We start from the raw sequence: 57,671 nt of genomic DNA, 5'->3' as shown, positions 1-57,671 counted from the left end.
ACAGGACACAGGTCTGACCTAGTGCCAAGAACATGACGACTGCCCCGTTCAACAGGAGAACGCTCAAGTTTCCTGCAGTTCGAAACTCGGGGGAAAGCAGGCTCATGATAATGGCCACGATGACCACGACACTAAACACGCCGAGCTCCTGAGGAACTGCCCGTTTACGTTTCATTTCGGCTCCTTTGCCCAAATGAGCGCCTGTCGCTCGTTTGAGTTGCTTGAATGCTAGCAGTAGCCTGCCCAACGCTCAAGAGCCTTCTGCGCAGCCATCGACACAGCGCATTCGGGGCAGTATTCCGCCAAATAGCGCCAAAACCGGGCAGCCGAACCCTTCAAATGAGCACGTCTCGCTCATACGATGCAACCAAACCGTTATAGAGAGTCGCTCGAATGTGGCATCGATGGTTCTGAGCACTGCACCAAAGCGCGGTTCTACTTCCGCGGAAAGACGGTCCCCTTAACGGACGGCATCCGCAACAAATGCTCACAGACCTGCGTCGTTGTCACCAACGAGGTTATTAGACCTGAGCTGGCTACCGCGTGGATCGCACCGACTTTTTCCTTACCCCCTGCTAACGCAACAACAGTTCGAACGCCAGCCAGCTCATCAACTGAGATGGAGATTCGGCGATCGTTTATCCGAAGATCCAGATAGCGTCCGCTTGCCGACAGAAACATGCCGGCCATATCAGCGACGGCTCCCGCCTCATCGATCTCCCTGCAGGTCTGCTCGTCGAAGAGATCCGCCAGCTGGGTGACGCGTGGATTCCAGGAGCCAATGGAGAGGATTGCGGCATCCAGTGTTGAGTACGTGGCTAAGACATCGGCCACAGCTGGTTCCTTACGGAACGCTTCAGCCATCTCGGCACTTGCTGCGAACAGCGGCGCAATCAGCGCCATGGCTTTCAAACCGGATGCACGGGGAATTCGAGAGATGATCTCAATCGGTGAGGCAGCCGGATCATTGCCTACGACACCGGCAATCTGGATGAATGTGGTCGATGCCAAATCCCGCAGGTTCTCCCCTACTGGGAGTAATGTGCGCCCCCATGAGACACCAACCTTGTCGTCGGGACGTAACACGCCCGAGAGGAATTGTGCGCCAGCTCGACCAAGATCATTGCGCTCCAGATATATGTCTTTGCTACCTGGTACCAGCACGACATGCTCCAGATGCAGATGGTTCGCAAGAGCCTGAGCCCTCTCCTCAACCAGTCCTGGACTCTCCGCTACCTCGATTTTCACAATACCAAGACTGCGTGCTTCTTCGAGCATCCGAGCAACCTTGAAGCGTGAAACACCCAATGACTCGGCGATAGAGACCTTACTCTCATCACCTAGATAGAATCGCCTTGCTACCTCCGCGATTTGCTTGCTCGCGTCTCTCCTCGGTACTGAAGTAGCCAAAGACACTCCCGTTAACTATTCGCACTTTGCTGAGCAACCCCATTTGTGAGCTATCCTCTCAAATGAGCGTTCGCAGCACCACAATTTGGATATGACACAAATCTAGCGCCAATAGGGAGAAGCAGACATGCAATCGGATGCAATCAAAATCTTTGTCGACTCGGCAGACAGGACGGTTGCCGAACGTTGGCTTGTTGCAGGGGTTGCTACAGGCTTGACAACCAATCCTACGATCCTGCGACGCGCGAACGCACACCTGAGCGATATCCACAAGATCGCCGAGTGGGCCCAAGGTGCGGGAGCTAGGGAAGTATGCTTCCAGACTTGGGGTGGGAGCTCCGAGGAATGGTACGAGAACGCTGAACGCTTACTCGAAGTCGTTCCTTGGGCGACAATAAAGGTCCCTTGCACAGAATCGGGCGCAAGAGTGGCCGCTCGTCTACAGGCCCAAGGCGTCCCAATCCTGCTCACTGCAGGCTATGCCGCCAAGCAGATGCTGGTCGCATCTGCACTCGGGGTCCGGTACTTCGCACCGTACTTCAATCGCATGAACATTCATGGACGCGACGCTTTAGCCGAGTTCGCAACAATGGTCCAGATTGTGCCCCAGACAGGTGATGCGACCCGCGTGATGGCGGCCTCCGTCAAATCTGCGGCCGATGTCCTGCTTCTCGCTAAAGTCGGTGTCCGCACGTTCACTCTTGCGCCCGAAGTCCTGACCGATCTTCTCAGTGATGATCTAACTGATCACGCAGTAGGTGAGTTTGAGTCTGATATGCGAACCGTTCTATAGCAACATACCCGCCAAGCCCTTGTCTTGGACACAGAGAACGAGAGCTTCCACTTCGTGAGCATGAGGTTGACCTGCAGGGTCTTCCGACCCACCGCTTGTGAAACGCGTTCCTTCCGCAGAAACAGGCCTCATTGGGTTGCACGCGGTACTCGTTCATTGACCCCTCCTACGCTGGCGCGACCCTCCGCCCGGGATAAACGCCCATCAAGCCGATCCGCAACGGAAAGGTGCCGCTCCCTGAACGCCGCGACGATCGTAATGCCATTGGAGCTGTCGCCAAGGTTGGGATTCTTCAGTGTTTTGAGTTCGAGGACGAGCCCCCCGTAATACCCAGCCCCGACCTCTGTGTCCCGTGAGCATCGCATTCGGTTTTGATAGTGCAACACGACAAAGAGCTGCTTCATCGCGTCTCCTGGCAAGCAGAACCCCACCAGTCCCGGAGGACGGTGGGGAGTTATGCGAGCTAGCGCCCAGCTATCCTCACATGAAACCCCGCAAGTCTTCCCAGACCCAGATGTTGGTAAGTCCAAACCTTGGGCCTACCACAGCCGAAAACGCAACCAAGGCAAGCGGGTCGGCCAAGCTATTACCGCACTCGCCCACCGTCGGCTCGGCATCCTCTGAGCCTTACTCCGCGATTGAAACAAACTAACCGACCGTAAACATCACTCTTTATTGAACGTAAACGTCGTGTCCCTCGGCCACCTGGGCCCTTGATGCTCCCCACTCGATCAACGACTTCCCCGATAAGGACGAAGGCGCCCGCCTCCTCCCCCACATACAACAGCGCGCTCCGCCTTCTTCACCACGGCAAACACCACCGCCAGCAGAAGCGAAACGACGAGGTCGAAGAGCCAGGCCGGCAGAATCCTCCGCACCCTCTTCGCATAGAAGTCCACGAACAGCACCCCGCCCATAACCCTCAACGGACCCGAGCAAATGGGAGGTAACCCTTGAGTACCTGGCCAAGAAACGAGTCTGTGAAGGAGACTGTCCGCTCGCGATGACATATCAAGTCCTGCACGGACAGACGAATGACCGGTGACCACCCGTGGGTGCGGGTGCCTTCAGGAACCAGTCGGCGGCGGCGTTGCACATGCTGACACACTCTTGTTCGAGGGCTGATGCGCTGCCGTCAAGACACGCTCTTAGAGGGCGACGAGTCGCTCATCTCGAGGGCAGCCTTGCCCGTGGTAACACATGGCCAGGGCAAACTACGATAGCCCACTCGCCACCACCATCTTCGCTAAATGCTCCGGGAAAGACCTTCTCTCAACCGCCTCTACACGTCGCGACCGACCTCCACCGTACCCACATTTGAGGTCCGACTCGTATGCTCAGGTCTCAGGTAGCGATTGTCTGGGGCAGGACAAGCCCCCGCCCCATCTGGTGGTTGGCCCAACCTTGATCAAATGTAAGATTGAGACCCGCTCAACCCGTCCCAGGAGTATCGCACTGGCGCTACACAATTAGGAGTTGAATGTCGAAGCGACGTGTCCGCATCGTCTCTGCCGCGGCCTTCTATGTCTCTCGCAAGGAGAACGCCGAACTTGCCTTCAGCGACAAGGAGTTCTACTGGACTGGAATTAGAGGTAGTGAGCACTATCCCGAGTTCTACTTGCGGGAGCAACGGGTAGCAAGGCGAGAGGGGAAGTTGGAAGTCCGCAGTTGGGGCCACCTGGTTGCGGAGCCCGATAATCCGTACGACTGCTTTGCAGTTGCTGTCCACGTCGACTCCGTGAAAACTGGCAACGTGTCTGCGAGCATCGCCGAGTACCTCCAGTGGTATGTCAATCACTTCGCAGCCCAGAACGTGGAGCTGCGTGTTCCCGTGCGCATCGAAATGGCTAAAACTGGCAAGTACTACTTTGACCCCGAGTTTGAGGAAAATGCCCACCACAGAGACGTCGTGCTCGGTGGATATGTCGCACTTCCAACCTTAAGTGTGCTTGATGCACAGAGCTCTAAGGAAGTGGCCGAGGAACAGCTCATGTGGATATGGAATGTGATGCCTCAGGAGCTGAAGAATACTCTCACCGACACTTTCCTTGCAGAGAATCATGAACTGATGCAATACCTACGCGCAAGGCGTTTCCGGGCCCCACTCGCAGCGATTCCGGATAGTTCTGATCCTGAAGCTCTACCCCCGATGATCCAGGGGTTCTTCCATGACCGGCGACGCGAAGTGAGATCAGAACGTCAACGCGAACGTGTCGCACAAATGCAGGAACAGCTCCGCATCAAGGAAAAGGCCAGAAACGAGAGACAAGCACGCCAGAGCGCAAGGGAGGAAGCAATCGCCCAGATGCTTCAAGGCGGAGCTTCCATTACCGCAACCATGAAGCATCACGGGACCACACGGAGCACAATTGGCAGGATTGCATCGGAGCATGGCATCGACTTGGGTAATACGAGTAGCGGCTTGAATGCCGCAAATCTGGCGGCCAGCCAAGGGCGCGTTGAAAGGTGCATTGCAGCAGCGGAACTCGCAGACTCAGGAGTGAGCCCGATCGAAGTCGCGCGCAGGCTCACTCTTGGCCGAAGCACTGCTCCCGACATGATCTCTGACGGACGCTTTTACCTGGACCCTCATAGAAACACCACACGCCTCGCGCGCGCTATTGATGCAGCTCTCGATCAAGCATCACTTGAGGGACTTTCCAAGAGCGTTGGAAGGCGCGCGATGTCGGATGCAAGAATTCTGAGGAGCATGCACCCAACTCTTCTCCCGGAACAATGAAGACCCCACAAACACAATCAGCCCCGAGGATCTCCGCACCTAGATTGCGACATCAGTACAACCGGGCACTCAGCTAGCACCCCACGATTCCGAGTGTGTCTCCTCGATAGACCCTCAGCCCCGCATCGGTACGTGGTGTTGGAAGCAGTGCACCACCACGCAACTCTGATAGCGGCAATCAAGGTTCTTTTCCTCCATTTAGGATCTACCCCATGGGCGCAGACATCTTCATCTCATACGCATGGACCTCTCCGGAGCACCGAGAGTGGGTCCGGCTACTTGCTTCCAGCATGAAAGTCATCGGCTACGACGTGCTGATCGACGCTGATGTCGACTACGGCGATGACCTCACCGGTTTCATGCAGCGAGTGACGGACAGCCGACACGTGCTCCTTGTGGTTGACGATAACTATGTCGACCGAGCGGACACACAACCAGACTCAGGCGTAGGAATCGAGAGTCGCCACATCTCTGAAGCCTACCCCTCAAAACCTGCGAACTGGCTCTCCGTCCTGTTCAAGGACAATGCCAGCTACCGACTCCCAAAGTGGTTCGGTGAGGCCAATCCCAAGGGACATTCATTCAACGCAGATCCTGAAGCAGGGCGGTTCCCTGGTAGCGAGCAAATCACCGAACTGTGGCGATGGATCGAGGACTTACCCGCTAACCGTGACCATGAAGTGACAGCGGCCTTGCAGCGGGACAGGTGCCGGAGATTGGAGACGATCGACCGCCAGCGCGACCCTGCCTCCTGGTCCAATCCCGCTCTCGAGGGCGAGGTGGATTTCCTGTACGACCGTTCGCCAGCCAAGACATTCACGATGGGTTACGGCCAGTACTCCTTTGCACTGCAGGTATCATCTCGCGACAGGTCCTCCATCTACGTGTACAAGGACCCGATTCACGCGGTTGGCATCAACGTGTCTGGGAGTGTGCTACCGGAAGAGCTTGCCGCTCAGCTCACTCCCGGCAGAGAGGTCACCGCTGAAATGGGCGGCCAAGTGATTCTCCAAAACGAGGTCGGAGCACTCTGTCTAGTCGACCTGATAACTGTGCAATCCGAGACTGTCAACCCGACCTACCGACCAGCATCAGTTCGGTTCCGGTATAGGATTCTAAGCGACACCTGATGAGGTCGCCCTCGGCTGACGTCAAAGCGGAACCAAAACCAGGCCGCTTCAGCTGGCACTGTCGGTTTCTACTCGCACACCGACACTAGCGAGACAGCGTGAGCCGTGATTGCTTCCACCAGACCATCGTGAGCAGAGCAGGGGACCAAGCGCACACCCTTGAGATAGCGCGCGATGATGGCCCGCCCGGTTGTCGAGGTCGCAGTTTCGGCACCCGTTGAGTTGAGTGGCACGATCCAGGCCTGTTTGCCCCATTCCACGCTAGCTACTACGTCTGCGATGCTCCTGAACGGTTAGAAAGGAAGTACCCAGTGAGGCGGTGTTTCCGTTTCACCGTCCAGCCATTGGATCTCTCGTTGCCATCCCAGTTTGTCCCACTCCTCCACGACCGCAGCGCTTATCGGGTCACCAGTCACTTTGGCTGCCGAGATCGACGCGCGACCCGCAGCGCTCCTGTAGCCCCGCGCCCGAAACCTCATTGCGATGTCCTCTAACATCGTTTTGGTGCGCTGTTCCGTTAGGTCACCCAACTCGAAATACGCCACTTCGGTACTGATGAGTTCCGCTGCCAAAGCCAACTGTGGATAGTCTCGTAGTCCCCCTCTTCGGGACACGAGCCGTTGAGCTTCATCAATACACGCGCGGAAGTCGCACCGAGCGCGTAGCAGCGCCAACTCATGGAGTTCAGTTAGAGGAGCCCCGAGCTTATGCGTCCATCCTCCGTCTGCGAGCGACCGTGCGGGATCTAGTGAGCAGTGCGCCCGCTCGAAATCACCGAGCGCCATAAGCGCGTTCAAGCGGACATGAGCAATGGAACCCAGTAACGCCGACCGTATCCGGGAGCTTCCAGACCAGTCCCCTGTCGGCGTTGCCAGTTGCTCCGCGATAGTGAGTTCCGCGAGTGCCCTCTCGACTTCCCCCAGGCATAGCGCCGAGTGAGCGGAGAAGAGGACCGTATACGTCTTCGTGGCAAGTTGCGTGAAAGGCGCATCGGTCATCGCGTACCGGATCTTTTCTTGTGCCTCCCGAAGATAGCCTGCTGCACGCAGGTAGTCCGCGTGAAAGATCATGGCGTTTACTCTCACCTGTGGTGCGAGGTCGTCGTCGATCCCTCCCTCAACTTGCTTCATACGAGACAGTGCCTCGCCTACCTGTCCACGTAGCGAAGATGTCTGCGCGATCCTTTGGGATGCAGCTATGTGAGTCTTCTGCAGCCAGGGACGCCCATCAGATCCGCTAATGGCAGCGAGCACACGGTCAACGCCGACACCTCGCGTCTTTCGCTTGACCACCGCGGCCATCTCATTGGCTAAGTTCGGCATCGAACGGAACTCACGGTGGAGGATCGGCTCCACGAGAAGCACCTGTAGCGCCCCATAATCACGCCCTTGCGAACTGAGGTTGCGTGCCTTCGGCTTTCGCATGAACGCTTGGTTGATTTCCGGATGAACTGCGCGAATCGCATTTAGGTACCGCTCCGCGCTCTCAGCATGAGCCAGGTTGGTCATGATCTGGAAGATTGCAGACACGCGTGCGCTGATGGGCAGCTCAACAGTCTGTACTGAGCCACCCGCCACGTCGGCTCGCGCTGTTTCGTTCAGCAACTGAGTTGCGCACACATCAAGCTTCACTCCCCGGGCGTCCGCCAGCTCGGGATGGTGGAGCCTGTCAGATTGATTGTGTATGCGGTGGTGGGGAGGCATTAGCACGGTACGCCTCCACCAATTCAGCCTCGCATAGCAGGTTCTTCAACCAGCGGTAGTACGGCGCTCTGGAAAACTCCAATACCGCCGGAACACCGCAACAGGAACACCGTCCGCGGCGAGCTCTTTCACAAGCGGGTAGAGCCTCTTCCCGGCAGATTCGCCTGCCTCAAGTACGCCGCCGCGCGGCGTAGAACCTCGTTTTCTTGTTCGAGCAGACGGCTAACATTTACGACGCTCCCGCAGCTCCTTTGGACTCAGCCTTAGTAGTCCCCGGCCTTTCCCCAGATTCGACCCGCTCCTCACGGAGCCACTTATCCAACGTCCCCATATGGACCCCAAAATCCTTCGCGATCATCTTGATCCTCACCCCGCACTCACGGGCAGCCACCACCCCAAGTGGGCGGCCTAGGGATTTCGGATAGTGGGCCCTCTTAGACTGGGGGCCTTACTGAAAGAGAGATCCGTAGGATGACTGCATCACGAAGGCGATTCAGCCAGGAGTTCAAGGACGAGTTGTGTCAGGAGGTGATTGCTACCTCGAGGCCGATTAGGGATGTCGCAGAGGCCTATGGGGTTGGCGCCGAGACTTTACGCAGGTGGCTAATCAAATACCGAGAGGAACACGGCGGTAGCAACGAAGAGCTCACCTTGTCGGAGCGGGCCCGTTTGAAGGAGCTCGAGCGTGAGAATCAGGAGTTGCGGGCTGAGACGGCATTCCTAAAAAAAGCCAGCGCTTACTTCGCCAGGGAGCAACGGTAGTGAGCAAATATGAATACATCGACTCCCAAAGAAATGATGCGTCGAACACGAACCCGGTAGTAAAGATGTGCTTGTGGTTGGAGGTGTCAACGTCGGGGTTTTATAACTGGTTGTCGCGCCCGCAGTCGGCAACCGCAGCCCGCCGAGCGGACCTAGCGGTACGGATCCGTTCTTTCTTCGAGAAGTCGGATGGCACCTATGGGTACCGTCGTATCCATGCCGATCTGGCCTGTGAGGGTATCGAGTGTTCCCCGGAGTTAGTGCGCCAGATCATGCGACAAGAGGCATTGATACCGTGTCAGCCACGCCCATTTCGAATCACCACGCAAGCCGATGAAGACGCTGCAGCCAAGATGCCAGACCTAGTGAAACGGGACTTCACCGCGCAGTGTCCGGGAGTCAAGTTCGTTGGCGACATTACCTACATTCATACCTGGCAAGGCTTCATCTACCTGGCTACCGTGATTGATTGCTATTCCAAGAAAGTCGTGGGCTGGTCCATCGCTGATCACATGCGTACCGAACTAGTTGAAGACGCGTTAAAGAACGCTGCAGCCACCACCTGGATCGAACCAGACGCGATCTTCCACTCTGATAGAGGAAGCGTCTATACCTCCGCTGCTTACCGGACTCTGGTCAACCGCTTAGGGATGCGTTCCTCGATGGGTAGGACCGGGGTGTGCTGGGACAATTCATTGGCGGAATCGTTCTTCTCAGCCCTCAAGAACGAACGTGTCTACCGCACGATCTACGCCACCAAGAAGCAAGCCAGACGCGATATCATCGCCTACATTGAAGGCTTCTACAACAGCCGACGACGCCACTCCGCACTCAATTATCAATACCCCAACGACGTCCACTACAGTTACCAACAGTCAACACTGGCAGCATAAGAAAACCCATCAAACCGCTGTCCGAAATCCACACAGCTGCCCAAAGACATCCTCACGAAACTCTGTTGGATACGCGGTAGGCACAACACGATCCTCCCAAGCCAGCAAAAACTAGCCAAGTCAAACATCACCTAACCATGCAGCAGTCCCGGCTGAGCTCCCGGCTGTGCCTGATTTTCGACTCGACTACGATGGCCCATGGGTCAGCAAGTCGGCTCATCTGTCACCCAGCATCGAAAAGTAGCGTTGGCTAACAGGAGATCGGTCCGCGCGTCCCAACAGCCACTGCCACACGACCGCGCCCAGCACCGTCACTCCAGCCGCGGCGGCTGCATACGCTCTTCCATCAGGTATGACCAATTCGCTGACGACACCCAGGGCTGCAGGCAAGGAGCTGTTCTTGACCAAGTCTCCGAAAGATGCCCGTTTAGCAGTCTCCCGAAGCAACCGAGACTCACGCCGCATTAGTTCTTCAAAGGCCGCAAGTCGATCGTGCTCGGGGACTCGTGATAGTCGTGCCACTTCGAGGTGGTCGAGTCCAATGTGAATGGCCTCCCGAAATGCCTCAAAGGAGTCCTCATTGCGAATAGCTATAGCATCGCGGATAGTGAGCTTAGAGGAATCAAGGTTGGGTACACGTCCGAGGAATAGTGCCGAAAGGTGCCTTCCTGCTCTCAAATCACCCTTAGTGCCCAACGCAACTAGGGCCTGCGCTAGATGCCGTTCAAGGGAGCCTCGGAATGCTAGATCACATGACGCGTCTTGGGCCGCCACGGAGAATTGCCAAGACACTTCTATTACGGCGGCAGCGAGCTCACGCACCAGCGACTCAGCAGACTCAACGCTCGAAGGTGGAGAGATTCTCACACCGAATAGCCGATACAGCTCACGAACTTGTGGAGCGTATTCCTTCTGGAGCAGTCCGGGAATCTCGCGGACTACACTTGCAGCTTCGAGAAAATTCGTGAAGACGCGCATGTCAGCATCTACGCCCAACGCCCTGAGCACCGCGGCACGGTTGGCCTCCTGCAAAGAGGGGCGCAAAGCCGTAAAACGGAGCAGTCCACCTGAGATCAGCGGCTCAATCCTAGATAAGTCATTGACGACGCGATTTAGGATTTGAACGGCTTCGGACTCGGACCGTGTGCGCATCGCCTGCTGAACGGTCTCCAGAGGGTCTGCGATTACCAATCCATCATGCAGAAGTAGTAGGGTGAGCGTGCGAGGAACGATGTCGTGGCCGGTACCACCAAACAAAGAGCGGTTGTCATACGTATGGTGGCTGAGCAAAGGCCATATCTCCGTCGCGGAGGCTTCAAACTTCGGACTGGCCGTGACGGAGCGCCGTGCTCTCATCACCAGAGCCAAGTCGGCCCCGGTCAGAGACCTCCCGCGCGCCACCACCGCCGCTGGCGTCACACCCAGAGCGTCCTGAAATACATCCAAGACAGTAGCGTGGTGACCTTTAGAACTGAACATGGTTCACCTGGATCCCAATTAGGTCGTGTTGATGATTCGCTCGTCGCCTGAGTTTTCCACGAGACCACACTACATAAACCGCAAATATCCTGCACGATTACGAAGGTCGATTTTAGCCGCTCCATAAGCCCTACCTCATCGACCCGTGCTCATCATGTCAGGTGGACCTCACACTCGGCCAGATCACTCCGCTCAACTGTCATAATCTCGATAGCAGCCTACGGCCCTTCGAAGGGGACGATGCCCTCGTCACGATGCCCACGCCTTGTCAAGCTCCATAGTATCTCCACGAAGCGGGCACTCCCACCCGAACTTCGCACAACCGACCGCATTGGCTCTGTGACTGGGATCGGCCACATTTCCGTACAGTAAACTGGCTCTTCGCAAACGGGACTGTAGGTGGTGTTGGGATTGTGGGTGTGAGTGACCCTCTGGCTGGCAGAATGTAGGTGTTCAAAATCTGCATCTGCTGCCCGGAGGGTCTGTGTATCAGTTTAGTGTGCCGCATCTAGAGTCCGCATTCCGTCTTGATAGCAGTCAGGTGGTGATCACTGGTCAAACAACAATTCAGCAAGGAGACCGGCAAGTCCTCATTTTCGAGGTTCGTCTGACACAACCGGATTGGTGGTGCCGCTCTTGTGGGTGCCAGGCCACCTCTCGTGGGAGTCGTTCTCGTCAGTTATTTCATGCCCCGAACGGGTCCCGACCGGTGCGTTTATTGCTACGTTTACGCTGCTTTTCTTGCACTTTGTGTGGGATGTATTGGTCTGAGCAAGTACCAGCGGACCTAGCATCCGCGGGCTCAAAACTCACGCGGGCGGCTATCAACTGGGCTCTGGTATCAGTGGTATTAGACGGGCTCAGTATCAACGCTGTAGCACGGAATCTGGGGACGGCGTGGAACACTGTCAATGACGCCGTGTTAGAAGCGGGCTACACGCATTTGATCAGTGATCCCACCCGTTTTGAGGGGGTCACCACCATCGGGGTGGATGAACACTGCTGGCGGCACGTGGGATGGCGCTCAGACCGGTTCGTAACCGCCATTATCGACTTGACTCCCCGCAGTGATGGCAGACCGGCGCGCCTGTTAGACATGATCCCGGGCCGATCTAAACAAGTGCTTGCCTCCTGGCTGAATGGCCAATCCACTAAGTTTAAGTTGAACGTGAAAACCGTGGCAATGGATGGATTCACTGGCTATAAAAGCGCAGTGCGAGAAGTCCTCAAAACCGCTGCAACAGTAATGGATCCCTTCCACGTGGTACGCCTAGTCGGTGACAAGGTAACCCAGTGCCGCCAAAGACTGCAACAAGAAACCCTGGGACGTAGAGGACGAAAAAATGATCCTCTCTACCAGGCGCGTCGCTTGCTCCTGACCCGTAACAAACTGTTAAGTGAAACGGCTGCACCCAAAGTTGATGCCATCATCCAAAACCCCAGGTACGAGGCCCTGACGCGAATATGGAGTCTCTACCAAGCAGTGATCAACGCCTACGAAAACCCGAAAAGACTGCAAGGACGCGAGAAACTCGCCTGCATCATTGACGCCCTCAACGCCGATACCACGCGGGGAAATCCCGAGCTACGTTCCCTAGCACGAACGCTACACAAGCGCCGCAATGACATCCTGGCCTACTTCACCCACCCCCACTCCTCCAACGGACCAACCGAAGCCATCAACGGGCGCCTCGAACACCTCCGCGGCATAGCCCTAGGATTCCGAAACCTCCAAAACTACATCCACCGCAGCCTCCTCCACACCGGAGGATTCAAACACCACCTACAGTCCCTTTTGTGAAGAGCCATATTGACGCCACCGCATCATGTACGAGGACGATCCCGACGAACCCAAATCAACGACCGCTCAGTTCGGTATCGCCTTCGAGACGCGTGACAGCCCCATAGTTCAGGCACCTACCGACCTACGCGATGAGCTTGAGATCGTGCACCACGTCCGCTCCTCGTTGGACTACGGCGCCTACCAGACGGTCTTCCGCGACAATGGTTCCCCTAGGAGCGGCACTCAGCTCCCCGTAGTAGACGATGAGAAGAGCTTCGAAAAAATCCTCAAGAATTCCATGCCCGGAATCACTCGAAAGCACCGGAGCTGGGTCGAGGGCGTTCAACCGTAGAGCGGTGTTGCCTGGACAGGCCTACTCAAGGACTTGAGTAATCACGACAAACACCAATTTCCGATCGATCTCGTGGATGCTGGAGAGCTGCCGATCGAGGTCAGCCACAGTGACCTTGCGCCCTGAGATAGCTGTGGGTGATTGGGGCCGTCGGTCGTGCAAGCCGGGGTGCCCCAAGGTTGTTTGCCCTAGATGGCAAACAACCTACGCAGATGCGCCCCAAACGGATTGCAGATTAAGGCCCAAGGATCTCAGCTCTCGGAGTGCCCCGCGGCGTCATCGCCACGGGGAATGCGCCCCCAGACTAGCTCTCTCATGAACTCCAGAGACCGTCGGTGATTCTGCACGGCTGCCAGATCCCTCTCAAGTTTGTAGATGTCAGAAAGCAGCTGTTCTTCATCAATCACTCCACCATCTGAGCGGCTCGAACGGCGCACCTCCTGTAGTGCTCTCCGGCCAGCTGCTAAGGACTTGTCGACTGAGCTCTCGAGTTCTCCCTGCCTTTCTAGCTCCATCGTGAGCTGGCGAATGAGTGTTACATCGCTATTGGTGGGTGATCCACTGTCGGTCGATGATTCCCTGATGACTCCGGAATGGGGCCGAAGGCCCAGTGCTCGGCGAGTTGGAAAACTAAGCGTCTCTTGCTGCCCGGCGGAGATCCTCTTTACCTCGTCAATCGAGTCAGAGCTCACCTTACTCTGCGTCTTCTCCTTGGCGTACTCAAGAAAGCGCTGCGGTGAGTAAAAATGAGCACGCTGACCCGTGTGGGTGCGATACTCTGCAATGAGCTCAGGGCGTGCACCTTGCGTCATGCCTGATGTCCTCCACCACCAGTCCTCTTTGGCATCATCCGTAACAAAAATCAGTGGCTTACCTGTTTTCTCCCCCCATTTTAGAATCTCCTTCCAGAGAATCAGATCTCCGAATCGGTTGGAGTTGGACTTGTCATTGTCTTTGTATCCTGGCGGGACATGACGCTTGTAGCGATCTTCACCCTCTCGGTGAATCTCGTCGATGCGTTCATCTGTGAACGGCACCCCCACGCGCCCCTCGTAAAGGTCATGGACAGCACTCAGGGTAGCTTCTGCGGCCCAACCGCTCTTGTTTTCCTTCACATGCTTGCTGCGCTGTGCTGTAATATCTCTACCCAAACCTTCGTAGAAATCCCCGACTTGACCTAGTATCTTCTTGGCGTCCAGAGACGGGTGGAGCCGCTGCTCACCAAACACAGTCTTCAGATCCTTTTCCGCAGCCTCACGAATCGCCTTAATTGCGGCATCGACCTTGTCATAGGCACGCTCAGTGTTCGCAATCACGTCTGGCCGCCTGAGGTGGAACTCTTTCCCGACGTGATGAGGAAGCCACAGCTGATCATTAACCCCGCGCAGCACCGCTAGGAACTCGTCAGTGGTGCCGGGAGCGTAGCGAAAGAGGTTCAAGAGCACGTTCGTGTCAAGGACAATGGTTCCGTTGGCCCAAATCTTGTTCAGCTCGTCCTCTGTGGGCGGAAGATAAGCGTCAAATATGTCCCTCACGTACAGTCCTTACTTCTCGACGGGATCCAAGTCAGACACCAGTTGAACGGCAACCTCAGTGTTGCTGACGACTTCAGCGGGCCATCCAAGAGTCTGACGTCCCGGGATTGGCGCGCGCAATCGCTTGGATTCAACAGCTACTCAGTGTAGCTACGGATGTACTGTCAATTTCCGCGACAACCGCCTCCAGATCGGGCATTGCCGTGCCGCTATGGGTAGAGTTCATATAGATGGGCCAAGGAACAGGGCATGTGACGGAGGCGTAGCGATGAGCTCCAAGGTCTCTGAGGCACGTAACCCCGTCCAGAAGGGAATTCGCAATGATTGAAATCTCAGCCACGCTGCAGTTCGCACGAAGCGATGTTTCTGAGGCCGATTTCGATACGGCCGTCCAAGATCTCAGAGCGACCTTCGATACTGCGCGCCAATTAGTCGAGAACGTTGCCGCTGTGAAGGCCTTTCCCGTTTCAACATCACGAGGACGTTTCGTGAACGTGTACGTGACTGTAAATAGCGACTCCCCGGTTACTGGAGACGAACTCTTTGACGAGCTGATGGTCAAAGCAGGGTTCTCTCCCCTGACCTTGGAAGGTGAACAAACGGAGTCAGATGGTCAGTTCACTTCGCGTGAGCGAGAGATGATGATGGCCTAGTCTCCAAGTTGTGACAGACACTGACACAGTTGATTTCCCAAAGCTCTGGGTCGCCCCCGTGGTGGAACTCTGTCTACTGGCACGTTCGCCGGTGGGGCCCGATACTCCTGCAGACAGCTGGAGTCATCTGGTTTGGGGTTCTCGGGCTTGTCGCCGATAAACCTGGGCATCTTCAGGTTGTCTTCGCAATAGTCGTAACACTGGCGGGAGCAGTCTGGGGGCAGTTCGAAGCCCGGCGAGTGGAGACCGCTTACAACGCCATGGAAGTTGCTGAACTCCGCCGCGACTCACTCTACGGGTCTGTCCAGACTGCAGTTCAGGGCATACTGGACCAGATGGTGACATCCTGCGCAGCTTGCGATGAATCCTGCCGCGTGAGCCTCTACTGTTTCGACACTGAAGCCAACGAGTTTGTGATGCTTGGCCGAAGCTCCAAAGATGCGAAACACCGGGAAATTGGTCGAGGACGGTACCCTGCTGGCATCGGCTACATCGGCTATGCATGGGAAGAAGGTCCCCGAGCGGCATACAGGCGTTGGCCACGAGATCCCGAAGACTGGGTTAGGAAAGCAGCTGGAGAGTCCGACGTGCGCGTCAATGACACAGCCGTCCTTCCCGTGCAGGTAGCGCAACATATCGCCTTCAAAGCCCGATCGGCGGTGTACGAGCGAGTGGATTACAACGGTACGCGCATCGGAATGCTGGTTGTTGAATCGTTAAAGCCCGATGAGGCAACAAATGCCAAAGTTGGCCCCTTGCTCGAAAGTGACTTAGGCAGGGTCTTGGGCCAGATCGTGTTCTTAGCCCAAGATGAATTCGTGTCCGCACACCGTCGCACAGCCAGTGGACTTGAAGCCAGCGACTAATTCCCTCTGACGCTTGCCGTTGGAACCATCCTCCAGCTCCAAACAAGCAAGCGGCGTTCCCCAGATGCGGCACCTTGATCTCTAGGGGCCTCAGTTCAGGGTGAATCGCCTTGAGTTTGGTTTCCAGCCTGCGGCCGAAGAATCTCCCAATCCGCATCACCGCGCAAATAGTCGCGCAGGTGCTCGATCTGCCCTAAGAGCTCATCAAACGCAACAATCGTCACATTCGCCACACCCTGCCTGTAAAGCTCGAACGACCTCTTCATCTCGGCGGTGTCCAGCTGCGTGGTAAGCCCAGCCAGAACGAAGCATCGTGGCGCTGGAGTCTGCAACTGGCTATCCCCGGCTCTCTCCCGGGTGTGCTCCGTATACTCAACCAGGCACCGCGCCTGATCCAGCACCTGTGAGACTGCATCGCTCAGCCCCGCGCTAACCCCGTGAACGCCCTTCCTAAACTGATGCTTTCTGACCAGCTTTGTCGTCGGACGTTTGATCTCCACAATCGCAGCATTGCCCGTTACGGTGTGCCGGTACAGGTAGTCCAGAATCCTCTTACCCCCGGTCCTAGGGGACTCATCACCGACAATTGTCTGCGACCCAACAAACACTGACGGCCCTCCAAAAACCATCTGGAGAGCGAAGGTGTTCTCCTCAAAGAACCCCTGCCACCAGGCCTCGGTATGTCCGACGTCCAGTGCGTTCTTCATCATTCGCACTAGTTCGTCGAGGGCGACCGACTCCACATCTCGCTGCAACCGCACCAGCTGCTTCGGCTCGGATGAAGCTAGTTGTCCCAGATTGCGTGATGTCTCATGGGCCAGTTCGGATACCTCCTCATCCGTCAAAACCTCCTCACCGGCGGCCACCCGCGTCATAAGCTCTGATCCTGGCGCTCGGCCCAGTGCCGGGACCTTGACGCTCAACCCGAGCGAATCCGCGAGGGCATTGTGGGATGTAGCCTCGCGAACACGCTTGATTGCCGCTTGCCCTCGGGAGCCAACCCTGTTCAGCTCCGCCACCAGCTCCCCAAAAGCCTCTAGTCCCATATTTAAGGTCGTATCGCCGACCTGCGCTCCACTGCCATGGGTGAGGATTATGGAAGTGCACGTCGTGTTCTGCTCCACCAAATCCACAAAGCTACCCAATACCCGAGCGAAGCCAAGCCCGTACTCATAGTCCTTCGTGAATCCGAACGGCAGGGACTCAAGTTCATCGATCAATGCCGGGGAATCGTCTCGCTCTAGCGGCACCGTGATCAATCGGATCTGCGTATATTTCGGCCCAAGGTAGCTGTCCCGCCAGTGTCGAGTGTCCAGAGGGTACATAGTCAGCGCCTGTTGGGACGGCTCAGCTCGCAGAATCAGCACGGGATCAACATGACCGCCATTGGAAGAGATCTTGGGGTTGGGGACAAAATATCCTTCAACTGAACCGTCGGGCAGATTCCGCTCTTCAAGTGACCCCCGCTCGCCAGGCTCAAGCCCAAAGCGCGCCATTGCTCCCCCGATCATCGTTGAAACCACCGATTGGATCTAGTCTGCCAGCCGGGTGAGTTGACGTACCCGACGACATGCGCACAGTGTTCCTACGGCGGAACACCACACCCCCGCGAGTACAACGCGACGAGGACGACTGGGGATTCTTCCACCCCGAAGCGGCTACCGATCTCGCAGGGAGGTTTACCTTCTGTGACCCCCAACTGAACCGCCCCGCGTTGGGTTAGGTTCGCAAGGGGCAAAGGTGTATGCCGCCGCTCTGGTCATGCATACTCGGTGGACGCGCGCCTAGTAATATGTGGCTGAAGTGTGGAGCTTGGACTCTCAAACAAACCGTGGAGGTTAGTCCTCCAACGCTCGATCTAGCGGTTCGCTTGAACTCTCCTTGACTACCAGCCGTACCGCACTCGTACCTGGACGTCTTGGCGGAACAGTGGTTGGTGTCTCCGCTGTAGATTGTTGATCCTCTTGATTGCTCACACGCAAACTCCCAGTCCAGACACAGTCGCGACCGACAACACTACGATACTCGCCGCAAGGAAGATAAACCCCAGTTTGATTAGCCATGCCAGCTTTTTCAGTCGACCCTGTTCGTCTTCCTCCGAATCGAGGTTCTGATCGATCAGTACAGTCAAGAGCGCAACGGTACTTAGCTTCATTCCCTCATTTCTCAGTGCACTCACATCAACCTCTGGCCCCGACTTTGGCATCAGAGCCAAAACTCCAAGTATCACGGCTACTACTGTCAGAATCAGCGCGACTATGACAAGAGGCGATAGCGCGATGGTGGACTGAATAGACCCGATCACGGCGGACGATCCGACAAGAACCACCGCACGCGACTGCATAGCTGATCTGCGCTCAGATATCATCGCCCGCTGACGTAAGGTCTCGTCAAGGAGAACGCGCAGCTTCTGCTCATCTTGCTCGGCCACGCTTGTGGAAGTCTCCGCACGGGTGCCCGACGCCTGTCTCCATGAAAAGACCCACGTTGCTCTGAGTGCTGATCGTCTCATAATTTAAACCTCACCTCTGCGGAACCCGACACGGGCAACTCTACTTCGCGATTAGAGACACCTACTCGTGGACCGGATGAGCTTGTTGATGTTCGGCGAAGCTCTCTGGAGCACCACCGCGAACATAGCGGAACCGTGCGGCGGTCCAACGCACCCGACGCATGCCCGCCTTTACACGCCATCGTTGTCCCTCTGGCCGGGCCTTTTTGCTCGTCCTGCAGCATAGCGGCGCCGGTTCTCCCAACTTAGGTCTGAAGATTCGACTGCCTCAACAGGTTTGTCGTACCATTCGTCTTCACACGCAGGAACAAGGCGATCAAACTCATCTTGACCAAACTCGTCGAGGCGGGGATTGTCCGCCCCTGGCGTGCTTAGGTTGCTGTGCCTCACAAACCGAGCTGCAACGTCAGCGATTGTGAATGTTCCCGATTCCAGCCCCATCTTGATTGCTTTCGTACTTGGTTCAGCCAAACCAAAGGTACTCAAGAAGTAAATCAGATAGCCCGGGCTCTCGAGGCCCCCGGGATTGTCACGCTTCTTCAAGTGCTCGATAAGCTCATCCGCGCACTTCTGACTGAGAGACTCTCTGATAAACCCAAGCCATTCGGGGACCGGATCAAGTTTGTGAAGCCTGCGGAACACAACCAGCTGAGTGCGGAGGTCAGGCGCCCGCTCCAGCGTAGCCAACACTTCCCTACCTGTGACAGACACAGAAAGCTCTCCAAACTGCCTTCCGGCCCACGCCACGACCTTATCGCGTGCGGTCTGAAACAAGGAGTAGGTGCCAGCTATCTCATCTAGCCCAGAAAGAACGACCCTGAGTATTTCAAGGCGATTTTCGTCTTCCGCCTGCATTTGGGTGAACAGCTCAGTTGCCAGATCCAGTTTATTAATGACTATCGACACGCGCTCATCGTCTGTACCAGTGAGGAGCTCCATGAGTTTGGTTCTATGACCATCGGACGCAGCGATCAACGCTGCCTCCATTTCTATATCCGAAACATCGTGAGAGGGCACCCCCATGTTAAAGTATCGGTCAAAGTAGCCTTCGTCAGAGATCCTCCGCCTCGTATGATTCCTCCGGGCCAAGACATCTCAGAAGATCTGCCGTCTGTACTCGACACCACCCCCGTAGGAGTCAAGCGCGGCGCAAGCTAAGTCGAGACTTTCGTATCGGTGGCCGCGAATGATCCAAGGGACCTTCCGGAAGCCCTCCGAAAGTTGGAGGAAGTATGGCTTGTCGACCATTCCGAATGACAGCCCATATGCGGATACCTGGTCAATTGAGCTCGGCAGACCCTCAAGGAACTCACTAAGGCGATCAGTTTGATAGGCCTTCTCGAACCCGAGCAAGCGCTCTTCCAATATCCTGTGGGCAGTGGAGCGATAGTAGTCGTAGTTCTCTTCGTCGCTCCACTCGCGTAAATCAGCAACGCCTCCAAGCTCCCCGGGTGCATACCCCATAATCAGCTGGTTAACGCCCACTTCTCCATGAACGTGCAGAATGCGTGACTCTTCAACCCCATAGAGGTACTCAAGCGTGTGCGTGTAATTGAATGTAAGGAAGAAATCCCTCGGCCCGAAGATTTGGTGGAATTTCTCTTGTGGCGCGACTCTCCAAAGGCTTGCGTCCGCATTACGTGCGAACTCTCCAAGAGGAAACCTGAGGAGAAGACTAGCCTCTAAGATTATTCCATCCCTGTCGCTCTCATGATCCGACAATATTTCCGGGGGAAACTGCTCCAAATGCTCAATGAGTGCTGACGTATCGAGCTTCGAGAGGTTTGCTTCAACATCGGACCAGAAGTCGTCAACCTCGCTGAAGCACTCCCATTCCCCTGGGAAATGCTCATCCCGAACAGCCAGCTTCTTGAAGTCCTGCAAGTAGCTGGTAGGGAGGCCATGCTGCAGATCAAAACCGTTACCTAGGATATGCAAGGTGTCCATGCGTTCACTTATCTACTCGAAGTTTCCCCTAGACGTCCGTGGGCTTTTGGACGGATTACGTTTGCGAACTGCTGGCTCCTACAGCCAAGGTAAATCCCGGCAGCAAATGTTATCAAAGTGACCATCGCAGGTATAACATTGTTCTACCACTTGACCGTGCATGGCTAGGGCGGTCAAGAACGTCGGCTCGAAGTAAACAAGAAGACTAATGCGAATCATACAGATCGAAATCACGCGCTTCCTCGGCTTCAAACACCTCGTTCTGGAGGTAGACCCTGAGCTTCAACTAATAGCCGGACCGAACAACGCCGGGAAGTCCTCCCTCTTGAGGCTAGTTGAAACCTTCTTCAGCGACCCGACTCCAGCGGATCTGCAGGCGCTAAAGCCACTCCACGACTACTACGTTCTTGGTGGATCGAGACTAATGTCCAGCATAAAGATCCACTTTGGCGCTCTGTCCGCGTCCGAGGCGGAGACATTCGCCGACGTCACCTCCTCAGAGGGTGTCTTCTGGATCCAGCTTTCATGCACAAGGACGGGCAAAATCAATTTCAAGGCTAGTCAGCGCTCAACGGCTCCCCGCGAAACGTACCTGGAAGTCCTCACAGCCTTGAACTTTGTGAGAATCCCTTCGGTACGAGTCGGAGACTCCACTCCTGAAGGACAAGACCAGTCCCTGGACAGGCTCTATGAGACCCTTGAAAGCGTGCTTGTAAAGTCTGGGAACACCCGACAAACCCAGCTGCAGAAGCAGTTCGAAGAGGTTATTCTCCCTGTTGAGAAGCTCGTTCATGAAGTGTTGAGCAGTTCGGTGACAGCAATTTCGTCTGATCTACCCTTCAAAGAACGCGAGCTCGGGATAAGTCTGCCCGACTCGAGGCATGCGCTCAGAGGAATGCTGAGCCAAGTGGCAGTCACGAGCCGTGACGACGTCGAGGTGCCGATTAGCGAGAGAGGAACTGGCTTCCAGTCGGCACTCGTGCTGGGAGTCTTGCGTTATGTAGCAACGCAAACCCACCAGTCAGGTGCTAGTGTGATCTTCGCGATTGAGGAGCCTGAGGCGTTTCTACACCCTCAGACGCAGAGGGCCATGGCCGGAATCCTCAGAGCTGTATCTCAAGATGCGCAATTACTCGTCACAACCCACAGCGCGGTTCTCGTCGATTCGTTTTCAGTTCAGCAAATCATGCGACTTCCGCTCGGATCGGACGGCGTGGAGCATGTGTTCAGGCATCGTGATCTGTCTGACTCAGATGAAGGGCGCTTGACTCGGTACTGCGACGCCACTAACAGCGAACTCGTCTTCGCGAACGCTGTGATCCTGGTGGAGGGATATGGCGACAAACTTCTTATCGACTACTTACTCGGCAAAGTTACGGGAGGCCCCGGGGGACACTACGCTGCGGGCATCACTGTGATAGAGGCTTCAAGTATCGACAATATTCCAACACTCCTTGCCCTCGCCAAGCACTTTGGCGTCCGAGCGTATGTACTAACCGATAAGGATGGTGTCCACAAGGCCGGCGGCAATGGCAAGAGAAAGCTGTTTGACCTGTTAGCCAACGAGAACCCTGACCGATCAGGCAACCCGTTTCACAACCTACACCAGTTGGCTGATCAAAAGGTGACTACATTGAAGGCCGCCTTAAAGCAACAGGAACGCTTGAATGAGGACCTTTCCAAGTGGAATGCCTTTGTCCTCGCCTCTGATCTTGAGGGACTGCTCCTTGATGCAATGGGACAGAACAAGCTTGCTCGCCTTTTGGGTCCAGACGGTGAGGCGATAGTAGACGCAACCACAGCCTCGAAGTTCGCCAGCGGGCCAAAGGGTAAGGAATCCCTAGCCAGCTGGCTCGGCTCTAAAGGATGGAATTCCGACTTGAACACGAGCAACAAGGCGAAACCTCACCTTCCATCTGCACTACTCCGCACGTATCTGAAGACTGCGAAGACTCCTAGAGCGGTTGCGCCGCTAGAAGCGTGGTTGGAAACAATCGTAACGAATCATCAGCGACTGCCGATATAGACCGTTGGCGCCCTGTACCCAACCCCACACCCCCAGTCCCAAGACCCACGCGCCGAACCGCCATAAGCTATCTACCAGGCACCCGTTATGCAACCAACCAACGGCCCCCGGAGGAAAAGCGTGGAAATAGCAGTAATCGGCATGGGCAAGATCGGCCTCCCTCTGGCAGTCCAGTTCGCAGACGCCGGCCACCGCGTCACCGGTGTGGACGTCAACCAGGCCACCGTCGACCTCATCAACAAGGGCGAAGAGCCCTTCCCCGGCGAAGCCCACCTCCAAGACAAACTCTCCCAGCTCGTCCCCACCGGCTCCCTGGAAGCCACCACCGACTACGCCGCCGCCATCCCCGGTGCCGACGCCATCGTCATCGTCGTCCCCCTCTTCGTGAACGACGAAACCTGGGACCCGGACTTCGCCTGGATGGACCAAGCCACCCGCTCGCTCTCCGAGCACCTCACCCCCGGCACCCTGGTCTCCTACGAAACCACTCTCCCAGTCGGCACCACCCGCAACCGCTGGAAGCCCATGATCGAACAGATCTCCGGACTTACTGAAGGCGACGATTTCCACCTCATCTTCTCCCCGGAGCGCGTTCTGACGGGCCGCGTCTTCGAGGACCTCCGCAAGTACCCCAAGCTGGTCGGTGGCCTCTCCCCCGCAGGCACAGCCAAAGGCATCGAGTTCTACGAGGACGTCCTCCAGTTCGACGACCGCCCCGACCTTCCCCGCAAGAACGGCGTCTGGGACATGGGCAATGCCGAGGCCGCGGAGATGGCCAAGTTAGCCGAGACCACCTACCGCGACGTCAACATCGGCCTAGCCAATCAGTTCGCCGTCTACGCCGATAAAGAAGGCATCGACGTCAACAAGGTGATCGATGCCTGCAACTCCCAGCCCTACAGTCACATTCACCGTCCCGGTATCGCTGTTGGCGGTCACTGCATCCCCGTCTACCCACGTCTGTACCTCTCGACCGACCCTGATGCTTCTGTGGTCCGCACGGCCCGCCAGTTCAACGCGGGTATGCCGGCATACGTTGTCGATAGGGTCGAGGACGTTCTCGGTTCGCTCGAGGGCGTTGACGTCGTGGTCCTCGGCGCCTCCTACCGCGGCGGCGTGAAGGAAACGGCCTTCTCTGGGGTGTTCGAGACCGTGAACCAACTCCGTAGCAAGGGCGCCAACGTGAAGGTTCATGACCCCATGTACTCCGAGGACGAGCTTGCCGGCTTCGGATGGGATGCGTACACACTTGGCGAGCCAACGACAGCCGTCATTGTGCAGGCCGACCACCAGGAGTACAAGGAACTCACTGCCGAAGACTTCCCCGGCATCAAGCTTCTATTCGACGGCCGCCGTGTCACCAACCCCGACAACTGGCGTGGCACACCGCGCCTGGTCATCGGCGAGTAACCGCCTGATAACCGAACTTCAAGACCTCTAGTAACAACGCGAAAAGAGACAAAATGAGCAACGAACCTAGTGTCTTAGACTTCATCCCTCCAGCAAAACCCATCATCGGCGAGGACGAAGTCGCTGCTGTGTCTGCGGTCTTGCGCTCTGGCATGGTGGCGCAGGGTCCGCAGGTGGCTGCTTTTGAGGAGGAGTTCTCGGAGGAGTTGGTTGATGGGGCGTTTGCTGTTGCGGTGAATTCGGGTACTTCTGCCTTGCATTTGGCGCTTCTTGCGTCGGGTGTTGGTCCGGGTGATGAGGTGATTGTTCCGTCGTTTACGTTTGCGGCGACGGCGAACTCGGTGGCGATCACTGGTGCGACTCCGGTGTTTGTGGATATTGAGGAAGACTTCTTCTGTATGGATCCCGCGGCTGCTGAGGCGGCGATTACGGAGCGTACTAAGGCGATTATGCCGGTGCATTTGTATGGTCACGCGGCTGCGATGGGTGAGTTTGAGGCGATTGCTGACAAGCATGGGATTGCTTTGTTTGAGGATGCCGCCCAGGCGCATAATGCGTCTTTGCATGGTCGTAAGGTGGGCACGTTTGGTTTAGCGGCAGCGTTTTCCTTGTATCCGACGAAGAATATGACTTCGGGTGAGGGTGGGATGATCACTACCGGTAGTGAAGAGGTAGCGCGTCGGGCCCGTATTTTGCGTAATCAGGGGATGGCGAAACAGTACGCCAATGAGTTGGTTGGTTTGAATAATCGCATGACGGATATTCATGCGGCGATTGGTCGCGTCCAGCTCGGTAAGGTTGCGGGTTGGACCAAGCAGCGTCAGGATAACGCTAAGTTCTTGTCGGAAAACCTTGAGGGCGTTATTGTTCCTCCGGTGGCTGATGGTGCGGTGCATGTGTATCACCAGTACACGATTCGTGTTCCTGAGGGTCGTGACGAGTTTGTTGAGACCCTGCGTAATGAGTACAACGTGGGTTCGGGCGTGTATTACCCGATCCCGAATCATCGCCTGCCGTCTTTGGAGAAGTATGCTCCCGGTTTGGATCTGCCGGTAACTGAGCAGGTTGCCAAGGAATGTATTTCCCTGCCGGTGCATCCCTCCTTGTCGCAGGCTGATTTGGAGCGGATCGTTACCGCTGTGAATGAGACTGCGAAGGCTGGAGCATAACTGATGAGTGAAACAGCAAAGCAGGCCGCGTTGCGGGTTGGTGTGTTGGGGATTGGTTCCATGGGGCGTCACCATGTGCGTAACGCCCGCGCCCTGGACGGGTTTGAACTGGTTGCCGTGGCTGACCCTTCCGGTGACAGGTTTGGTGTCGCTGGTGGTCTAACCGTGCTACCGGACGTGGAGTCCCTCATTGAAGAGGGTCTGGATGCAGCCATTGTGGCGGTGCCAACCGTGTATCACGAGGATGCGGCACTAAAGTTGGCGGCTGCTGGCGTCCACACCATGATTGAAAAACCCCTCTCCGGCAGTGTGGAATCTGGGGAGCGGATCGCGAAGGCTTTTGATGAGGCGGGCCTGATTGGTGCGGTGGGGTATGTGGAGCGTTGTAACCCGGCCCTACTGGATATGCGCAGGCGTATTGCTGAGGGCCAGTTAGGTGAGGTCTACCAGGTCGTCACTCGCAGGCAGTCCCCCTACCCGGCGCGCATTAGTGATGTCGGTGTCGTTAAGGACCTAGCCACGCATGATGTTGATTTAGCGGCGTGGATCGCTGGGTCGCCCTATGAGTTGGTGTTTGCACAAACTGCGCACCGCTCAGGCCGTGAGCATGAAGACATGGTTACCGTGTCAGGCCGCTTCCAAAACGGGGTACTGGTCTCTAACCTGGTCAACTGGCTCACCCCCTTCAAGGAACGCCTCACCGTGGTAACAGGTGAACACGGCGCCCTGGTCGCGGATACTGCCCTGGGAGACTTGACGTTCCACGAGAACGGGTCCTTCCCCGTCGAGTGGGACCAGATCGCCGCCTTCCGCGGCGTCTCAGAGGGTCAAGTAACCCGTTACGCCCTACAAAAGCGTGAACCCCTAGCCGTGGAACAAGCCAACTTCCGTGACGCCATCAACGGGGAAGCCAACAACCACGTCACCATGGAACAAGGCCTCCAAGCACTCAAAGTCACCGAAGCCATCCTCAAGAGCGCAGCGACAGGACAGAGCATCTCACTCTGAGTCTCATACGTCAGCTCGCTGACTCTGTACCGATTATCCGTTCATCATGCTGGCGTGAGATTCTCCAGCCGACGAACCATGTGACAACGTAAACAACTGAGAGCGCCCCATACAACAGCGTAACTGCCACACTCAGGTCGACGCCTGAGTATAGGACGATACCTACTGCGCTGCCGACTAGTACGACTCGCAAGACATCAAGCATCACAGTCAGTCGTGCTCTCTGCAAGACAAGGAGAACTCCGCTTAGCGGGGACGCCACAAGGCGCAATGAGTACACGATCGCCATTATTTGCACGAGGCTGGCCGTCCCCGCCCAACTAGACCCGAGGAATGTGCTTGTAAACCAGGGGCCCACGGACACAAAAAAGACCGTGATGGCGACAGCTGGGAGCGCAAGCCAAGCGCTCATCTTCAGGTAGGTGGGTGCAAACCTCGGAATATCAGTCCTGACCATCTCCGAGAACTCGGCAGAGACCAGAGAACTGACTGAGGTAGCGATGAGCGCCAGTGGAATACCAAGTAATCTCTCAGCCATACCCAGCTGCCCAGTGGCGCTTGCGCCATACACCATACCGACCAGCAGCACGGGGGCCTTCAGGCCAACCTCATTCATGAACACTGAGAACGTGAACCACGTGGGAAACTGTCGGTACTTCCAAAGTGTCCTCTTGGTTACACCGCGATTAGGGCGCCGAAAATAATGTCTTACGCGTTTGAAGATAGCACCGATACCAACCAGACTGCCGGCCAACTGACCCGTCATGAGCCCAAACGCTGTCGGTCGAACAAACCCAAAAGCGAGCTGCACCCCTGCTGATGCACCTGATTGGTACAGGGAACGCTTCGCAACCTCACCATAGAGCTTTTGTCGCAACGCAAGCTGGGAAACAACTGCGAACCAAGCAGAAGCAAGCGTGAGCAGCACCACCCAGGCATAGGCATACTCGTATCTCCAGAGGTCGCCAACCTTGAGATAGCTGAGTGCCCAGAGCGCGAGCCCATAAAGGGGTGCTAGAACAATGCTGCTAACCAAGGCAGACCGTGCGAGACTGGAGACTTCCTCTTCCTCCCTAGGAAGCATTGCGGCGCTCTCTAAGCGCAGCGTGACCACTGGTACCGCGATTGTTGCAAGCGCAGTAACAAACGTTACATACCCGTAATCGTCAGGAGAATAGAGCCGAGACAAGATGGGGAGTGCAATGAGGGAGATCAACCTGGCACCAATTGAGCCACTTATGAGCTTGAGGAAACCCTTTGCTGCACCACCAAGAGCGATCTTCACGCCACGACTCTAGCACTTTGACCAAAGCAGAACCGTGGTGGTCTAGGCTCATATCTTATCATTGGCTGTTGAACACCGAGATTGTTGCACCTGCCGAGAAGCAAAGGAGTGTGGCAACCTCCTTGTCCGAAGACACAGAAGGGTCCCTACCAGCTCCGGAAACTAGATGAGGCTGGCACCAGCATCCGAAGCTGCGGGACTCGCAAGCCGCCTTATGGTCGCCCCTGTCGCAGATGCTAAGATAACGTCGATTGATTCAATCTCTTGTTTCCCTGATTAATCGCCCGCGAAACCCGAGGTTTGGTTGGTCCCTACGTAGCTGCGATCTCCTTAGCACGAAACCGTGCGTCGTTGGCTACGTGGCTAGACCACAGCCAAGCGTGATCGGTTGCCTATATCAGGCCGAGCCCAAGGCGTGAAGACCTAAGCAGCACGGTATTACCGGCACTCAATTCTGAACTCCATGACAGGGACGTAGTGCGTTCGGATGGTACCGAGCGGCCTTATCTCCCGCTAGCGTTGACTTGTTAGCTCTCGCACGACGTCCTTCGCGCGGTTGGCCCATGTTTGTCGAGACCGTTCTTGCCGCACTCTAGATGTGGCCGTCTCTATGACAGAAGGTGTGTCTCGCAAGTACGCCAGGAACTCGACTATGGCATCCACGTCATAGCCAACGGCCCAGCCCACACCCAGCGCCTCGACTCGCTCGGACGCGAGCGTACCTGTGCTTGCCATGGTCGGTTTCCCATGGGCCATGTACTCATAGAGCTTGTACGGGACTGCGATGGACCGATATTCCGTCGGTTCTACCATCAGGCTAGTGATGTCCGCTTCCTCATAAACTCGGCTAAGTTCGCTCTCCGAGAGATGCAATACCCTGATCTTTGTTCCGTCCACTTGCGGATAGCTCTTCTTCACCGCTTTCCACTCCTGCCTCCTCGTGCAAACCGTGAGTCGAACTCCGTCGACGCGACTTACTGCCTCAAACATCGTCGATATCCCGTAGTGCCCGCCGACGCCGCCAACATACAGGAGGCTCATGTGCGCTGTGCTTTCAACCTCGTCCTGGGGCACATCTGCACCGGGCGGTAGGGCACGCATGCGGCTCTTCGGGAAGAAAGGTACACGTTCCTTCATCTGGTCAGATGGGACAAACAGCACGTTGACCACGTGTCGGTACAGCGCGAGATCGAGTATGTACAGCGGGGTGGCTAGCAGTTGTTTGGCTCTCTCTTTCCAACTCCGATCTCCCAGGAAACGCCAGTAGATATCCCTGTAGAAGACCGCCGTAGGTATGCCAGCCTTGCGACACAAACCTAAGAAGCGTGCATCCATGAGCGGTCGTTTTGGTCGGCGGTCATTGTCAGCAAGAGCGTTCGGAAGAACTGCGGACTCTGAATAGAGAAATTCAAACGTGACGCCGGCCCTCACTAAGTCGCTTACTTCTTTGATTCGGGCGGATCTCGTGACTGAGCTCCCCGTAGCCACGTGTACCTCGTAGCCGAGGTTCTCGAAAGCCGCGAGCATCTTCGCGGGACGGAGGTTCTCTGCGCCACTGCCGTTTCCATCAAACTCTCGCGGGGCGTGGAAGATCATCCGTCTCTTGGTAGGCGTCGCTTCGTGGACTTTCACAATTCCCTTTCCGTGACATTCATGTCAGTGACTTCAACATCTGGTCGGATTCAGAAACCCAAGAGGTTGCTCATCGGTCGGCTCCTGCCAGACTCGGGTCCTTGGAAGCAGCTCAACGAGATGCAACTCGACTGCACGCGCATATCCACATCACTTTGTGACAGCAGCATCGACTTGCTGATTCTCAAATGGCCCATGGTAGCGAGGGTGCACCGTGTTGCGCCGTTGTACTGCATCACCATGCGGGTGTTTGAAAGGAAGTGCAAATACAGCGAAACTCGTCCACCACCAGAGGATAGCCGACGCTGCCGCCAACCCAAAAATAAATGACTCCGTCATCCCAAGCGCAAATCCAGTCACAACGCCAGCAGCCAAGAGTGCTGCCGATTCGTTGAGAATCAGTAGCCTCACAATAAGCGCCGCAAATGCAACCGCTATCACGGACACTCCAATCAAGCCCACATCGAGTAAGAGCTCGACGTACGAGTTGTGGGCATGACCCAAGACCGTGTCTGTTAGTCCGACGTCGTAGTAGTCCTTGAGCACAGTGCGTGTAGAGTTAAGGCCATGTCCGAGTAGAGGACTATCGGCAAAGATAGTCCCGGAGTCCCTCCATATATTAGAACGACCTGTCTCAGTTAGAGCCAGCTCGCCCCCACGGTAAAGCCGCGTAAGGGCCGGTATTCGGCTTCCCAGCGAAGTCTGCACCACGAACATGAGGATGTCCTCCCAGAAGGCGACACTTAGAGCCCCTACTGCAAGGGCAGCCCACTTCACGACTGTGGGGCGTACGAGCATCGACTTTAGTAGCAAAAATAACGCTCCTATGGCGACTGCTAAGAGTGCCCCTCGCGAGCCTGAAAGCAAGACGGCGGCACTTGGAATCGCAACAGACGATACCCGCACAGGCCAGCGTCGCGACCGCGATAGCCATGCAGAAGGGAATATTAGCGTTGCCCCCAACATTGCGACTGTGTTCGGGTTCCAGAAGATCCCTGAATAGCGTCCTTGAAACTGTCCAAATGGGACGACTCCTAAGAATGTCAGGAGGTACGAGACGACCAGTGTCACTTGCAAAACAAAGACAAAGTCCCCAATATCACCACGAAGAACTCGTGCATCGACGTCCCACCGACGAGTCTTCATCAAGTTCAAGAAAGCTAGCAGGAGGACCAATGTTGCGGACTTGATGAGCGTGTCCACTCGGTCTGGAGCCCAAATGGATGAGATAATGCCGAATGCCACAAATAAGAACAGCGCTGAGCGGTAAATGACGAAAGCTGGATCCGTCTTCGCTCGGTGCTGGGGAGTCTTCTGGCTGAGTGCGAACAGAACCCCAGCAAGAAGCGTTGGGAGACGCAGAACAGTTCCAACGGCTATGAGTGCTGAGTCATTCAAGTTAGTAAGCACATGTGTAGCCGCGATGGAGGCTATTACGAAGGTTCCCATACTCTTCGACCGCAAACCGATGATCAACGGTAAGGCTAGGATCAGTCCTGCTGCCGCGAACAGCCCTGCTACCAAATCTCGCATCCTCCCCTAGAATTGGTACTCATTCTAATGCACTAGCTGCACTAGAGTTCCTGCAGTGGCCCCGATACCGAGGAGATCACACCTTGAAAATCACGCACTTCATCACATCATTGAACACCGGAGGCGCTGAACGACTCGTTATCGACTTGGCAACGACGATGAGGGAAGTCGGGGACGATGTCGAGATCGTCACGCTCGTCCCTAGCAAGGGCATCCCCTACGATGATGCTCTTGAGGCAGGGATTCGTGTGCGGACACTCGGAAGAAACCGCTGGAGCCTTCTCAGTGCCCTCAAGCTCAGACTTGCAACGCGCAAAGCAGACGTAGTGCACGTTCACCTCTTCCCGACTCTCTACACTGCGCTGCTTGTGTCCGCACCGAAGGTGTACACCGAGCACAATACATGGAACCGACGGAGAGACTTAGGGTGGTTCAAACCAATCGAAAGCTTCGCGTACTCGCGCTATGGGGCAGTTGCTTCGATCAGCGAAGGAACCAAAAACGCGCTTCTCGAACACTTAGGCTCCCGCGCGTCATCGGAACGCTATCCCGTCATCTCAAATGGAATAGGCGATCGCTTCTTCACCGAAGTTAACCGAAGCGCACAACGCGCGCACTCGGAGCCAGAAAAGTGTCTACGCTTGGTGAGCGTCGGAAGGCTTGATACGCAGAAGGGCTTCCACCGCCTCGTTGAGCTCGCTGAGCATCTTCCTGCCATTCAGATCGATATCGTCGGTGAGGGGCGCTTACGTCCCGACCTCGAACAGCAAATCGTCGAGGCGCAGGTCTCCGACCGAGTCCACCTACTCGGTAACCGCAGCGACATCCCCGAGCTCCTGACCAAATACGATGCGTTTATCTCATCCTCACTCTGGGAAGGGTTCGGGCTCGTGTCCGCAGAGGCGATGGCCCGTGGCCTACCCGTGATCGGACCACGCCTCGATGGATTCGAAGAGGTCGTTGTCGATGGTGAGGGCGGAATCCTCTGCGATCCTGATCATTACGTCCAAGGGATGGAGGAAGCGATCAAGCAGCTCTCAGACGAAGACACCAGACAACGCCTGTCCGAAGGTGCGTTACGCCTCTCCCACCGCTACCACATCAGCAACACTGCGACGGCCTACAGAAAACTCTATGAAGACGTACAACGAGATTCGAGGGGGAACACGACCGCCTTCTCTAGTGGATCCTCGCCTCTACGCCGCCGACGGCTTAAGAGAGTCCAAGATCGCAAACACCGGTTGCATCGCTTCAGGTAGTCGGTACTTGCGTGCACTCACTCGCCCCGCCGAACCCACTCGCGACAGGCGGTCCGGGTCCGAGAGGATCGTCCTGAGCGCCAGCGCCCATTCCTCTGGTGTGAAACCTTGGGTTAGAAAGCCTGTCGTGCCGTGAGTAATCAGGTCAAAATGTCCCCTAATCGGAGAAGCCAACACGGGTGTCCCCGCGGCCATTGCTTCCACCACGTTCTGAGGTAGACCTTCCCGCCTACTTGATGAAACCAGAAGGTCAGCAACCGACACCAGATCGGGGATGTCCGTCCGGTACCCCAAGAAATGCACCCGGTCTGCAACACCAAGGTCCGCTGCCAAGGCCTCCAGGTGCTCGCATAGCCCCCCCGTGCCTGCAACGACGAGGTCAGCGTCGATTCCATCGCCAGGCCCAGTAGCCCATGCCCGAATTAGGAGCTCATGATTCTTGTTTTTGTTTAGTTCACCAACTGCAAGCACCATCGGTCGATCAACCTGAAGTCCAATGGACTCTCGCAGTTGCGTCCTCATCGCGCGGGTCACTTCGCCCTCGAACGAGTGAAAGTCGATCCCGACGCCCCTGGTCATTACCACGTTCGTTGGGAACTTCTTGCTTGCCCGATCGAAGTCTTCTCCATTAATGACTAACAGGTCATCGGTGAGGTGGCTCAGGATCTTCTCAGCCGGATAATAGACCAACCAGTTGACTAGCGGTGCGCCCCTGTAGAAATGGAACCCATGCGCCATGTACACGACCTTTGTACCGCGTTTACGAGCATCACGGGCAGCGAGGCGCGTGATTGCCCCACCCACCGGTGTGTGGCAGTAAACAACATCAAAGTGCTCACGATCTAGGAGTGACTTAAGCTGCCTGTAAGCCCGAATGTTGCCGAAGGAGAAGGGACTGCGCGTCCAGGGAACCACATGCGACTTAGCAATGGATTCATCGACTAGGTCCGCACGGCTTGCGACGTGAACTTCCCAACCTGCCCCAGAGAGCCGCCTTAATAGCGGCAGATGGAATCTTTCAATGTGTACGGGAACTGTGGCTGTCACAAGGATGGTTGACATCTGGGCATTCCTCCAAAGGTGTTCCAGCATCACGGGTTGTCAACTACGATTCGGCGAGGTGATCTGTCAAGCACCTATTGGAAAACCGCTTCTGCATACAACTCTATGGCAGCGTACCGACCAGTGGGAGGCAAGACTTCCAACTAGTGGTGTCTTCCACTCATGCAACAGCGATATCCGTAGACCGAACGCAAACTGAGACTGCCTGATAGCTGTGTTCCCTGTTGAGACTTGTAGAGAGCCTGAACAGCCTCCCACCCTCGGCCAAGCGAGGTTAGATGTCATATATCCGCGCAACACTCCCTTTCCGGACTCGTCGCATGGGACTACTAGAGGATCACCTGTATCCAATGGAAGCGCTCAGTTTTCTGGACTCTCTTCTAGGCGACGCAACTCACCGAGGATTCCTTCAAGATCAGATGGATCACTAACTACGGATACGGTGCAGAAGGACTTTCTGATTCGGTTGAAAGAAAAATCCATACGCAACACCCGTGTGCAGTCTGCTATGACATAGCGCGCATGCATCTGAGTTCCACGGTGAAGCACGATGTCTATGTCGGGATTGACACGCAAGAAGCACTCTTCAATCGCGGCAGCCACTCCCTCCCGTTGTCTTGAGTAGATCAGCCTAATCTCCTCAGCGGTTCGCAATGCCGGCTTCAAGAGCGAAGCCACGTTCCCTGCATGCGTATAGGTACTCTCGCCTCCAGCATCCAAGAAGTACGGGTCAACAACATGGATGATTCTCGCCGGGAGGATTTGATCTAGCTCGCCCCAAAACCGCGTAAGCACCTCGATCATGTCCAAGCCGACCGGAAATGCGCTGTGCTGCAACTCCGTGGACTTTCCGTCGGACGCCAAGTTTCGTTTCATTTGCGTCCAGCCTATCGAGTCCCTCCGTACTGGCAAGTCAGCTACCTCAGCTGAGAGGTGAGCCCGCCACCGTGGGCTGGTTTGAGGTGTCTCCTCCACCGACTTCTGCTTACGGCCCCGCCGCGCGGCAAGCCGCTACTTGACCCAGTCAAGGGGCGAGGGCTTTCCGGTGTTTCTGCGGGCCAAACGACGCCTGCGGTGTCGGTGACCATCGCTATCATCGATCTATGGGTCGAGCTCAACCCGCGCTCGATCGACCAAAGTAGACCTTAGGGAGGCAAGCACCATGGGTTCGTCTGGCAAGGCTCGAAAGAGGCCCCGTAGACGAGGCCCAATCGAACAAAAAAGCGCCAATGCTCCGGTGCCGCCACATACTACTGACAGCAACGCCCGTGAGGAGCTTTGGGGGAAGCTACGGCACGGCTCGCGCAACGTCGCGGGTGTCACTTGGCAGCTTGCTGTCTCGGTGCACGTGCTTGTGATGTCTCGTGCAGGCATCCTGCCGTTCACCGCGCTGGTTCCCGAAGGCTTTGAGGATCTCGACTGTCGGACAACTACAGGCGACGAGACCTTGGTGCAGGTGAAGGAGGTCAGCGCTGGAGCGGGACAGCTCGGGACTTCAAGAATCCGCGACGCAATCTTGCACGCTATGCGTGTGACGACCGGCCCGATCGTTATCGTCACCGATGGCAGCGTCGGTTCAGGCCTGCAGTTCACGGGATGGGACGAACCACTTGCCGCACAGCCCGAACGGTGCGTAGCTCTAGCAGACGCCCTCGTCGCCAAGGGCCTGACCAAAGCAGACGCAACCAGCGTGTTGGGACGTGTCCACCTCGTGTCGTTGCCGTGGAACCTACGCGAGCAGACCGAAGCACTCCTCTGCGACACGCAAGGTGTTCATCCATCGGTTGCTTCATTCACTGTCGGTGAGCTGTACGAAGCCTTTGGGGAGGCAAGTGCGGACCAACGTCATTTGGACCTCAACCGAGCCCGAACGCTTACGCTCAGCGACGTTGACACCGTGCTGCATCGGGTCCAGTCAGCAGTAGACGTAAGCGGCTTGGACGCCGCGGTGTCCGCAGGCGTGTGCCGCCCCGCAGATTACTCGGCCACAGGGGTGGCGTCCGCGAGCCGGTTCTATCTGGGCGTGGATGGGGCCCCTATCCACATCGCACAGGGTCTGGATGTGATCCGGGCTGACGAGATGGACCAGATCACGCAGGCAGCCAAAAATGCCGAGTACACCGTCATCGTGGGCCCGTCCGGTTCGGGCAAATCGGTGCTCCTATGGCGCGCAAAGAGGACTTTAGCCCCCGTCTTTTGAACGGCAGTACCCGTGTAATCAGGCCTGTGCTCGACCGCCTCACCGCTGAGCTAATTGCAGAGCGTGTCGAGCGCGCCGAGCTTACGACGAAGATGGCCCCCGCAGAAGCTCTTGCGCGAAGTGACGGTCTACTCATGGAGTTCCTCTCCTTGCTGCGCGAAGGCAAGCACCTGGAACAGATCCTCGCCTCTCAAGCCGCCGCGCTGGCGGCGCCCGGCCGAGAGACTCAGCGAGAGGCCGCTCGCCTTGTCCTGGCAGCTCACGCACTCGGATTGTCGTTGACTTCCCGAATGCTCGGAGATGCGCTCACCGCCGTCGCGGGAAGCAACAGCGCGGTCGGCGACGCCCTGGCGACACTGAAGAACGAACATGTCGTCCTCGAGCAAGGCGCCATCTGGACGGGACTCCACGAACTTCGGTCACAGACACTGACAACTCTGCTCCACGACGCCCCGCCCCCTACGCTCGGCGACACCCTGAGCGTCATAGCTCGGCTGCTGCCTGCCGACGAAGCGGGCTGGTTGCTGCGCCGATCCGCCGAACGCTTCCCGGAGACCGTCGTCGCTGTTGCCAACGCGGTTGCGAGTAATCTTCATGAGCCAGGTACCACCTCTTCGGGGGTGGCCGAGCTCCTCGAAGGAGCCGAGCGGGCCGACAACATCGTGTATGCCACCACCTGTCTTCCGATAATTCAGCGCCTCACCCCTCCTGGAATCTCTCCGACGCTAATTGCTCCAATCGTCCACGGAATTCGCAATCAAGACACGTCCCTCGATCCGATCGGCGCACCAGCGTTCGATCGCACAGCAACGTTGATGACTCGGATCGCGCGAGCGCTGCCGCCGCGTAGTTCGCCAGTGTTAGAAGCCATTACCAGACAGCTCGATTCCGCCCTCGTCGCGAGCCTGCTCACTTCGGGGACTCTCGTCGAGGCCGTCCGTCTCTTGGAGGCCCTGGCGGGATCCGTGACGCTCAGCGCATCCGAGGCTAGCGCGGTGTTCCAGGAGTTTGACGAACCGATCAACGCTACACAAGCCGACGCTTGGACGCGTCTGATATCTGCGCTGAATCCGTTCATCGCTAGCGAGAACCGAGAGGCTACCTTCGGACCAGTGGAGCACCGCGCCCTGGCAATCGCGCGAGCCGAGCCTTCGGCTGTCACGTTAACCATGCAGACGGGGTCTAATCCGTCGGTGACGGTCATGCATGGTCTTGATGTTCGGGAGCAGGCACCCGGCATGACTTGGGACGTCCCCTCCTCAAGCAGCAGCGATACCCTCAACGACTTCGTCATAGCATTGGCGCAGCAGTTGGCGTTCGCGTGCCCGGAAGCAGGTCATGTCGAGGTCATAACAATCACACCGTCGGGACGTCGTTACAGGGTCGGAGGGTTCGAGCCCGGCTTCAAACACATGGCACGCGAGGTCTTCAAGGAGCGTACTGGAGTCCGACGTAATGTCGGCTTCCAGGGAGCCGTCCGGATGTTGTCGGCGGCACCGACATGGACAGCCCTGCTCCTCGAACCGTCACAGATTGCCCAGGCACTTGTGGACATTGCAAGCGAGGGCGCCTTCCGCCTACGGGCCAACGACCCGCCTCACCATGCGCAAGCTTGGGCCGAGCGTGTGCAAGCTGCAAACGAACGAGCAGGCGAACTAGCCTCTACGCCGAAAGACGGATCGAAAGAACGAGCCGCTTCCCATGCCAGCGAGGATGACGCTCAACGACAGAATGACCCGGTGTCACAAGCGCTCGGGGCCGCCGCGCAGGCGCTGAGCAATCTAGGAACGAACGACAATCGCGTCGCGGTGGCATTGTCGCTTCGAGATGCAGCTGCCAAGGTCGAACACGCGCGATTGCTGACTCCGACCTACTTCGGCCTCGATCAACCAGTCCCCGATGCACTCAGCACTGAACTTGAGCGGCTGGCGCGGGCGGCGATCAGCTCTGCGCGCGACCCAGATTCCTGGACCTCAGTGCGCTTCGGCGACCATGCGGCAGTCAATGCGATCACGGCGGCCTCGACAGCCAAGGCTCAACAGCAACAACATGCGGTGTTGTCCATGATCGAAGCCGCCGTTCCCGGCGCCGTCCTACAGTCAGTGCCGGACCCCTTCCCCTCCCCTACCAGCATCGATCAGACCGGATGGTTAGTGACAGCGGCGCTGCAGGACTGGGAGGAAACACTTAACGCCTTAGCGAACATTGATGTGGATAAACGTCGCACTCTCGACTGCAACGTGTGGGCGCTCGCGGTCGATGGCGTCCGCCCGATTCCGCTAGCCGTAATCATGGCGCACTACGGTGAGCAACCCGTTCTCCCACTGGCGGGCGAATCTCTTGACCAGCACCTCACGGCAGCCGGACTCCCGTTGGCGCATACCGTAGATGCCGCAACCGCGAAGGTCCTCGAGCTGGCCGCTATGGTAGCCGACGCTTCATGGGCTTTGGCCCTCCATCGATGGAGGCCAGCTGAATGGCGGTCCACGGTACCGGCACCAGAGATCGACGAGCTAGACAGGTTAGCGATCGCTGCCCAGGGCGCAGTCGCACAACTTCCAGATTCCGTGGGGTCTGTCCTCGGAGCCGCCCTCGACACGTTGGTCGCACAAGTCAAGTTGGAACTGCAAGAGGCAACCGACCTGACACTCGTCGGGGAACTGCTCAACGTGGCCGATCGAGGACCCACCCCCACAGCAATCGACGCGGGTCTCTGGCAAGCCCTGACCGACCTTTCCCTGGCCCCCGCCATTGGTCTCCAGGCCAGCGCAGGGTCCGTATGAACATTCCAGATATCGACTTCACGCGCGTGCGCTCACTGGGTGCGGGAGGCCCGCACGATCGGTACGAGCAACTCGTCTGTGAGCTGGTCATACAAGAGCTCGCGCACGTCGAGGCGAAGCCCGTGTCCCTTCACGGGGCCGTAGACGGCGAGTGCTACTGGGCCCTTCCCGGTGGCGCCGAGCACAGTTGTCAAGGCGAAGTACATGCGAGAGAGGCCCTTGCGGCTTGCCGACCCATCAACTTGAGGGGCTGCGTCCATCAGCTGCACTTTGGGATCCACGATGAGGCTACTCACCGGCAGCCGCGGGGGCAGGTGCCAGTGCTGGATGAAACGGATTGGCCGAGCTGACCGACAAGCGGCAGCTCGTGAAGACCGAGCTCGTGCGGGGCTGCCACAGGACGACGTTGATTCTTGTAGACGACCTTCAACTCCACGAACGAAGATCCCTAAGGTTCCGGTCATCCTGGCGCTCTGACTCGAGACGGCGGGATGCCCGCTGCGCGACCTCCAAGTAGAAACCACGAACGGTTGATCCCTCCGGGAAACGGTCGGAGATCACCATGGCCCCGTCACGGAGAGCAACCTCATTCGGGTCATCTACCCCCACGGAGCGTGAGCGCATGCCGTACTCTGCCGAGCCGTGAAGGCCAGCAAGAACATGGGCACACAGATCCGATTCCAGTCCGCCTGCTGCTTCGAGTACGTCGACCACGAACTCGGGTTCACGTATGACGAAGTCCTGAGGGGCGGCGTTCAGGAGATCATGAGCGAGGCGAACCCTGCATTCATCACGCGACCCGACTAGGTCGAGGATCACTGACCGGATCTGAGGGTCATAACCGGTCGCCATCGCCTCAAGAATCTGTCTCCCGAAGAAGCGCCTCTCCCAGGAATCATCGGCAAGGATCCACTCGATCAGCGCTTCGATCAGAGCAGGAAGATGATTGTTCGACGCGAAGTCGAGGTCCATCGACTCGATATTTGGGAGGGGTTCGTACCGGCGATCATCGGATATTTGCCGTTCGACGCGCCGCTGTAGGAATCCGAGCGCCCCATAGGGATCAACAGCGAATTCCTTCTTCAACAATTGGCCCAGCTCATACGTAGGAAGCTGCGGCGTGGCTTCGAGACGCTCGAGGAGTCTGTGGCGCTCCGCCGAAGTAAGCGATTGCCAAGGGGTAGCCCTCCCATCGAGAGCCGCCAACGCAGCTTCGGCGACGATCGGTTCGGTTTCAATGGGGGCCGCGTTCAGCATTTCGAGGACTAGTGCGCGATCCTCGGCATTGAGCCATTGCGCCTCACAAAGCAGAATGGCATGCACTTCCGAATAGCTAGTGGCCAGCAGCGCGCGAACGACACGCGTCCTCGCCTGATTGAACGCTCCGGGGGCATTCACAACTGCGGATGCCACAACCCTTGCAGATTCGGAGCCCGAACCAATCATTTCGACCGCGGTTTGCTCTGCCATGGGATCACCCATCGCAAGGAGTATGAGTAGCGCAACGCGAACCAGAGCGAGGTCGACTGTCTCGGCTGTAGAAGTTCTAACGGCAATGCGAGCGGCTTCAGGGACTCTTCGGAAAAACTTCGACAGTAGGCCATTGGGGGAGATCTGTTCGTCGCTCGCTGCGTGTTCTTGGTTGAGAATCTCTCGGAGGCGCCGGACGAGTTCGTCCGGCGTATACCGAGTTGCCCATCTCTCGACGAGCTCCTCCGCGACTCGCTCAGATCTTTCTCGTGACCGCTGGTAGCGACTCACCCCAGTATCGCCGGCCACGTCGCTATCGTCGGTATCGTCTTCGTCATCCCGGGCCCAACCACCACGCACCAGTCGGATGACTAGCAGCTCATCGTCGATATGCAACTTCCTACGCGTGTCGCGCGCAAGCTTCTTGCGCGCCCCCTCCCCATAGGTAGCGTGCCAGCTCAACGAACGGTACGCAGCGAGGCGCAGTCCGGCGGACTCATCAGGGTCTGCGAGTAGCCGGCCGAGGATTTCTACGACCCTAGAAAACTCGTCCGTCACCGGTTCGGTCCGATCGTCCGATTGCAGAGCTTCTTTCAGTATCCCCGTGGCGGCACGGGCCGTCCGCGCATCGCTGGCGATCACTTGCTCGGCGATGGCGATCGCGGCAGACCGTACATCGGCAACGGCTTCAAGACTGACTGGCATGTACGTGATCGTGAGGTCGATTCCCCTAGACTCAGTCAAGGTGACCTCATATGCCAGAGCAGGACTGAGCAGAGACACTAGTTGATCGCGATGTCTAGGGTACTCATCGGCGCGGAGGATCTCGCCAACAACCTCGACGTAGCGTTTGGTGAAGGCAACGGGACGGCGAGGGTGAAATTCACCGAGCTCTCGCGCAAGTCGAAGGGCATGGTCAGGATTCGAGTTCTCGCGCCGGTCGTCCGGAAGGCCGATATCGAGCAGGCTACGCAACGCCCTCGGAAGGAAGTCCGTCCGGTGTCCTGCATTGGCAATGAGTGGCGCGAGGGAACGGGCAACGTCGTCGCTGGTGACCTTCCTCTTCTCCCACCAGATGCCGCTCAGCTGGACGCCCTCATCGGGAGCCGGGTTCTCCAGCAGCCGATCAGCGAAGTCCAAGGCACGATCCGGGTAGACCGCGGCGACTGCGGCAACCCGCTTGCTGATCGCGATGCGCTCCGAGTTCGGCACATCTTGCACGAGTTCCGCTAGAGCGGACCAAAGAACGTCAGCGAGGCTGGAATCACCGTCGGCGCGACGACGCCAGTCGACAATACTGACGTTGTTTATGGCATGGGTGAGGGCAGACCCGCGAGCGTGGTCAGCAACTAGTCGAGCGAACTGCTTGTCGAGACCAGACTTCGAGACCAGGGCGCGCTCCAGCGTCGCGTCTCCGAGAAGGTCGGGGACGACTCGCGCAGTCTTCCCCCGCCGGAGCACGAGCCCAAGGTCCTCCAGCTCGTCGAGAATCTCGAGGAGAACTGCATGCGGCTGCCCGCTGGTTGCGACAAGGCACTCGATGAACTCGACATCGTCTAGCGGCGCTGGCTGGATCGCGGCCAGTGATTGGAGCACGGCGGTTCGCGCGTCGACATTCGTCCCGCTCAACATAAGGTCAGTGAATCGAGCGAGCATTTCGCGTCGGAGGGCGGTTTGGGAAGCGAGGTCGGCGTCGCTGAGCGTACCGGAACGGACCAAGTGGGCTCCGGTAATAATGAGAAATGGGCAGTCATAACCGATCCGTGCCAGAGACTCGACTCGTCCGCCCGTCGCATGATCACCGAGGGCTTCGCAGGCTAGAGACTCAGCGTCTTCGAGTGAGAGATCGGCAATGCTGACCGTGACATCATCCGCGAATAGTTCCGGCACATCCAGGGAGGCACGAAGCTTGGGCATGGCTCGTGGCCGTGCCGCGAGAACCACTGTCGCGTCTGGGCGGGCGCGGCGGATGCCGTCGACCAACGCCGCGACGTCGTGCTCCGCGTCGGTGGCATCGTCGATCACAATGACTGGCGCATCCTCGGGAAGTAGCTCGAAGGCTCTCGGGGCAATCTGGCCCCTGGCAACGAAACGAACGGGTCGACCAATGTCAGAGGTGGCAAATTCGCGAAGCAGTCGGCTCTTACCGATCCCGCCACGGCCTACGACGAACACCACTTCGTGATGGCCGGTTGCGAGCTCAGTTAGCCTACTGAGCTCACCGGCACGGCCCACCATAGTGAAGTTTCGATCGACGCCGAGGCGGCCGGCGAGTGCGGTGTCGTACCGATCTGGCCGAAGCCATGGACTGGGCTCGGGAACCCCGAGAAATGACTCGCGCAGCTCCGGAAAGTAACTCTCGATCAACGCGAGTTTATCCGCCGTATGAAGCCCACGGACGAAGCCGGAGAGTGTCTCGCCATCCCAGAGCGCCCAACTCGGATGTTTGGTCAGTTCAAGTCGAGCGTTCGGGGTTGCAGTTCGGCGACTCAAGGCGATGACCCCGGAGCTAAGTTGAGAATCGGGTAGCACCTCCTCAATTGCTTTCCTCACATCACTCGGGCCGAAGCTTCGATGCCGTTTACACTGGACGCCGATTCTCTCGCCTTCTCCATCGACATAGACATCGACGCCATACTGCTTGTAACCGGAGGACCCGTTGCGCACAGCCGTGCGCCTGGGGTATCGCATTTGGAGTAGGTCACGACAGAACGCCTCGAAAGCCTCTGGCGACAGGTTCTCGAACGGCAGGTTGAGCAACCTATTCTGGCTTGGACTATCTCCTCCTTTGTCGTAACCACCAGCATCCAGCACATCGTTGAGGCTCAGATCAAGGACTGAACACAACATCTGCAGGTCACCTCTACGTGGGCGAGAGATTCCGCGTTCCCACCCGCTTACGGCCTGTTGGCGAACTCCCATGTGATCCGCAAGTTCGGCCTGGTCCATTCGGGCAGCGTTCCGCGCCAAGCGGAGGAGGGCCCCCAGCGTCGAATAGGTCACATGTTCAATATACACGCATTTACTGCGTATGAGTGTCTGAAGGCTAGCCTTACGTAAATGGCCCGCGAAGTGGGTTCCATGCCTCACCCGGTTTTTACCCGCGAAAGTTGGCATGGTTGGTTATGGGGACGGGTTGAGCATGGCCGCTCGTTCGCCACCAACGATCGACGTCGGCCTCTACCGCCGTTTCGGTGCTAGGACCATGCCTTTGCCCTCTGCATACCGATCCACTTCAAGAAAGCCCCTACCGAGGTCGTTGAGAACAAGTTCAAGTCGCCAATGGTCGACCTCATTGACAGAGTTGGAGTATGGGCGCAAGCGGCCGTCACCACCCCGTCCGATCATCCACTCTTCGAACGCCTCGGAGACAAACCTGTCTCCTTCCCTGTCGCAATAGACACATTCAGCTTCCCAGGCCTCATGATCGGCTTCGTCGTAGGTCTCTTCGTGAAGAACTGTGTCTGCCCAGGGGAAGAGCGATGGAAGTACGTCCTCGTAAGGCCGCAGTCCCACCATGATGAACCAGCTGCCGAGCTCGACTCGGTCTTCGTTCCCCTCATCAACCGACACGATCTTGACATCGCCGCGCCCTGATGTCTTGTTCACCCACTCGTCCACCTCCAGCAAGATGCGGCGTCCGCTTTGGAGCAACCTCATCCAGGGAAGGGACAATCTGAGCTTTCGAACTCGCAGTTCGTAAGGCTTTCCTTCGGCAATCCGTTCGAGCTCGAACTTCGAACGTTGACTGAGTTCCTGTTCTCGCGGAATATGGAGTTTCTTGCCTCCGCGTCTTCCGGTGACGACGGTATGGTCGTTTACCGCCTGCCAGTACGCAGATCCCGTCACCGGATCGCAGATGATTACGACCACTGGAAGCGCGTGCTCGAGCCAGTACGAGAGATCATTTTTCTTGAGGGCATACCACCAGCCTTCACACGTCTCCTTCTTGAAGTAGCTCGGACCGGTCTTGATTTGAGCGGCAAGGAGTTGCCCAGTCGCCGCATCATCCTCGACAACTTCAATCTGGGCGTCAATGCCGTAGTCGTCGGTGGACTGCTCGCGAAAGATCCATGCAAGGTCGCTCGTAATGATTTGTTGAACGGCAGCTATCCCTTTGCGGTCTTGCTGCGCAGAGTGCTTCACCTTCTTCGGCATGACCCCATTCTATATTCGGGCATCACCTTCGCCAGGCTAACAGCGTGCCGAAGCCTGTGAGCAGGACTCGCTGTGGCGCGTGCGGACATCCGCAAGGCCTTTAGCTCTGTTGACCTCGCCTTGAGTTGCGCTTGGTAGACGCCTGGTTGCGTGGACCATACTCGCCGTACCGTGGTCGCCTCCATTCGGCTGATTGACCAGATCCTATCTTCTACAGACCCGTTCACACAGGGGCACTCGGGGTGCTGCTCTCCTTGTTGAACGCCCTCTGCGTATCGAATACCGGGTCAAGGATCGCTGCGATACGCACCATCTGATCGTCCAGATTCTCCTCACACACCGCGGTAAGACCCTCCTTGCGCCGCCAGGCCGACCATTTCGCCTGCGAGCGGGTGCCATACCCCGCAACGACAGGACCAATGGCCTGCAATTCAACGCCACGGTGAGCCGCCACCGCGCGCACGGCTTGAGTAAGTGCCTCGCCTTCAAGGCCAGCATCGCCGAGAGTCACAATGTCAACGTAGTCTCGCCATCGGGTGCTCGTGATGCCCCGTTCAAGGATAGTGACGCCCTTCTCTGCCACGGTTGATTCGGGCGCATAGCCGATGAGGGTGATCGGTTCGCCGAGAATGCGGTCGAGTGTGACTTTGCGTGGAGCGGGAACAATCGGATCTCCGGTCGAGACGTCCCATGACACAGTGCCCTGCCATGTTGAGATCGTGGCCTTTACACGAAGGCGCATGCCGGGGTACTCGGCGTCGTCGCGGATCTCGGTGACGTTGATGCTGTCGAGGTCGAACGTGACGCCGTCGTCGACGGCGACATCGGCGACGTCACGTATGACCTGCTCGAGGTGAGCAGGTGTTGTACTCGCGCTGATCGCATTCGAGTCGGCGTCTCTCGTGGGACGGCGCACGCCGTATGCGCCGAGCAGAAGTCCACCTTTCAGCACAAAGTCGGGTGCGTGTGGCGTGCGACCCAGGCGGTAAAGGAATGATTCGAGGGCGTGCCTGGTTAGATATTCCTGTGTGGCCACAGGATTACCGAACCTTGCCGCATCGCCGCGCGCGACTTTTTGAATCTCTCGGTAAACTTCGTCAGCATTCACGCCAGAAACTCCAATGCGTTGAGGACGGGAGACTCTGCGCGCGGAAGCTGGCTGGCGATGTGCATCAACTTGGCTGGTTTCCCTCCGCGGCGCAGCCACTCTTTCGTAGCATCACGCGCAGTCTCATATCCAACGATGGAACGCAATCGGAAGCAGTCTGCGATGGTGCGTTCGGGGCTGTAGATACCGATGATCTGCTCACTCCCTGGAATGAGCATGTCTTCCCGTCCCAAGTTGAAAGTGTCCTTGTCAAAGTGATGCCACCTGATCGAGCCCCGCGTTACAGGGGTGCGGACACCCCGCGGTATTGCAACGTCTAGGGCGTTGGGGATGGTATCGGTGAGATCGTAATGCGCGAGCGCCGATAGCAGGCAGATAGTGGCATCTGATCGCCTAATGGAGGCCTCCATCTGGTCCCAATCCATAGGTGACGCGTCGGCCGGCAGATAAATGCCGCGCGCGATTCGCTGCCACTGCCCTGATTTCGCGCCACGGTATAGAGCGCTACGGGTTGTCCCGGTCGGCGTGCTAGGCGTGATCGCGCGCATCTCAGGCACCTCCTGTTACGAATCGGATACAGATAATCGTACCTGACAACACTTCGTACCACCAGTGCCTGGCGTAAGCCCCATGCTGTCATCGGTTTCGGTGCCTTCTAACTCTGAGCCTGTTGAGGCGATCAGGAGTACCCCTTCCCCGGGGCTCGTTTCTCTGAGATCTAAAGCTTCCACGGCTTGGGCTGGGTCTTCGACATAGATCACGGGGCTGGTCGATGTTGCCGTGGCACGATCGTCGCGCGCGGCAAGAAGCCCCGAGACCGCGTAGTCGATTCCGGCATTGCCTAGTTCTTTGGCAAGAGAGCGCGAGCCACCTTCTGCGACCACAGTGCGTCGGACAACATTGCGCCTGGTGATCTTGCCTGCGTTGCCAGCAGATACGGCGAGCGTCACCATGTCATCCGCGTTTGCCTGGTCAGAAAGCCACCCGGCGCGAACCCATCGGGTGATCCATCGGCCGGTCTCCGTGGCATCTCTCGCAGTTGACCCCAGCGCAGCTTGCACCGCTGAGGACATGTCTTCATCAAATGCCAGTCCAAAGCTCCGAGTCTCTCCTCCTTTGGAGTCCGCCAAGGAAGCCGAGCCGTCTCCAAGCGAGCAAAGAGCGCCCACGTATGGCCCGACAAGAACAGACTGCAGGACCGACCTGGCGGCGGCAATGGCACTTGGATCACCCGCGGAGACAAGAGAATTTCCGCTGATCCGGTAACCGGTAGCCTCCAGTATTCGGGAAAGCGTCCCGCAGGTCGGATCGAGTTCTGCCCGCTCGATTCGACTGATTGTTGACGGGGAGACTTCCGCGAGCTGGGCAAGCTCCTTGCGGGTGATTCCGGCGAGCGCGCGGACATCGGCAGGCCCGCTGGCTTTGTCAGGTCGACTTGATTTGAAGCAGTGACCCTCCACCTCCGATCACGTGCGGCACTGAGCTGTGCCGCGGCCCATGGTGCCTATTCTCAATAGTATTTGGCCATCCGGGAGGTGGAACCCCTTACCCCACAGATGGCAGTGCAGGTCTCATAGACTACCTGACCTCGGGTTTTGTGCTTCAAGAGCACACTCTTTGCATCACCGTCTGCATGGTTAGCAGGCTGTTGGCCAGCTGTTTGGTCCGCTTCCCATGCACGTGCCCAACTGCGCAAGTAGCCGATGATCGGCTTGGTACTTGCGCCAGGATTGATCGCATGTAGCGGCGTCTTTCCGCGTTTTCACGTTCTATGGAACAGGAGGTGGAGGGCTGACCCGGCCAGCGGCAAACTTGCGGCGGTTTGCCCAGCTCAGATCCCGAACGTCAACTTCCTGAATAGGTTCGTCATACCAAGGGTCGCCGCCCGGCGGCGCAATCTGGTTGAAGGTCTCCTGGTCGAAATCGGCCGACAACTCCCAATCCGGCTTGATGCCGGTAGCGGTTCGAGCCGAAACGAGTCTCGAGGCGAGGACCGAAATGTCCGCATCCTTTGAGCCAATGAGATCGCGGACAACGAGCCGGAGCTCTTCCGCGCGGTGACGCAAGACAAAGTGGACCTGGTATCCGACGCCAAAACCAGCCGCCGCGTCATCGCCCTGCCTGAGGTGATCCACGAAGTGCGCGATTGACTCATCCACTAACGCCTTCGTCACTGCGTCGTACCAGGATGGCTTCGCCGACCAATACGCGTGGTCGATGCTGTACTCCACCCTCTTCCAGGTCCGGATGCGGAGCACTGGGCCGTTGAGCTTCCATAGCACGGCCTGGACGGCATCTGGTGGCGTGTCTTTATCGAGCGCGACGAGCAACTCCCCGATCCAAGCGAGGACCTGGTCAAGGTCACTGAACGGCTCGGTTTGGTCTGAAGGAAGGGAGTTGGCAATCTCAGCGACAACTTCAGCCAGCCGCACTCTGTCAGCGTCCTTGACTGGCTGGTTCGACGCATTCAGACATTTTCCAAGCACCAAGCTCCGCCGCTCATCCGCCGGCCTAGTGAGAAGGCGCGCCAACGGTTCTCCATCCCCACTAGTCGCCGCCTTGACTGCAGCATCGACCGTTGCATCGCTGACGTCATGATCAAGGATGCCCATAGCGAAGTAACGGTCAAAGTACTCCTCGTGCTGGACGCTCTGGCGACGAATGCTCGCATGAACCGAAAGCTGTTCCTTCGTTCGGTTCTTTGGGAACAGCGAGACGAGCAGCTCTCGGGCATCGCCACGGTGTTCCGTCGGGACAACTTTGAGGAGCGGCTCGAGGTCGAACGGCTCATACTGAATTGACTTGGCATCGAACTTCATCTCCCCGGTGTGCCCGGAGAGCAGCTGGTTTCGGTATCGCGGAATCGAGTTGAAGAGAACCGGGAAGCTGACGCGGATAAGAGTCAGCAGTTTGACGTCCTCGTCATCGATCTCGTTCGGCGGCAGGAGCGGAACATGGTGCTGTAACTGAGCGACATAGCGGTCGATCGCCCGCGGAGTCGTCAGCAGATTCGTGAAGCAGTGCACCAGGGCACCAAGACGTTGGCCGGACGAACCATCTTCGACAGTCTCTCGCGAGATCTGGGCAAGCCCCATGTTCAATCGCGCGACCTGCTGGTGACGAAGCAGCGGGGGCACAAAAAGCGGGTACTGGACGATCTTCTCCATGAACCGCTCAGCCGAACCATCATGGGGGTTGACCGTACCCGAGACAGTCATGCTCCGGTAGAGGGTCTCGTCGTCGTAGGCAAGGAGGTACTGAACACCATCGAACCTGCCGAGCAACCGAACTACTTTCAGCAGTGCCAACAGCTCATCGCCATGGAGCCGATCGATGTCGTCAATCACCACGAGTATTGGCTTCTTGAGCTCCTTAAGTTCCTCCGACGCCTTGCTGAACGCGACCTGCCAGGATGGCAACTTCGCCAATGCCTCACTCACGAGCCGAACTCCTTCGGCAGCAGCACCTCCGGCGATCGGAATCAGGTTCGCAGCGGGTGCAGCTACGGACGCTGTAACGGCGAGAGCGCGTCGCACCTGCTTCCCCTTCTTCTTCGGGAGTACCTCCGCGAGCGACGAATAAAACTCGCCCAAGAGGCCGAGGACGTCACTCGTTGCCCAGGGGGTGAACCTTGCCACGGCCCACTTGGGGTGCTTGCCCTGCAACTCCTCAACGATCATGTTCACCAGCGACGTCTTGCCGCTGCCCCAGGGTCCGCTGAGACCGAATACCGCACTCGACTCGAACGAGTGGGTCCTGTGGATCAGCTCCGCGGCTCGCTGTGCATACGAGAGTCGACCCAGAGTGTCTTGCTTCTTGGACCGGAGCGCTTCGTCGGTCCATGCAGTCTCGTTCATTCGCTGATCATCCCGTAGTGATTGTTGACAGACTTGAATTCCTTATACAGAGCGTCTTCGCAGCCCATCGGTTCAACCCCCATCGCATGCGCCTTTCTCATTCTTACCAGCCTCCTTTTCGCCGTCGCCAAGCGTGGTGAGAAGCTGCGTCGCGGTCAGCACTTCGTAAGGGCGCGGGGTCACATATCCGGCCGGCGTTAGATTGCGGGTTACGAACCGCGTCTGGAGGATGTGCCTACTCGCACCTGGAGCTTCGACTATCCCGAGCTTCATCGCAATATCTTCAACGTAAGGTCCCAACTCTGCCTCCTTGCGCGCGAGCTGAGTAGCATAACAGGGCTTGACCTTGCCCTTGTTCTCCGAGTCGCTGTAGAAGGTCCGCAGCTGACGCGCTGTCTCCGCAAAGCCGTAAACGGATACGGGGTCTTTCGTCTCGATCAACCAGATGTTCGGGTCGCCGGTACGCCCACAAACAAGGTCCACTTCCGTCGTCAGCTCCGGGACTCCCAGACGAGCGTGGTCGCCAGGCTTCACGCGCGCGATGGTCTTGAACCCAATCTCTTGAAGTTGCCGCTCGAGCGTTCGCTCGAACGCCCTGTTCCTCGCCGACCGTCTCTCAGCAAGAGCCTTGGACACCGTGTCAGGAACCTCACCCATCCAGGGAAAAACGCCCTGCGTCAGGTGATTGTTGTAGACACTCAGGGTTGTCAGGAGATACTGCGGGGCGATCAGGATAGTGCCATCCGAACATGCCACAAGCGGTTGAACAAGTAGACGATGCCTCCGAGTCCGTGTCTGCCACGGCTCCCAACTGCTGGATCTCAGGATGCCTGAGGACACTGTGAGCATTTGAAATGCGCGTCTGAGACGCAACCGCTGTTCCTCATCTGGATCACCGACTGCTTCAAAGACCCAGCCGAGAGCCTCGTCCTCTGAAGCAGATGTGATGCTTTTGCCGTCGTTGAAAGAGTCCCACTGAGCGAGCGTGATCAGGACCATGAAGAGATCGGAAGTGGATGCGCCGAAGGATTCCAGCATCGCTAGGTCAACGGCGTCCTCAAGTTCTCCTGCGCTGGCCTCGTCGTCATCGAGTACCGAGCCTAGGCGGATAGTGGCTGCCGCTGTGTTGAGGGATCTCTCCTCAAGCACCCATGAATCATCAGTCACATGCTCGTCGTCCTTGAATGTGAGTTCGTATGCAGAACTGATCTCGATGATCACGGGAGCAACCCGGTGATGCAGCCGCTCACTTAGTCGCGTCATAGTGAGGTATGCATCTGCGGCAGCCAGCAGTGCACTCCAACTCTGAGCCGTAACAGGCTGCTGCCCAGGAACGTCCAGGTCAAGTCTCAACGCGGCTTCAACGATGATCTCGTTGCACTGCCGTAGTTCGAGCGTTTCGCTGGCGAGCTCGGCCGTGCGCTCCACTGGATCCCATTCTGTGCTCAGATGCTGGGCGACACGGGTCAGGTTTCCTTGTTCTTCCTGGAGGTGGTCATAGACGCGATTGAGTTGCTCCATCCCCATGGAAACGATCGCATCGGTGTCATGCAATGCGATTCGATCGTTGAGCTGTTCCAGAGCTGCGGGTGCGAGATGTGTTCTGACGAGCGCATTGGCTTCGATCCCACGGTACACGCCTGGTTCTATGCCCGTCGCGTGCAATCGACGCGCGAAAGATGCAGTCGCTGCTGACTCGTCGGACGGGCTCATCTGCCAGGGACTTGGCAGACGGTTGAGTTTGGTTCGCGCGGTCTTCGTCTCAACTATCAGGAATGGTCGGCCGGTGAGCCATTCGCGTCCGATCTCTTGCGCAACGCTCTCACCGACGCCGCCGTACGCAAGAAGCTGTTCGAGGGCATTAGCCGTCAGAGCATTGGCTGCGAAGCGTCTACCGTCCGCCTCCTGCACGAATTCTTCCAGGTCAAGACTCCAGACTGCCACGCGCGGAGCACTCTCCGTTCGAGTCTGCAAAGATAAGAACTCGACCTCTTCATCGCCTCGTTCAACCGTCCGAAGCCAGAGTCGGTATCCGGGAGCCACGAGGTCTTGGTGGGCATGTCGCCATGACTCACCGATTGCGTCGAAGGCGAAGACGAGGCCACCACAGACGTCAAACAGGAACCGACGCTCCTGGTCGTCAGTCCAGTCCGGGTCGAACCTGACGATTGCGATCGGAGGCGTGATGAGAGACAGGGACCATCCGATCAGACTGGGGGCATGGTGGGTTCCCTGTCGACAGTCGTATTCACTCTCGGGCCCAAGAAACGACACGGACGCGACATTGCCGGATGATATCTCGGCCGTCTCCGCATCCCGCAGTGGCGGTAGCCCCGTTCCATGAAGCGCGACTTCTAAGGGCGAGAGAGCAACCGCGCGCTCCCACTCCGCTTCTCCCGCATGCGCCTCGAAGTACATGTTCGTTGGGCGAATCCCACCTTTGAAGAAGGTCTTGTCGTTCGCCCTCCATGGTTCCCAATAGTTGATTGCTTCCCAGCCGAAACTGGCGGGGAATTCTGGTGAACTCAAGTCGCGGGCGAACCGATACAGGTCATCGTCTGCCGTTGCTGTCTCCGCAATCCAAGTGAGGTCTTCCAGTGCGAGCGTTGCTTGGCCAGGCACCTGCGGAGCCATTAGATGGGAGGCGCCAGCGTAGATGACAAGTGGCACGACGTTCGTGCCTGGGAGTAACTCGATAGTATGGCCGCCCGCGATCCTTGCCGAGATCGGGCCGTCGGACGGGTCATGGTCCCGGATGCGGTCTGCAAGCGTTACGCACGCTGGCGACGACGGCCCTGTTCTGGGAAGGTCTTCTGTGAAAAGGATCGACACTGCGATGAAGTTTGGCTCGTCGACGGGAACGAGCCACTGGATTTCGTTTCCTCTCAGTGGAGGTATGTCTTCGGGCGCTTTGGGGGGTGCCTCGATCAAGGTATTCGAGAACCGCCAGAGTGCGCGTCGGATCGCATCTATGCTGGAAGCTCGGATTGCTCGCCTGGCGTGGTTGTCACGTTCAAGGCCATCGACAAGTTCCGTGACTGCGTGAGCAAGCACTTCGGGAACGTAGGTCGGTGGCAACCATCGATAGTGTGGTTCAGAGGCTGAGAGTCGGTAGCGCAGAGTCCGCCCGAAGGGACTCGTCGGACTCTCGTGGTTGTACTTTGCTGATGCCGCCGGCGAGGTCATCCATTCAAGCGCCAGCAGATCCGCTTGGTCGAGCTGGAGCGACTCAAGCGGGTCAGCGGAAACGAGCCGGGCTGTGGCTTCAAGTTCGTTGACTGGAAGGTCGACCTCGTCGCCCAGTTCGATGTCGGGAGCCGGTTGCCACTCCGGCAGCAGAGCGTTCAGACAGTAGTCCACGTACCTGAGCGCTACTCGAACAACATTGGCGATGCCAAACTTGTGTCGCCGCACAAGTCGATCGTCGACTGCCTCGGCAAGTCTCAGAGCCCGAGAAAGGTCGGCTATCGGCCTCTCAACTAACCCCGGCACGTAACGCAGCAGTTCATCACCGACTCGGACAGTAACGACATTGGTGGGGTCGGTCGAGATGTGGTCCTCGTGCATGACACTGATGCCCTTGGACTCAGCTGCTGCATCGATCAGCTTCTGTATGTCAGGGAGCGGATTCCCTTGGCTCGCATCAGCAGAAGAATGTGCGCGCAAGCTGGCGGCAAGCGACACACCAATCGATGTTGCTCGGTGACGCGCAGAGGGCGAGGAAGCTGCAGCGAACAACGTGCTCCAGAGTATGTCGGCGTCGAACTTCCCATAGGCCTGCGCAAGATCATCTAGCCGAGGAGATGGTTTGCCTAAATGGGCGCTTGTCCGATTCTTCTTCCTACTTCGTCCCACTCCGCCTCCTAATAGGGCCTGCGCTACACCATGTTGCTGCGCTAAGACGTCAGTGAAGTCTCACTCGCACGCTAGTCACACGATGATCTCAGTGACCGCACGAACCTTCTGATAGACAGGGGTCCATAGGTCAACATCAATGTTTGGAGACTCAATACTGACGACGAGTGAGTAATCAACCCCCTGATCGCTCTGGTCCATGAGATGACGGTTCTTCCACCATCCACCCACCGGATAGACGAGCATGCCACCCTTGCTCGCGAGATCCTCAGCCGTCCCTCGCCAAATATCCGTGTGGAGCGAGCCAGGGGCTTTTTGCTGGTCGCTTCCGAAAAGCCAACCCTTCTCGGTATCCAGCTTGAGAGGTTTCTCCCCGTCTCGACGAGCTCGCGTGTTGTTCCTCTGACGGAAGGCGTCGAAGTTATCTTCAGGTCGTTTCATTGCGAACCGAAGTCCGTGAGAAGGATAGATATATCGCCCTGTCCACCCTCGGCTGGATGGGTTGGGCTCGATGAAGTAGGACAGCGTCACCCGCAGGTCCACAATCTCTCCCCCAAGATCCCGGAGCTGCTCGACCGGCCACGGGAGCTCATGCAGATTCATCTCGCGCGTTTTACCGTCGTTCGAGGTCCCCACTCGTTCGTATGGATGGAGTGAGGCCTCCGAAATGAGTGTGAGTGCGTCGGTCGCGCTGTAGAGCGCACGTTCCAGGTTGGGAACTCCCATCCCGTAGCGACGTAGCATGTTGACTAGGTGACTCTTGCTAGCTTTCGGGTCGAACCGCTCCTCCATTGCGTCGGTCCACTGTGCGGAATGAACCACCAAAGCACGTACGGTTTCGGGCCTGAGTTGAGGGTAGGCAGCGTAGATATCCGCTGCCAGCGCGGCTACTTGTGCGGTGGCAGCAGAGGTGTCCCTTGTCGTTGTGAAGAAGCCCTGCCCAAACTGTTGGAATCGGGTCGTGAGCACGGCAAGGTTTGGCGGTGTATCGGTTTCGTCCCCGCTTGGCGTGCGCGCGTAATTCCCACCGCTGGCGACGACTTCGGGCTTGAACGGCCACCGCGTACTCTCGAACGAGACAGATGTTCGGCTCGACGGTGAGAGCTCTCCCCGACGCGCGATGGGAACATAACCGTTGAACTCCGCAGGGGAACCCACCATGTCGTCGTGCTCGGAATATGCACCAACGGTAAGTGCGTTCCACGCTTGAGCAGGATCTTCGATTGCTTCAGCATCGCTGCGGTCGAGGTGGTCGTCTTCGGCTCGTACATCGCGAATATTTCCAGTGGATACCACGAAGAGCCTTGGCGTTCGAGGTTCATCTCGGTCGAGATACATGAACTTGGGAGTGGCGTCATTTATGGCGCGGCCGTATGCCAGCGCATCGATGGATGCTGACCACGATGTGGGTTTGCCAGATTCTGTTCCGATTCGGGAAGTGCTTCCATCGGGCCGCTCGGTTGTTGCGGTGACCGCGAGCATGAAGACTCGACTCCGGTCGCGGGCGGTGATCTCTGGTTGGTCGATTGCCCTGGCGGTTACCGCGCCGTAGAGGTCTGGATCGTTGCTGCCGCGGTCAGGGAGGATCTTCACGGATTCGAGTCGGTGTCCGAGTCGCACGGCGTGTGTATCGATAATCGCCGTGTGAACGTCCCCGTAGAGTGCCAGCCCGGCGAGCTCAGTTCCGTGATGCCAAATCACGGGGTCATGGCTCCACGAGGAGTCAGCAGCATGGAGATCGCCCACATCGAGCGAGTGTGAGAGAAGCGGATGACTAGCTTGGACGCCTCGGTCAAGAATGCAGACCACGGGGGCATCGAGTGAGGCGGTCTCGACACGGCACCGTAGATCGTCGACCCATTCTCGCTGTTCGCTAGCGTAGAGCTCGGGGAGGAAGCTCGCTATCTCGTGAGGCCTTCTGAGTTCGGCGATGTCGTCGATCGATTCAAAAACCTGCGCAAGTTGGTCCGCCGACGCTTGCAATAGGACCACGGTGCGGTCGCCGAAGCCAAGATAATGACTGCTGGTTCTAAGCCCGAGCGCTTCGGAAAAACGCGTCATGCGTTCACGCTCGTTACCATCACGCTTCCGAAGCCATACCTCCCACCAATGGGTCGTGGCGGGATCTACCGGGAACATTTCGTCGGGGTCGGTCCAGAGCTGACGTATGGTCGCGCGTTTGATGTTCTGAATGCCGTCGACGAACTTGGCGTTCTTTGCCTTGTCATCAGATGCTGACTGGACATAGGCGTCGAGCTTTCTCTGGAAATACCCCTTCTTGCCATCTGGGATGAAGACTGTGGCCTCAACGATCGTCCCTGATGGGGTATGGATCTCTCGCACGGCTACTAGCTCAGGCTGATCACCGCTCTTCTGCACGTCCAGGCTCTCGATCGCCAGCTCAAGTTCAGGTGAAGAGACGAAGGTGACATATGCGCCCTCATGTTCACCATCGTCGATCGGTGGAGCCAGCGCGGCTTCAAGCTCCTGCGCCAATCTCTTCCCGTGGCGGAACCGGCTACCGGTGTAGCCGGGTTTATCTCCGCCCCCGCCAGTCGAAGGGATTGTAAATGGTTCCGGCGTTGGCGGCATGGGCACAACAATATGTGGGCGGTCACGTTCTGCCATGCCGTTTAGTCAGCCTTTCCATCCCGCCGGTGCATACGCGGTAGTTCTTTTAGCGCCGCTACCAGCTCATCGGTTCGCACCCGAGTACGTCCGTCGAGGACGGTCCGTTTAGCGGCATTCTCCGTAGCGGTTGTGATTTCCGCATGGCTGAGTCCGCGCGCGGCCGGCACGATCTTTGCCCAACTCAAGTTTCCGCTTTGGAAGCCTGCCAGCCTGTTCCTGATGACTGCCTCAACACCCTCATCGTCAGGCAGCACAAAATCCATCGTCGTATCGAAGCGTCGGAACAACGCACTGTCTAAGAGCTGTGGATGGTTGGTTGCGGCAATGATTATGCTTTCGGATGTGTCCTCCTCCAGGAACTGCAGGAAGGAGTTCAGAACTCGGCGAATCTCCCCAACATCGTTCTGAGCAGAGCGTTCGCCGCCGAGCGCATCAACTTCATCAAAGAGGTAGACACCCCTTGTTTCAGCCAATGCATCAAAGACAAGCCGTAACTTCGCAGCGGTTTCACCCATGAACTTCGTCAAGATTGTGTCGAGACGGATTGCGAACAGAGGGAGCTTCAGCTCGCCCGCAATGACGCGCGCCGTCGAGGTCTTCCCTGTGCCGGGAGGACCTGTAAGCAGTAGACGACGTGCAGGCCTTAGACCATACTTTGCGAGCGTGTCACGTTGACGCTGTTCGAGAAGTACTTCCTGGATACGGGAAACCAGCGGAGTCGGAAGCACCAGATCCCCTAGCAGGGCATCCGGGTAGGAGACGTTGAGAAGGGAGCGTAGCTCGCCCTTAGGCTGGACAATTGGGACGATCGATGCGACCCGAGCACTGGCGTCTGATCTCTTTCGCAGATCATTGACGAGGTCTCGTAGTTCCTGGGCGAACTTCGACTGACCTGCACGAGCTGCCTTCGCTGCGACCTGCATGGCAACGGCGTAGAACTGAGGGTCGTCCCCGTCCGCGTGGCTCTTAACTAGCGCTTTGAGCTGATCGTTGGTCGCCATGACCGTCGACCTCCCTCCTGCGCTCTGCTACCTCCCGCTGCTACTTCTGCACCCTCAGTCTACCGGTGGTCGCGACCCACCATGCGAGGCACGCTTGTTCCTGATCGTAGTGTTGTTGTGGCAAACGGTCTCTCGTGTCAACGGCGCTGAGGGTCGGGCATCTTCGCTCCCTGATCGGCAGCGGGGAGAGCTGGTCAGCCGCGCTCACTGATGACGGCCGCTATTACCCTGAACACGGCTCATATTCGAACGAGGCCACAGACGGCACTGCAGACGACCCACGGCCAGCGCCGACCACGGAGGCCCAGAGCCACACCTTGAAATAGGGTGCGAGGCCCTCCCGAGATCGCTCGACTATCTGCGCGTAAAGGACGGAGGCACAAGAGCGTTTAGGCGACGCGCACGCCGAACTTCGAAGAACCAACTCGCAGGCAAGTCCTTGCGGACCTCCATATTCACGTCGTCCCAAAATGCCTCAGAATTGGGAGTTACCCATTCTTCAGTGAGATGGCGCTCAGTTATCCGCGGCCCTTGCTTGTCGATATCGACACTTGAGCTGAGAACCACCCCTTGCAGTGCATCTGGGAACTCATCGCTAGCAGACTTCAGAACGAACATATCCTCGCAAGCCAAGTACACGAAGCCCGCGGATACATCCGCCCGCACCTGGTCTACAGTTTCTACAAATGGCGTGAATGAATAGCCTCTGACCCACGTGTTTCCGTAGAGGTACTTTACGCCTTCGTAGACACGGAGACCCATCGCAACACGGAGATCTCCATTCGGCACTCGCTTGGAAAGCCAGTCATGTACTTGCGCATGATCAAGCGGCTCTTCCGGATGAAGTGGATATCCCATGCCCGGTTGGGACATTAGAGGGAATCCTGACCACTCGTTTTTGCCATCGCGATGTACTGCATCAGGTATCAGCGCTCCGAAAAGGCGAAGCACGTCCATCATTGAGCTCCAGATCTCCCGCCCCACAAGGCGGTCTTCAAAAGCAGGCTGCAGCTTCTGAGTCCCAGGACGCAGCTGATCATGTATCTCGGGGGGTATTGACTTCCAAACAGGAAAAAGGCGCATTCCGAATGTCCCTCCGACCAAATGCCCGTTCTCGGAGTCCGGTGCAACAGTATAGAGAAGGTGCTGATCAACATTACGGATGTACTTGATACCTCGTATTAGATTCTTCGCGTCTTCTCCTTGTGCGACAAGGGCTGTTTTGAAGGACGTCTTATCGGCGATTGATTCCGTCAGGAGATCATTGATCGCTTGTGTATGCGTAATAAACGCACGAAGCTCAGGCACGAAATCGGCATGATTGCCGGTGGCCGCATAGTACCTAGACACAGCAGCCTGTAGATCACGCATGCGAGACCGTAGCGCCTCTGCCTCCTCTGCCGTCAGCAGGACGGTTTGAGCTGTTTCCACATAACGATGCTACCAAGGTCGTTCTCCGCTCACCTAGTCAAACCTGAGTTGGACCACTTTAGTTACCCGTGTTGGTTTTGAGGTTGGTGAGTATTTTTTGTGTTTGGGTGCTGATTTTGGGGGTGGCGGTGATTTGTTGGCCGCTGATCTGAATGGTGACGTCTTGCAAGGGCCGTAGGGTTTGCACCAGTTTTTTCAAGGTGATCCCAGTTGCTGCGTAGAGGTAGCGGTTGAT

General features: G+C 57.4%; 42 protein-coding genes and 1 pseudogene (2 of these 43 only partly in view). 15 read left to right on the top strand and 28 right to left on the bottom strand.

All coding sequences use genetic code 11. From position 1 onward, the window contains the following. A protein-coding gene (locus H2O65_RS04230) for an ABC transporter permease (RefSeq protein ID WP_182142407.1) crosses the window boundary here: on the bottom strand, positions 1-175 show its beginning. 848 nt of this gene lie to the left of the window's left edge; the window shows 175 of its 1,023 coding nt (coding positions 1-175); the start codon lies at positions 173-175; its stop codon lies off the left edge, out of view. A gap of 260 nt (positions 176-435) precedes the next feature. Next, entirely contained in the window at positions 436-1,278 is an 843-nt protein-coding gene (locus tag H2O65_RS04225) for a sugar-binding transcriptional regulator (RefSeq protein WP_182142406.1), read from the bottom strand. Between the two features lie 259 nt (positions 1,279-1,537). On the opposite strand from H2O65_RS04225, the gene H2O65_RS04220 reads away from it, so the two are divergent. The 3 genes from H2O65_RS04220 (at position 1,538) to H2O65_RS04210 (ending at position 6,073) form a co-directional block, all read left to right on the top strand. Further along, positions 1,538-2,203: a transaldolase family protein gene (locus H2O65_RS04220; protein WP_182142405.1), complete on the top strand. Its 666-nt coding sequence runs from the start codon at positions 1,538-1,540 to the stop codon at positions 2,201-2,203. Positions 2,204-3,683: 1,480 nt separating this feature from the next. After that, a complete protein-coding gene (locus H2O65_RS04215; protein ID WP_182142404.1) occupies positions 3,684-4,943 on the top strand; it encodes a hypothetical protein in 1,260 nt (419 codons plus the stop codon). A gap of 212 nt (positions 4,944-5,155) precedes the next feature. After that, entirely contained in the window at positions 5,156-6,073 is a 918-nt protein-coding gene (locus tag H2O65_RS04210) for a toll/interleukin-1 receptor domain-containing protein (RefSeq protein ID WP_182142403.1), read from the top strand. Between the two features lie 68 nt (positions 6,074-6,141). On the opposite strand, the gene H2O65_RS04205 is transcribed toward H2O65_RS04210, so the two are convergent. From H2O65_RS04205 to H2O65_RS10470, 3 genes are all read right to left on the bottom strand, one after another. After that, positions 6,142-6,333 carry a hypothetical protein gene (locus tag H2O65_RS04205; protein ID WP_182142402.1) on the bottom strand — a complete coding sequence of 64 codons (192 nt, stop codon included), beginning with the start codon at positions 6,331-6,333 and terminating at the stop codon, positions 6,142-6,144. A 33-nt stretch (positions 6,334-6,366) separates the two neighbouring features. After that, entirely contained in the window at positions 6,367-7,677 is a 1,311-nt protein-coding gene (locus H2O65_RS04200) for a hypothetical protein (RefSeq protein ID WP_182142401.1), read from the bottom strand. Positions 7,678-8,005: 328 nt separating this feature from the next. Beyond that, on the bottom strand, positions 8,006-8,134 hold the full coding sequence (locus H2O65_RS10470; protein WP_259349579.1) for a hypothetical protein: 129 nt from the start codon (positions 8,132-8,134) through the stop codon (positions 8,006-8,008). Positions 8,135-8,247: 113 nt separating this feature from the next. Here H2O65_RS10470 and H2O65_RS04195 point away from each other — a divergent pair. Next, a protein-coding gene (locus H2O65_RS04195) for an IS3 family transposase (protein ID WP_182142400.1) occupies positions 8,248-9,431 on the top strand; the annotation gives its coding sequence in 2 pieces (ribosomal slippage) (positions 8,248-8,509 and positions 8,509-9,431; 1,185 coding nt in all). A gap of 216 nt (positions 9,432-9,647) precedes the next feature. Here the strand turns inward: H2O65_RS04195 and H2O65_RS04190 are convergent. Continuing rightward, positions 9,648-10,910 carry a hypothetical protein gene (locus H2O65_RS04190; protein ID WP_182142399.1) on the bottom strand — a complete coding sequence of 421 codons (1,263 nt, stop codon included), beginning with the start codon at positions 10,908-10,910 and terminating at the stop codon, positions 9,648-9,650. 484 nt (positions 10,911-11,394) lie between these two features. Here H2O65_RS04190 and H2O65_RS04185 point away from each other — a divergent pair, with 484 nt between their 5' ends. Further along, entirely contained in the window at positions 11,395-12,711 is a 1,317-nt protein-coding gene (locus H2O65_RS04185; protein WP_182142398.1) for an ISL3 family transposase, read from the top strand. 25 nt (positions 12,712-12,736) lie between these two features. Further along, entirely contained in the window at positions 12,737-13,045 is a 309-nt protein-coding gene (locus H2O65_RS04180; protein ID WP_182142397.1) for a hypothetical protein, read from the top strand. Between the two features lie 251 nt (positions 13,046-13,296). Here the strand turns inward: H2O65_RS04180 and H2O65_RS04175 are convergent, their stop codons facing one another. Continuing rightward, positions 13,297-14,580, bottom strand: coding sequence for a PIN-like domain-containing protein (locus H2O65_RS04175; RefSeq protein WP_182142396.1), 1,284 nt, complete (start codon positions 14,578-14,580; stop codon positions 13,297-13,299). 320 nt (positions 14,581-14,900) lie between these two features. On the opposite strand from H2O65_RS04175, the gene H2O65_RS04170 reads away from it, so the two are divergent. Together H2O65_RS04170 and H2O65_RS04165 are read left to right on the top strand one after the other, a co-directional pair. After that, the gene (locus tag H2O65_RS04170) at positions 14,901-15,233 is read left to right on the top strand and encodes a hypothetical protein (protein ID WP_182142395.1); all 333 of its coding nucleotides are present in this window, start codon (positions 14,901-14,903) and stop codon (positions 15,231-15,233) included. A gap of 239 nt (positions 15,234-15,472) precedes the next feature. Further along, positions 15,473-16,099 (top strand): hypothetical protein, encoded by a 627-nt coding sequence (locus H2O65_RS04165; protein WP_182142394.1) that lies wholly within the window; start codon positions 15,473-15,475, stop codon positions 16,097-16,099. Positions 16,100-16,194: 95 nt separating this feature from the next. Here the strand turns inward: H2O65_RS04165 and H2O65_RS04160 are convergent, their stop codons facing one another. From H2O65_RS04160 to H2O65_RS04145, 4 genes are all read right to left on the bottom strand, one after another. Next, positions 16,195-17,622: a Shedu immune nuclease family protein gene (locus tag H2O65_RS04160; RefSeq protein ID WP_182142393.1), complete on the bottom strand. Its 1,428-nt coding sequence runs from the start codon at positions 17,620-17,622 to the stop codon at positions 16,195-16,197. Positions 17,623-18,071: 449 nt separating this feature from the next. After that, the gene (locus H2O65_RS04155; RefSeq protein ID WP_182142392.1) at positions 18,072-18,611 is read right to left on the bottom strand and encodes a hypothetical protein; all 540 of its coding nucleotides are present in this window, start codon (positions 18,609-18,611) and stop codon (positions 18,072-18,074) included. Positions 18,612-18,782: 171 nt separating this feature from the next. Beyond that, positions 18,783-19,598 carry a hypothetical protein gene (locus tag H2O65_RS04150; RefSeq protein ID WP_182142391.1) on the bottom strand — a complete coding sequence of 272 codons (816 nt, stop codon included), beginning with the start codon at positions 19,596-19,598 and terminating at the stop codon, positions 18,783-18,785. Between the two features lie 108 nt (positions 19,599-19,706). Next, positions 19,707-20,558, bottom strand: coding sequence for an AbiH family protein (locus tag H2O65_RS04145; RefSeq protein WP_182142390.1), 852 nt, complete (start codon positions 20,556-20,558; stop codon positions 19,707-19,709). A gap of 208 nt (positions 20,559-20,766) precedes the next feature. Between H2O65_RS04145 and H2O65_RS04140 the strand changes: the two genes are divergently transcribed. The 4 genes from H2O65_RS04140 to H2O65_RS04125 all read left to right on the top strand — a co-directional run bounded on the left by H2O65_RS04140 (position 20,767) and on the right by H2O65_RS04125 (position 26,171). After that, the gene (locus H2O65_RS04140) at positions 20,767-22,584 is read left to right on the top strand and encodes an ATP-dependent endonuclease (protein WP_182142389.1); all 1,818 of its coding nucleotides are present in this window, start codon (positions 20,767-20,769) and stop codon (positions 22,582-22,584) included. Positions 22,585-22,704: 120 nt separating this feature from the next. Beyond that, complete coding sequence (locus tag H2O65_RS04135; RefSeq protein WP_182142388.1) at positions 22,705-23,994, top strand: nucleotide sugar dehydrogenase; 1,290 nt, start codon at positions 22,705-22,707, stop codon at positions 23,992-23,994. A 53-nt stretch (positions 23,995-24,047) separates the two neighbouring features. Further along, positions 24,048-25,163, top strand: coding sequence for a DegT/DnrJ/EryC1/StrS aminotransferase family protein (locus tag H2O65_RS04130; RefSeq protein ID WP_182142387.1), 1,116 nt, complete (start codon positions 24,048-24,050; stop codon positions 25,161-25,163). Between the two features lie 3 nt (positions 25,164-25,166). After that, entirely contained in the window at positions 25,167-26,171 is a 1,005-nt protein-coding gene (locus tag H2O65_RS04125) for a Gfo/Idh/MocA family protein (RefSeq protein ID WP_182142386.1), read from the top strand. A 10-nt stretch (positions 26,172-26,181) separates the two neighbouring features. Here H2O65_RS04125 and H2O65_RS04120 read toward each other — a convergent pair whose 3' ends face one another. From H2O65_RS04120 to H2O65_RS04110, 3 genes are all read right to left on the bottom strand, one after another. Next, positions 26,182-27,456, bottom strand: coding sequence for an oligosaccharide flippase family protein (locus tag H2O65_RS04120; protein ID WP_182142385.1), 1,275 nt, complete (start codon positions 27,454-27,456; stop codon positions 26,182-26,184). Positions 27,457-27,969: 513 nt separating this feature from the next. Beyond that, positions 27,970-29,088: a glycosyltransferase gene (locus tag H2O65_RS04115; RefSeq protein ID WP_182142384.1), complete on the bottom strand. Its 1,119-nt coding sequence runs from the start codon at positions 29,086-29,088 to the stop codon at positions 27,970-27,972. 150 nt (positions 29,089-29,238) lie between these two features. After that, positions 29,239-30,498: an O-antigen ligase gene (locus H2O65_RS04110; protein ID WP_182142383.1), complete on the bottom strand. Its 1,260-nt coding sequence runs from the start codon at positions 30,496-30,498 to the stop codon at positions 29,239-29,241. Positions 30,499-30,704: 206 nt separating this feature from the next. Here H2O65_RS04110 and H2O65_RS04105 point away from each other — a divergent pair, with 206 nt between their 5' ends. Beyond that, positions 30,705-31,880 (top strand): glycosyltransferase, encoded by a 1,176-nt coding sequence (locus tag H2O65_RS04105; RefSeq protein ID WP_182142382.1) that lies wholly within the window; start codon positions 30,705-30,707, stop codon positions 31,878-31,880. Here the strand turns inward: H2O65_RS04105 and H2O65_RS04100 are convergent. After that, positions 31,818-32,942, bottom strand: a complete 1,125-nt coding sequence (locus tag H2O65_RS04100; protein ID WP_182142381.1) for a glycosyltransferase family 4 protein — start codon at positions 32,940-32,942, stop codon at positions 31,818-31,820. The two genes, H2O65_RS04105 and H2O65_RS04100, sit on opposite strands and share 63 nt — an antisense overlap. 360 nt (positions 32,943-33,302) lie before the next feature. After that, positions 33,303-33,818, bottom strand: a complete 516-nt coding sequence (locus tag H2O65_RS04095; RefSeq protein ID WP_182142380.1) for a hypothetical protein — start codon at positions 33,816-33,818, stop codon at positions 33,303-33,305. A 481-nt stretch (positions 33,819-34,299) separates the two neighbouring features. Between H2O65_RS04095 and H2O65_RS04090 the strand changes: the two genes are divergently transcribed. Together H2O65_RS04090 and H2O65_RS04085 are read left to right on the top strand one after the other, a co-directional pair. Continuing rightward, on the top strand, positions 34,300-35,142 hold the full coding sequence (locus H2O65_RS04090; RefSeq protein ID WP_182142379.1) for a hypothetical protein: 843 nt from the start codon (positions 34,300-34,302) through the stop codon (positions 35,140-35,142). Next, a complete protein-coding gene (locus tag H2O65_RS04085; RefSeq protein WP_182142378.1) occupies positions 35,106-37,925 on the top strand; it encodes a hypothetical protein in 2,820 nt (939 codons plus the stop codon). Before H2O65_RS04090 ends, H2O65_RS04085 begins: the two co-directional genes overlap by 37 nt. A 32-nt stretch (positions 37,926-37,957) precedes the next feature. On the opposite strand, the gene H2O65_RS04080 is transcribed toward H2O65_RS04085, so the two are convergent. The 12 genes and pseudogenes from H2O65_RS04080 to H2O65_RS04025 form a co-directional block, all read right to left on the bottom strand. Next, positions 37,958-38,185: a hypothetical protein gene (locus tag H2O65_RS04080; RefSeq protein ID WP_182142377.1), complete on the bottom strand. Its 228-nt coding sequence runs from the start codon at positions 38,183-38,185 to the stop codon at positions 37,958-37,960. A gap of 166 nt (positions 38,186-38,351) precedes the next feature. Next, the gene (locus H2O65_RS04075; RefSeq protein ID WP_259349578.1) at positions 38,352-42,512 is read right to left on the bottom strand and encodes a helix-turn-helix domain-containing protein; all 4,161 of its coding nucleotides are present in this window, start codon (positions 42,510-42,512) and stop codon (positions 38,352-38,354) included. A gap of 63 nt (positions 42,513-42,575) precedes the next feature. After that, positions 42,576-43,553 (bottom strand): DUF4365 domain-containing protein, encoded by a 978-nt coding sequence (locus H2O65_RS04070; RefSeq protein WP_182142375.1) that lies wholly within the window; start codon positions 43,551-43,553, stop codon positions 42,576-42,578. 223 nt (positions 43,554-43,776) lie between these two features. Continuing rightward, positions 43,777-44,661, bottom strand: a complete 885-nt coding sequence (locus H2O65_RS04065) for a nucleotidyl transferase AbiEii/AbiGii toxin family protein (protein ID WP_182142374.1) — start codon at positions 44,659-44,661, stop codon at positions 43,777-43,779. Further along, a complete protein-coding gene (locus H2O65_RS04060; RefSeq protein WP_182142373.1) occupies positions 44,658-45,209 on the bottom strand; it encodes a type IV toxin-antitoxin system AbiEi family antitoxin in 552 nt (183 codons plus the stop codon). Before H2O65_RS04060 ends, H2O65_RS04065 begins: the two co-directional genes overlap by 4 nt. A gap of 15 nt (positions 45,210-45,224) precedes the next feature. After that, positions 45,225-46,121: a helix-turn-helix domain-containing protein gene (locus tag H2O65_RS04055; protein ID WP_182142372.1), complete on the bottom strand. Its 897-nt coding sequence runs from the start codon at positions 46,119-46,121 to the stop codon at positions 45,225-45,227. Between the two features lie 309 nt (positions 46,122-46,430). Next, complete coding sequence (locus H2O65_RS04050; protein WP_182142371.1) at positions 46,431-48,518, bottom strand: P-loop NTPase fold protein; 2,088 nt, start codon at positions 48,516-48,518, stop codon at positions 46,431-46,433. 72 nt (positions 48,519-48,590) lie between these two features. Further along, on the bottom strand, positions 48,591-52,373 hold the full coding sequence (locus tag H2O65_RS04045) for a hypothetical protein (RefSeq protein WP_182142370.1): 3,783 nt from the start codon (positions 52,371-52,373) through the stop codon (positions 48,591-48,593). Between the two features lie 75 nt (positions 52,374-52,448). Next, positions 52,449-55,001 carry a S8 family peptidase gene (locus tag H2O65_RS04040; protein ID WP_182142369.1) on the bottom strand — a complete coding sequence of 851 codons (2,553 nt, stop codon included), beginning with the start codon at positions 54,999-55,001 and terminating at the stop codon, positions 52,449-52,451. Between the two features lie 5 nt (positions 55,002-55,006). Next, a complete protein-coding gene (locus tag H2O65_RS04035) occupies positions 55,007-56,005 on the bottom strand; it encodes an AAA family ATPase (RefSeq protein WP_182142368.1) in 999 nt (332 codons plus the stop codon). Positions 56,006-56,359: 354 nt separating this feature from the next. Continuing rightward, the gene (locus tag H2O65_RS04030) at positions 56,360-57,436 is read right to left on the bottom strand and encodes a hypothetical protein (protein ID WP_182142367.1); all 1,077 of its coding nucleotides are present in this window, start codon (positions 57,434-57,436) and stop codon (positions 56,360-56,362) included. A gap of 58 nt (positions 57,437-57,494) precedes the next feature. Then, positions 57,495-57,671 (bottom strand): annotated as a pseudogene (locus H2O65_RS04025) (IS1634 family transposase); it runs 1,388 nt beyond the window's last position.

The organism is Schaalia sp. JY-X169 (assembly GCF_014069575.1).
Taxonomy (GTDB): Bacteria; Actinomycetota; Actinomycetes; order Actinomycetales; family Actinomycetaceae; genus Scrofimicrobium.
The sequence above is the reverse complement of the archived record's forward strand: the minus strand, read 5'-3'. Positions and strand labels throughout refer to the sequence as shown.

What these genes read in the sequence shown, in the direction of transcription:
- H2O65_RS04035 (WP_182142368.1), bottom strand. Translation starts at nt 56,005, where the DNA reads ATGGCGACCAACGATCAGCTCAAAGCGCTAGTTAAGAGCCACGCGGAC.
- H2O65_RS04140 (WP_182142389.1), top strand. Translation starts at nt 20,767, where the DNA reads ATGCGAATCATACAGATCGAAATCACGCGCTTCCTCGGCTTCAAACAC.
- H2O65_RS04145 (WP_182142390.1), bottom strand. Translation starts at nt 20,558, where the DNA reads ATGGACACCTTGCATATCCTAGGTAACGGTTTTGATCTGCAGCATGGC.
- H2O65_RS04125 (WP_182142386.1), top strand. Translation starts at nt 25,167, where the DNA reads ATGAGTGAAACAGCAAAGCAGGCCGCGTTGCGGGTTGGTGTGTTGGGG.
- H2O65_RS04210 (WP_182142403.1), top strand. Translation starts at nt 5,156, where the DNA reads ATGGGCGCAGACATCTTCATCTCATACGCATGGACCTCTCCGGAGCAC.
- H2O65_RS04095 (WP_182142380.1), bottom strand. Translation starts at nt 33,818, where the DNA reads ATGAAACGAAACTTGGCGTCCGACGGAAAGTCCACGGAGTTGCAGCAC.
- H2O65_RS04100 (WP_182142381.1), bottom strand. Translation starts at nt 32,942, where the DNA reads ATGTCAACCATCCTTGTGACAGCCACAGTTCCCGTACACATTGAAAGA.
- H2O65_RS04050 (WP_182142371.1), bottom strand. Translation starts at nt 48,518, where the DNA reads ATGAACGAGACTGCATGGACCGACGAAGCGCTCCGGTCCAAGAAGCAA.
- H2O65_RS04060 (WP_182142373.1), bottom strand. Translation starts at nt 45,209, where the DNA reads ATGCGCGCGATCACGCCTAGCACGCCGACCGGGACAACCCGTAGCGCT.
- H2O65_RS04150 (WP_182142391.1), bottom strand. Translation starts at nt 19,598, where the DNA reads ATGGAGGCAGCGTTGATCGCTGCGTCCGATGGTCATAGAACCAAACTC.
- H2O65_RS04155 (WP_182142392.1), bottom strand. Translation starts at nt 18,611, where the DNA reads ATGAGACGATCAGCACTCAGAGCAACGTGGGTCTTTTCATGGAGACAG.
- H2O65_RS04090 (WP_182142379.1), top strand. Translation starts at nt 34,300, where the DNA reads ATGTCTCGTGCAGGCATCCTGCCGTTCACCGCGCTGGTTCCCGAAGGC.
- H2O65_RS04180 (WP_182142397.1), top strand. Translation starts at nt 12,737, where the DNA reads ATGTACGAGGACGATCCCGACGAACCCAAATCAACGACCGCTCAGTTC.
- H2O65_RS04170 (WP_182142395.1), top strand. Translation starts at nt 14,901, where the DNA reads ATGATTGAAATCTCAGCCACGCTGCAGTTCGCACGAAGCGATGTTTCT.
- H2O65_RS04215 (WP_182142404.1), top strand. Translation starts at nt 3,684, where the DNA reads ATGTCGAAGCGACGTGTCCGCATCGTCTCTGCCGCGGCCTTCTATGTC.
- H2O65_RS04220 (WP_182142405.1), top strand. Translation starts at nt 1,538, where the DNA reads ATGCAATCGGATGCAATCAAAATCTTTGTCGACTCGGCAGACAGGACG.
- H2O65_RS04080 (WP_182142377.1), bottom strand. Translation starts at nt 38,185, where the DNA reads ATGGACGCAGCCCCTCAAGTTGATGGGTCGGCAAGCCGCAAGGGCCTC.
- H2O65_RS10470 (WP_259349579.1), bottom strand. Translation starts at nt 8,134, where the DNA reads ATGATCGCGAAGGATTTTGGGGTCCATATGGGGACGTTGGATAAGTGG.
- H2O65_RS04190 (WP_182142399.1), bottom strand. Translation starts at nt 10,910, where the DNA reads ATGTTCAGTTCTAAAGGTCACCACGCTACTGTCTTGGATGTATTTCAG.
- H2O65_RS04130 (WP_182142387.1), top strand. Translation starts at nt 24,048, where the DNA reads ATGAGCAACGAACCTAGTGTCTTAGACTTCATCCCTCCAGCAAAACCC.
- H2O65_RS04070 (WP_182142375.1), bottom strand. Translation starts at nt 43,553, where the DNA reads ATGCCGAAGAAGGTGAAGCACTCTGCGCAGCAAGACCGCAAAGGGATA.
- H2O65_RS04040 (WP_182142369.1), bottom strand. Translation starts at nt 55,001, where the DNA reads ATGGCAGAACGTGACCGCCCACATATTGTTGTGCCCATGCCGCCAACG.
- H2O65_RS04075 (WP_259349578.1), bottom strand. Translation starts at nt 42,512, where the DNA reads ATGCCAACTTTCGCGGGTAAAAACCGGGTGAGGCATGGAACCCACTTC.
- H2O65_RS04225 (WP_182142406.1), bottom strand. Translation starts at nt 1,278, where the DNA reads ATGCTCGAAGAAGCACGCAGTCTTGGTATTGTGAAAATCGAGGTAGCG.
- H2O65_RS04085 (WP_182142378.1), top strand. Translation starts at nt 35,106, where the DNA reads ATGGCGCGCAAAGAGGACTTTAGCCCCCGTCTTTTGAACGGCAGTACC.